Source organism: Mesorhizobium qingshengii (assembly GCF_900103325.1).
Lineage (GTDB): Bacteria > Pseudomonadota > Alphaproteobacteria > Rhizobiales > Rhizobiaceae > Mesorhizobium > Mesorhizobium qingshengii.
In genome coordinates this window covers 168,342-221,782 of record NZ_FMXM01000007.1, presented here as the reverse complement: position 1 = coordinate 221,782, position 53,441 = coordinate 168,342, and the positions used below count along the sequence as shown (strand labels likewise).

Sequence of the window (53,441 nt, the reverse complement as noted above, 5' to 3'; positions counted from 1 at the left end):
CCCGGCAACGTAGCGCTTCGCACCGACCGCGTCGGCATGCCCGGCGAAAAGGTCATCGCCTACATCGACCATATCGGCCGCATTGAAGGTGTCGTTACACGCACCCTGCAGGACGGTTTCGCGATGACCGTCATCGCGTCGGACCGCAAGAAGGACAAGCTTGCGGCGCAGTTGACCTGGCTCGCCAACAAGCACGAACTCGACCTGCCCGAAGACCGTCGGCACGAGCGCGTCGCGCCACGCAATCCAACCAGCGTGCTGCAACTCACTGATGGCCGCCAGTATCAGTGCCGTATCATCGACCTGTCGCTTTCGGGCGCGGCGATCGAGATCGACGTCAAGCCGGCGATCGGCGTTCAGGTCATGCTTGGCACCATGCGCGGGCAGATCGTTCGCCATTTCGAGGATGGTGTCGCCATCGAATTCGCCGTCATTCAGCGCCCGGAAACGCTCGATTCCGAATTCAATACGCCGCGCGCCTGACAAGACCCGACAGAAGCGCATGAGGAAACCGGCCCCTTGCTGCCGGTTTTTTTCGTTCACGACATCGGCGATCGAGATGCGCCGGCCGGGGTCGAGACCGCTCCGGCAAGGTCCGACATCGAGGTTCGGAAGGGTTAACGAACCAGGAATTCCGAACGATTCAATACTCAAATGAATCAAATTTTATGTTTATTCTACGGGCGTTTTACTTAAAATCTACTTCGCGCTTTTGCGTCAAATAAATCCACTTGTGGCAATGTCTCCCTCGAACGGGGAGACTACAACAATGGAAAGAACGAGGGGCAGGCTGTTGCTGGTGGCAATGGCGATGCAGCTTTCCGTCTGGGGATCGGCATATGCGGCGGGACCCGCATTCATGCACACCGGCGGCCGCACCACACAACCTGTTGGCCACTATGAATTCTGCCAGCGCATACCTGGCGAATGCAGTGAAAGGACCCCCAGCGGGGCTCCGGTCGAACTGACCCGCAAACTATGGGCGGCGATCGTCAACATCAACAATACCGTCAACACACGAATCAAGCCGCGCACCGACATGGAAAACTACGGTGTCGAGGAATACTGGGCCTATCCCGACAATGGCTATGGCGATTGCGAGGACTACGCGCTGGAAAAGCGTCGCGAACTGATGGATGCGGGCGTGCCCGCCGGCAATCTGCTGATGACGGTTGCGCGCCAGCCAAATGGCGACGGCCACGCGGTGCTGACCGTGCGCACCAGCCTTGGCGAGTTCATCCTCGACAATCTGGAAACCAAGGTGCTGTCCTGGACGGACACCGATTACACCTACCTCAAGCGCCAGTCAGATCAGAATTCAGGCGTTTGGGTGACGATCAATGACGGCCGCTCCGACGCGGTCGCCAGCGTCCGCTAAGGACGCCAATGCATGTCACCCAGGCGCGAAGCGGTTTTGGGATAACGACATGCACAAAGCAGAGCTCAAGTGCGCCGCATGAATGCAACGCGCTTAAGGAGAAACCCGGTCGAGTCCCCACCCTCCCCGTCCCCAACGACCGGGTCAAAGGAGCCGGCCCCGTCCCCGGGCCGGCTCCGCCATTTCTGGCGGCAGCTCGAAGACCAGCCAACTTCCGAGGCATCGACGTGGAATAGGGCTAGCTATTGCGCTGCTGCGGGCTTGTCCACGAGTTTCTCTACCAGTCGTCTGAGTTCGGAAGGGGTCGTGTGACCACCGACAATCTCGTGATAGCTGATGCCCGCTATTCGCAATGCTTCCTTTTTGACCGCATCACGCGCCGCTGCCGTACCCTGATGATGCGCATGACCTTGGTATTCCAATGCATGTCGAGGCAAACAATTCTCGTCCACGAGGAGTAGGTCAACGCGTTTCGAGTTGATACAGCTGTAAGCGTCCGCGTCCTTGCTGCGCAGAATCTCCCCCAAAGACACTTGCGCCATAACCTGCCATGCTGGATTACAGCCGATAACCATACGGTCGAGTTCCTTGAAGACGCGCGCTTCACTCTTGTTGAGAAGTGCCTGGGTGGTGAACTTGGCCCTCATAACGATCCGCAATTGATCGGCGGCATCGACCTGTTTCGGCGCAGCTATATCGGGCTTCAGTGGCTGCCATTCATTCCTAGTGGTGGCCTCCACACGCTTGCGCTCCCAGCGCCAGCGGTTTCTTTTTCTCCATGCCTGCCTTCGCATTCTCGATACTGAACGCTCCAAGGCCATGCCAGCAAGGACGCCGGCAAGGAGAACAGCGATTATTAGAACAGGTTTCGCAATTTAACTCGACGAACTCGGGTGGCATGGAAGTAAGCTACCTCCGCGACCTAGATCATTCATTGACGACCGTCATCCAATTGCAACAATAACGGTCAGACGGTGAGCGATGTCAAATTGCAGCACCGATATTTGCTAAGCAACGCGCCCCAAAATAACGATGGACGCTTCGCATCCAGAAGGTCACAGGTCCCATCGAGCCGCCTGGCGCATCCGAATATCCCCGATCCGCCTTTCCACGCGCGGGAGATCGAGGCACTATAGGACGCTAATTTCGCCTTCTGGATCACTACCATGTTGGAAATCCTGGAAGATCGATGCGAGCGTCATCGCCTGTTCAAGGCTATCGACGACGCCTTCAAGGCGGGCGATTTCGAGGGCCTCGGCGTGGCCCTGGGTGGTTCGCCCCGCTGGTTCGACGAGCGCATGCCGTTCGAGCTCGGCCTCGGCCATCCGCTGGAATATGCGGTCTATTGGAGCCCCGTCGGCTTCATCTCGACCTTGCTGGATATGGGCTCGGATCCCAATTATCAGGATCACGGCGGGTTTCCGTCAATCATTGCGGCGCTGTCCACCGACCGCCCCGAGCGGCTGGAAATCGTCCGGGCGTTGATCGACGGTGGCGCCGATCCCAACATGCGGGGCGTCAACGACTGGACGCCGCTTCACTATTCGGTGGCCATCCGCAGCGTCGATGCGATCCGCCTGCTCCTGGCGGCAGGCGCCGACCCGATGCTCGAAACCCGCATCGATGACTACAGGACAGCCGTCGAGGAGGCCGACATTGCCGGCTTTGAAGCCGGCGCGTCATTGCTGCGCGATGCGATCGCCAAGCATAGCTCCAACGGCCGCTGATTGGGTCGCGATTGAAACGGTCGGCGAGAGGCACTGGCCAAACCGGCCTCAGACCTTCTTCAGTCCCGCCTTGAAGCGCTTGCCGTTGGCGACGTAGTGCGCCGCCGAGCCGCGCAATCTTTCCACGGCAGCGTCGTCCAGCACCCTGATCACCTTGGCCGGCGAGCCGACGATCAGCGAATTGTCCGGAAACTCCTTGCCTTCGGTGACCAGCGCACCGGCGCCGACCAGTGAGTTGTTGCCGATCTTCGCACCGTTCAGCACGATGGCACCCATGCCGATCAGGCTGTTGTCGCCGATCGTGCAGCCATGCAGCAAGGCGCGGTGGCCGATCGTGCAGCCCTGCCCGATCGTCAGCGGGAAGCCGGGATCGGTGTGCATGACCGTGTGTTCCTGCACATTGGTGTCGGCGCCGATGACGATGGGCTCATTGTCGCCGCGGATGACGACACCGAACCAGAAGCCAGCGTTGCGGCCGACGCGCACATCGCCGATCAGCGTCGCATCGGGCGCGATCCAGTTTGTGTCCGCATCCGCGAAGCTGGGCACTGTTCCATCGATCGCATAAAGCGGCATTGTCGGTCTCCGAATCGTCTCAGACTGGAAAGTCGGAGCCTAGGAGACGGACCGTCCATGAAGCAATGGCGAGCACCACGACGCCCAGCGCCAAGGCCCAGGCAATCGCCGTGCAGCCGCAGGACATCAGCGCCACTGTCGAAATGCGGCGCTCGCGGCGGGCATCGAGGGCGTCGTTGACCAGCATGAAAGGCCCGGCACAGGCAGTCGCGGCAAGCGAGCGCAGTACGTGCGACGGCGACACGTAGGGCTCGGTGAAGGCGACCCTGCGCCCATAAACCAGTTCCATCGCCGATCCGACCAGCCCGCAGGTCGTGAGCCCGACGACAAAAGCGAACAGAGTGAGTTCCAGCTGGTCCATCTTTACTTTCCATTTACCATGAAATCGCACAGTCGTGCGTAGCGCGCTGCAAAAGCCATGCCGCGCGATGTGTGCCGCACGAGGACACCCAGCGGGCACAGCAGAGGTAGCCGAGGAACTGAGATGAAGCAGGCAGCGATCGCCGACGGCCCCGAACTCACCGTGGTCGATTCAACGCTGATGAAGCGGGTGTTCTACGTGTTCGCGGCGTTGGCCTTGCTGTCGATAGTGATCAGCCTTGGCGGCAAATGGTTCGGCCGTTCGATTGCGATGGCCGGATACACCGACGATGCAACGATCCACGAGGTGGTGATCGGCAATAATGTCATCGCGGTGCCGGCCAATGTCATCCGTTTCGAGCAGGCCCGTCGCGACGGCATCGCCTCACGTCTCGACCTCTATCTGCGCTACCCCCAGATGGACGGCTACAGCGAGGCCGCGCGCGACGATTTCAACCACACGGGGACGAGCAGGAACATCATCTTCCTGTCCTTCGAGCAACAGATGATGTCGCGTGACATGAGCGGCCGTTTCGCGCCGATCTACAGCGCGTTGATCACGCAGCCCGGCATTGCGGGACCTGGCGGCACGACGGTGTATGGCTTCAATGAAAAATCAGGCTATCTGAACGAGGTGCTGGTCGTCGGCAAGCGTCCCGGCAAGGACCCCTTCGTGGCCCGCTGCCTGAGCGGGCCGAGTGCCGACGAATCGCTGGCGCCCTGCGAGCGCGATATCCAGGTTGGCGACGAGCTCAGCCTCACCTATCGCTTCCCCAGGGAGTTTCTGGGCGATTGGCAGGCGCTTGACGTGTCGATCGCCACCGAAGCCGGGCGCATGCTGAAAACGAGACATTGAGAGATTTGGGTGGCAAGGCCGGCTGCCGTCCGTGCGGCCCGGCCAGCCTTGGCTCTGCAGGCTCAAGCCAGATCGATGTCGAGGATCGCCATCGAGAAATTGTAGTCGCCGTCGTCCTCGTCCTTGAAGACGATGCCGAGGAACTCGTCACCGACATAGACCTCGGCCGAATCTTCCTTACGCGGCCGTGCCTTGACCTCGATCTTGGGGTTCTGGAAGACGCGCTTGAAATAGGCGTCCAGCTTTCTGATTTCGTCCGGCTTCAACAGTCTTCTCCGATCATCGGGCTTGCTCGTTCGAACGCGCTTCTGGCACGTCGACAATGGCGATGTAAAGGCAAGCGGCCTGATAAGACGAGAACAACGCCCACTCATACCGGCGGCGGCCGGAATCCGGCCGCCGCCGGCGGGCACGTGAAAATCAGATGTCGAAGCTGACGACCTGATCCATCGTTTGCGAAGGCAGAAGCTGGTCCATCTGACGCGATGGCTGATCGCAGCCGGTTTCGCCGACGACCCGGGCCGGCACGCCGGCAACCGTCTTGTTGTGCGGCACTGGCGACAGCACCACCGAGCCGGCCGCGATCTTCGAGCAATGGCCGATTTCGATATTGCCGAGGATCTTGGCGCCGGCGCCGATCAGCACGCCGTAGCGGATCTTGGGGTGACGGTCGCCACCGGCCTTGCCGGTGCCGCCCAGCGTCACGCCGTGCAGGATCGATACGTCGTCCTCAATCACCGCCGTCTCGCCGACCACAAGCCCGGTGGCATGATCGATGAAGATGCCCTTGCCGATGCGGGCGGCCGGATTGATATCGGTCTGGAAGACCGAGGATGAACGGCTCTGCAGGTAGAGCGCGAAATCCTTGCGACCCTGGTTCCACAGCCAATGCGCCAACCGATGGGTCTGGATGGCGTGGAAGCCCTTGAAATAGAGCACCGGCATGATGAAGCGGTCGCAGGCAGGGTCGCGGTCATAATAGGCCTGGATGTCGACGCGCACGGTCGTCGGCCAGTCCTTATCGTCGGCCAGCATGGACTTGAAGGTCTGGCGGATGAGGTCCGAGCCGATGTCCTGGTGGGCGAGCCGCTCGGCAAGCCGATGTATGACCGCCTCCTCCAGGCTGTCCTGGTTGAGGATCGTCGAATAGAGGAAGGCGGCGAGCAGCGGGTCGCGATTGACCGCTTCCATCGCTTCGTCGCGGATCGAGCGCCAGATCGGATCGACCGGCTGCAACGCGCTGTGTCGGGAAATGCTGATGCTGTTCATCGACGTCTCGTCCTGCCGGCTTGCCTAGTATCCGGCCGCACATATAAGCCAGATCGTAGCATGATTGAACTCAATTTTCCTTAGTGCTTTGTCAAATGGATTTGGTTCGCGGGATTTCAAGCAGCCATGGAAAACGAACCCTTGATCGACAACGCGCTGAAAAGCGCGCTTTCAGCGCTCTATGCGGCCGAGGGCCGCCACTACCACAACCTGGCCCATATCGAGGCGATGCTGGCGCTGGCCGGCGAGTATCGAGGGCTGCTCGGCGATTTCGAGGCCGTCGAAGCGGCGATCTGGTTCCACGACGCCGTATATGACAGTAAGGCCAAGGACAACGAGGCGCAAAGTGCCGACCTTGCCGAAAAAAAATTGGTGGGCCGCGCAGATCCTTCACGCCTCGGTCGCATCACGGCGATGATCGTCGCTACGGCCACGCACCAGCTGCCACGTTTCGAGGACGCGACGGCGACGCGGGACGCCAGTCTTTTCCTCGACATGGACCTATCGATGCTGGGCGCCGCGCCGGACGCCTTCGACGCTTATGAGCGCTCGATCCGCCGCGAATACGACTGGGTGGAAGAGCCGATGTGGCGCGTCGGACGCAGCGCGGTGCTGAAGAACTTCCTTGCCCGACCGCAGATCTTCCACAGCGAGGAATTTCGCCGGCGTTTCGAGCCGCAGGCCAGACTGAACATGGCGCGGTCGCTGGAGGCCCTCGCTGCAAGCTAAGGGCAATCAGGTAGAAGCGACGCCATCTCGGCCAGGAGAGCCGGCCCCGCCGTCATCGACAGCGCATTGAGAAGATCCCCAAAGGCCAAGCGCACGACCGAACGTTTGCCTAGTTTACTCCGCGCCACCGCGCCCGGCATGACGGCGGTGCGCCTTCCCATTGTGCCACTGTTGCCCCGCTCCCCAGCCGTCCGCTCAAAGCGGATTTTCGGCGTAGAACTCCAGCACCCGCTGCTTGAAGGTCTTGTCCCCGACGGCCAGCATATGGTCGCGACCCTCGATGTGAAAGGCCCTGGCATTCGGCATCAACGCCGCCAGCTCATCGGGCGAGCCACCAATGTCGTCCGTTGTGCCGACAGCGATCAGCGTCGGCTGTGCGATGCGGGCAACATCTTCCTCGCTCAGCAGCTCCCGCGAGGCGACGATGCAGGCCGCCAGCGCCCGGCGGTCACTGCGGGTCTGGTCGGCAAAGGCGCGAAACGATCGGCCGCGCGGATGGTCGGTGGTGGCGGGATCATCGGCGAGCAGGGCTGCGGCGATCGGATCCCAATCACCGACACCGTCGATCATACCGATGCCGAGGCCGCCAAAGACGAGCGTCGCCACCTTGTGCGGATCGGACAGCGCCAGGAACGCCGCTATGCGCGCTCCCATCGAATAGCCGATGACATGGGCGCGCTCGATACCGAGATGATCCAGCAAGGCGGCGGCATCTGAGGCCATCTTGGCTGGCGTGTAGTCGGCCTCGTCATAACTCTTGGACGACGAACCGTGGCCGCGATTGTCGAAGGCGATGGCGCGGTAACCAGCATCGTTCAGCGTCTTGAACCAGCCGGGCGACACCCAGTTGACATAGTGGGTCGAGGCGAAGCCATGGATCATGAGCACAGGATCGCCCTCGCCCGAGGCCGGCTGGCGGTCGAGGAAGGCAAGATCGAAGCCGTCATGGGAAAAAAACTGCATCGAAAGGCGATCCTTCACGCTCAGTCGGGATCGACGCTCGGCGAATCGCCCTTGTCCGCCGGCGGCATGCCGGGAGATGACGCGGTGCCGATTGCCGGATGACGCAACAGATCGCCATCGGCGATCCCATCCCTGGCAGCTGTGCCGGCCTTGAGCTCGAGCACGAAGCGGACCGGCTCACCGGGCGAGATGATCGCCTCGGATTGCGGCTCGCCTGGTTTGATCGCGCGGATCCTGCCGTCCTGGCCGACGAATATCAGGTCGAGCGGCATCGGCGTATTCTTCATCCAGAAATTGACGTCGCGTGTCTCCTCGAAGACGAACAGCATGCCATGATCGCCGGCCATGTCTTCACGAAACATCAGGCCGGCTTCGCGCTCGGCCTCGGTATCGGCGACTTCGATCGAGAAAGAGCGTTCGCCGCTTTTTGTCACCGCGACCAATGGCGTCGGATCGACAGGCAGGATCATCGCCTGGCCATCGGCCGCGCTGGAGTTCTCGGAATAGAAGAAGGCGCCAGCGGCGACGATGACGGCAATCACGGCGCACATCACGCCCGCCGTCAGCCAGTTCCTGTGGGTCATACGAAGTCCTCGGCCGGAACCGCCCTAGTGCGAAACCGGCAAGGTGCCCATATCGGGGTGAATTTCGGCGGCCATAAGGCCTTTGTCGCCGCGCCCGAAACGAACAAGCACGACCTGCCCCGGCCGAAGCTCGGTGATGCCGTAACGGCGCAAGGTCTCCATATGGACGAAGATATCCTCGGTGCCCTCGCCGCGCGTCAGGAAACCAAACCCCTTGGTGCGGTTGAACCACTTGACCAAGGCGCGCTCGAGTCCGCTCTCCGGCGTCACCGCAACATGGGTGCGCTGCTCCTGCATCTCGGCCGGATGGACCGCGGTGGTGACATCCATGGAGAGCACTCGAAAGGCCTGCAATCCGCGGTCGCCTTGCTTGACGAGGCAGACCACACGCGCGCCTTCCAGGGCAGTCTGGAAACCGTCGCGTCGAAGACATGTCACATGGAGGAGGATATCGCCCGAAACGCCGTCATCCGGGAGTATGAAACCGTAGCCCTTGGCCACATCGAACCACTTGATGGCGCCGGCAATTTCGGTCAGGTCGGCCGCATCGCCGCCTTCGTCGCGCCTCAAGGCGTCGCCAAGGGTTCCGGCCCGCCCCGTCAAAGAGGCCTTTTCCCCCATAAGAATGCCCCCTTTTTTCAAGAACACCGCAACTGATTCTTGACACCAGATTAACACTGGGGCTTCCGGTGTGTGCAAGACCTGCCGTGCCTTTTTTCACGGTTCATTGCGGCAATACCGGATTTGTTCTTTGCCGGCATTGCCCGCCGCAGGCGGATTGCCCTTTGACCGGGCCGACCCTATCTTGCGCCGCATCCCAACAGATCGAGGAAAAATACATGCGCTATCTGCACACCATGGTCCGCGTCGCCGATGTCGATGCCTCGCTCGATTTCTATTGCAACAAGCTCGGCCTAAAGGAAGTGCGCCGCCACGAGAGCGAGCAGGGCCGCTACACGCTGATCTTTCTGGCGGCCCCCGAAGACGAGCAGAGCGGCATCGCCGACAAGGCTCCACTCGTCGAACTGACCTACAATTGGGACCCGGAGGACTACAAGGGCGGTCGCAATTTCGGCCACCTCGCCTACGAGGTCGACGATATCTACGCCACATGCCAGCGGCTGATGGATAATGGCGTCACCATCAATCGCCCGCCGCGCGACGGCAACATGGCATTCATCAAGTCGCCGGACGGCATCTCGATCGAACTTTTGCAGAAGGGCCCGGCGAAGGCCAAGGCCGAACCCTGGGCTTCGATGGCGAATACTGGAAGCTGGTAGGCATCGACCCGACGCCGGGCGAAAATTGCCCGATAGGCTTTGGCGTTCGGCAAGACGACGCCTATCTGTCAGGCCATCGCGCCGGCGTCGCAGCGCCGGCCCATGGTTATGCAAATAGGCGCCTGCCCCACCTGGAGAATTCACTTATGCCGACCAGCCGTGTCGATGTCGCCACCGAACATGCCAGCCGCTACCTGCAGCAGCTCTGCAAGCACTGGGCACACAAATTCCCCGTCGAGTTCGATCCCACCCATGGCACCATCGATCTCACGCTTGGCCGCACCGTCATGGATGCCGATGCAGCCGCACTGCACATCACGGTGTCGACGGACGGAGCCGACTCGATTGAGCGCCTGGAGAGTGTCGTCGCCGATCACATCAAGCGCTTTGCTTTCCGCGAGGAACTGACCTTCGAATGGAAGCAGGCCTAGGCAGCACAGCGGTCTACGTCCCGCCGGCCATCTCCAGCAGCGCCAGCACCGAGCGCCAGTTGCGCGCGGTGGCGGGCACCTTCAGGGTGCGCGGGATCAGGCCGGCAAACACCGATTTGCCAAGCCCATCCGGCGCGTGCAGGTAGAGCACGTCGCCCTTGATCTCGAAGCTTTCAGGACCGGTGCACTTTTCAGCCAGCCGCGCCGCCTCGTCGGCGGTCGGCTCGCGCTCCAGCACATAGGCGTGCAGCTTCGTGTGGTCCGCGGCCACTTCCGGATAGGGATTTTCGCTCACCAGCCGCTCGAACCAGCCCAGATCGCGCACCATGATGCGCGAATGGAATCCCCATTTCTTCTCAAAGGCTGTTTCGATCTGTTTCGTCAGCGCGGCCACGTCGCCCTTCTTCGCCCGGAACACGGCATTGCCGCTCTGCACATAGGTGGCAACATCGGCAAAGCCGAGATCCTCGAAGAACGACCGCAACTCCGCCATCTTGACGATGCGGTTACCGCCAACGTTGATGCCGGAAAACAGCGCGATGAAGACTTTTCCCGCACCGCTCATATGATGAACCCGGCCAACGTCTCATTGTCGGTGATGTCCTGATACTGGACGCCCTCGGCCTCGAAATTCGCCTTGAGCAGGTCGAAATTGCGGCGATCCTTGGTTTCGATGCCGATCAGCACCGAACCGAAGTTGCGCGCCGATTTCTTCAGATATTCGAACCGGGCGATGTCGTCGTCGGGCCCCAGCATTTCAAGGAAGTCGCGCAGCGCGCCCGGCCGCTGCGGAAAGCGGATGATGAAGTATTTCTTCAGCCCCTCGAAGCGCAGTGCCCGCTCCTTCACGTCCGGCAGCCGCTCGAAGTCGAAATTGCCGCCCGAAACCACGGCCACGATGGTCTTGCCGCGGATCTCCTTCTTCGAAAAATCCTTCAGCGCATCGATCGCCAGGGCGCCGGCCGGCTCCAGCACGACGCCTTCGACGTTGAGCATCTCGATCATGGTGGCGCAGAGCCGGTTCTCCGGGATCAGCCGCACGGTGTCGGCAGGAAAATCCTTGAGGTGCCGCAACGGTTCGCGGCCGATCTCGGCGACCGCCGCGCCATCGACGAAATTGTCGACCTTTGCGAGCTTCAACCGCTTTCCGGCGGACAGGCTCTCGCGCAGGCTCGGCGCGCCGGCCGGCTCGCAGAAGACAAAGCGAGTTTCCCGGCCTTGATCGGCGAAATAATGCGTGACGCCGGCGGCAAGTCCGCCGCCGCCGACCGGCAGCATGATGATGTCGGGCATGCGCGCGCCCGGCATCTGGTCTGCTATCTCATAGGCGACCGTCGCCTGGCCCTCGATGATGTCCTTGTGGTCGAAGGGCGGCACCATGTGGGCGCCTGAGCTTTCGGTGAATTCGAAGGCGGCCCGATAGCAATCGTCGAAGAAATCGCCGACGAGCCTGATCTCGACGAAATCGCCACCGAACAGCCGTGTCTTGTCGATCTTCTGCTGCGGCGTCGTTACCGGCATGAACACCACGCCCTTCTTGCCGAAATGGCGGCAGACAAATGCGAAGCCCTGCGCATGGTTGCCGGCGGAAGCGCAGACGAACAGTTCGGCCTGGTTGCCCGCCGCAAGCGCCTTGCGGAAGAAATTGAAGGCGCCGCGGATCTTGTAGGAGCGCACCGGCGACAGGTCCTCGCGCTTCAACAGCACCCGCGCTCCGGTCTTTTTCGACAGATAGTCGTTTTCCTGCAGCGGCGTTTCCGGGAAGATCTGGCGGATCGCGGAGGCAGCAACAGCGACGCGGGAAGAGAAACTGTTCATTGGGAAATCACTTTGCACCGCATGTCTCGTGCCGACCTCTATCATCGATCAGGCCACGCACCCTCTGTTTGTTGCGCGCCCTGGCCTCGTGCAGCCAATCCTGCCTATTGCATATCCGGCCCCTCGGCGCCATTGCCCGGCCATTCGGGGTCTCTGAAACAGGTATTCACAGAATCCTTGCAAGCACTTGGAGGTGTTTGTTCATGCCTGTTGCATCGGTCGCCCTCAAACCATGTCGCTGCCGGAATTCGGCGAGCCGACGGTGATGCCGCTGGTGGGGCGCCCCCCCACGGGCTCGCATTCCGGCATTTCTCCCGCCGTTCTGGCTTTCACGCAACAGTGCGATGGTCGTCGCAAGGCGCTGATCACATTTCGACCGGAGATGACTTACTTCCGCCGCACTTAAACTGTCCGGGAGGTGTCGCGGGGGTAGACAGGCCTTTTGGCCGGAGTGGAATTTCAGACGTGCCTTTGAAGAAGATTTTTGCGGTTGCCCTTGCCCTGCTCGTTGCCGGCTGCGCCGGCCAGCAAACACAGGAATTGCTTGGCAGCGCCATCGTGGCGACGCCGGTGACGGAGATTGCCGGCAATCACAGCATCTTCATCGCCACGACGCGCAAGAAGTCCGACGACCCGAACAAGGTTTTCGATGGCGAGCGCTCGGCCACGCTGAACTATGCCCGCGTCAACGTCACCGTGCCCGGAATCCATCAGACTGGCCAGATCGAGCGGCGCTCGCGCGGCAAGTCGGATGATCCGGCCAAGTATTTCATGGCTTCCGAGGTCGTCGGCTATGATACACAGCCGAAGTTCTCCAGTGCGCTCAACGCCGACATCGCGGCACGCGGCGGCCGCGTCATGGTCTTCGTACACGGCTACAACACCGGGTTCGACGACGCAGTCTATCGTCTGACACAGATCGTCCATGATTCCGGCTATCCAGGTACACCGGTGCTGTTTTCCTGGGCATCAGGCGCCAAGACCACCGACTATGTCTACGACAAGGAAAGCGCCAGCGCGGCCCGCGACCAGCTGGAAGTGACATTGAGGATGCTGCAGCAGTCCGGCGCGCGGCGCATCGACATTGTCGCGCATTCGATGGGAACCTGGGTGACCATGGAAACACTGCGCCAGATGGCCATCAGCGGCGACCGCGACCTCGGCGGCAAGCTTGGCGACGTGGTGCTGGCCTCGCCCGACATCGACGTCGATGTGTTCAAGAGCCAGATGCGCCGCTACGGCAAACCCGACAAGCCGTTCATCCTGCTGCTGTCGGACGACGACCGCGCACTGAGGCTCTCCGGCCTGATCGCCGGTTCGCGGCCGCGTGTCGGCGACTACAAGGACGCCGCCGATCTTGCCTCCTACGGCGTGACGGTCGTCGACCTCTCCAAGGTCAAGGGAACGGATAGCTTCAACCACACGAAATTCGCCGACAATCCGGCACTGGTGAAGATGATCGGCCAGCGGCTGCGCGAGGATGACGGCTTTGCCAGCGACCGTGACGTGACTGATCGCATCGGCCTGCTCGGACAATAGATGCACTCGAGATGCACTCGCGAGGCGTTCGCCCCGCCTGTTCACCATTGCGGAAACCCCGGCGTACTTTGAACTGGACCGCGCCGGCCTATGGCTTTATCGGAATAGCCAGCGACGTCATGCGTTTGACGTCCCCCTTTGCGGGAGCCGGCGTGTGACCGTGCGTTTGAAAAGCTTAGTCATCGTCGCGTTAGCGCTCGCTGTCACCGGCTGTGCCGGCCGGAATACGCATGACCTGCTCAACAGCACGACGGTCGCCGCCGCCGCGTCCGACATTGCGGCCACGCATGAGATTTTCGTTGCCACGACACGCCGGAAGGCAACGAAGGACCCGCGGCAGGTTTTCGACGGCGATCGCTCGCTGACCACCAGCTACGCCCGCGTCGACGTGACTGTCCCGAAAAGCCATCAGGTGGGAGCGATCGAGCGGACCAAGGGATCCGCCAACAGCAATCCGGCCAAGGATTTCACGGCGAAGGACGTCACCTTCTATGACGGCGCGCCGCAATTCGCCAAGGCGGTCGGCGCCGACATCGCCATGCGCGACGGCCGTGCGCTGGTTTTCGTGCACGGTTTCAACAATGGTTTCGATGACGGCATCTACCGGCTGACACAGATCGCGCACGACACCAAGTTTCCCGGCACACCGGTGCTGTTCTCATGGGCGTCCAGCGGCAAGACGACCGGCTATATCTACGACAAGGAAAGCGCCAACGCCGCTCGCGACGACCTTGAAGCGACGCTCAGGATGCTGGCCAAGACCCAGGTCAAGAGCATCGACATCATCGCCCATTCGATGGGAACCTGGGTGACGATGGAGGCGTTGCGCCAGCTCGCCATCACCGGCGACCGCGATCTCGGCGGCAAGCTCGGCTATGTTATCCTGGCCTCGCCCGACATCGATGTCGACGTGTTCAAGAAGCAGATGATCCGCTACGGCAAACCCGATAAGCCGTTCGCCATACTGCTCTCCGCGGATGATCGGGCCCTCAAGCTCTCTTCCCTGATCTCGGGCGACAAGCCGCGTGTCGGTGACTATGGCAATGCCGCAGATCTCGCCAGCTATGGCGTGTCGGTCGTCGACCTTTCCCAAGCCAAGGGCGGCGATCGCCTGAACCATGCCAAATTCGCCGACAATCCGATCCTGGTGCAATTGCTCGGCGACCGGCTGCGCACGCCGGCCGGCCTGGCGTCGGACGAGACATCGCCCGCGCAGCTCGACAATCTTGGCCAGGACCTCGGCAAGGCTGTCGGCTCGGTCGCCGAAATCGTCATCACAACGCCATTCAGGGTGCTGACCATCGCCACTGGTGGGTAAGCAACGAAGCGCGGACGGCTGATCTCAGACGAACAGATCGACCTTCTGGAAAGTCGTCACGTCGATCAGGCCGACATCGGAAATCCTCAGTTCCGGGATGACGACCAGCGCCAGCAGCGAGTGCTGCATGTAGGCGTTGTTCAGGGAACAGCCCATCATGCGCATCGCCTCGGTCAGTTTTTCCGCCTTGGCCGCCACGATTTCGGCGCGCTCATCCGACATCAGCCCGGCGATCGGCATCTCGACCAGCGCCAGTTCCTTGCCCTTGGAGAACAGCACGACACCGCCGCCGACCTCGCCCAGCCGGTTAACCGCCAACGCCATGTCCTGCTTGTTGGTGCCGACGACGATGATGTGGTGGCTGTCATGCGCGACGCTGGAGGCCATGGCACAGTCGCCCATGTAGCCGAAACCGGAGACGAAGGCGTTGGTGACTCCGCCCGTGCCTCTGTGGCGCTCGACCAGCGCGATCTGGCAGACGTCGTTGCGGCGATCCATGGCGACCAACCCGTCCTCGACGGGAAGGTCGGCCTCGAGCGCGCGCGTTGGCGCCTGGTTCTCGATGACGCCGATGACGCGCACCCGCACTTCGTTGGCGCCCTTGGGGGCAACGATGTCGAAGTTGCCGGCCTTTAGCCTCTTGCCGAGCTTGACGGTGTTCTTCGCCGTCCGGGGATAGTCATAGGCCGGAATGTCGATTTCGAGCTTGCCGCCCTTGGCCAGCCTGACGCCACGCGCATAGACCTCATCGATGGCCATCGCGGCCAGATCCGAGACGATCAGCAGGTCGGCAAGCCGCCCCGGCGCGATCGAGCCGATCTCGCGCTCCAGCTTGAAATGCTGGGCGGTGTTGAGCGTTGCCATCTGGATCGCCGTCACCGGCTTCAACCCCTGTTGGATGGCGTGGCGCACCACCCGATCCATATGGCCTTCGTGGACCAGCGTGCCGGAATGGCTGTCATCTGTGCACAGGATGAAGTTGCGCGGATCGATGCCGCCTTCCGTGACCGCCTTGATCTGCGAGGCGACGTCGTACCACGCCGAACCCAGGCGCAGCATCGCCTTCATGCCCTGGCGCACGCGAGCGATAGCGTCCTCGGCACGCGTGCCTTCGTGGTCGTCCTCCGGGCCACCTGCGACATAGCCATGGAACGGCAGGCCGAGATCGCGCGACGCATAGTGACCGCCAACCGTCTTGCCCGCTTTCACCGTGGCGGCGATCTCGCCCGACATCACCGGGTCGTTGGCGACGACGCCGGGGAAATTCATCACTTCGCCGAGGCCGATGATGTTCTCCCAGGTCATCGCTTCCGCGACATCGGCGACCGTCAGCTCGGCACCGGCATGTTCCAGCCCCGGTGCCGAGGGCACGCAGGACGGCATCTGCACATGCACGTTGATGGGCATGGCGACAGCCTCGTCATGCATCAGCCGTACACCAGGCAGGCCCAGCACATTGGCAATCTCGTGCGGATCGATGAACATCGAGGTGGTGCCGTGCGGAATGACAGCACGGCAGAACTCGGTCACCGTCACCATGCCGCTCTCGACATGCATGTGCGCGTCGCAAAGGCCGGGCACCAGATAGCGGCCGCCGGCGTCGACCACCTTGGTGCCCTGGCCGATGGCGTGGCTGGCGTTCGGCCCGCAATAGGCGAAGCGACCGCCAGCAATGGCGATGTCAGTGCCGGCGATGATCTCGCCCGAATGAACGTTCACCCAGCGCCCGTTGCGGATGACCAGATCGGCGGGTTTCCGGCCCATGGCGACGTCGACCAGATGCGTCGCCATCTCGGTCCACGGTTTGGGTTTCGTCGCATGCGCCGACGGCTTCTTTGCCATGAAGGACTCCTGTTTGCCCGACTGTGCCAAGCCAGCGTGGTTTTGACCAGCGCCAAACAGTGGATCGCTCGAGGCCTGCTTGCTTCTTCACGAAGCTCACCCCGCCTTCACGAGGGCTATTCCTTCACGTCGACCGTGACTTTCGCCTTTCCGGCCGAAATCCGCGCCGCCAGGCGCCTCAGTTCGCCCCTGGCGAAAATACCGCTGATCATGACCTCGCCGCCGAGTATGGGTTCGACCAGCCGCGACAATGCCGCCTGTCCTCGCCTTGCCGATGCCGGCGCGGCGGGCGATATTTACCAGAGTCAGAAATAAGATTCCGTTTTGGCGCAAATCGCGTTACTTTCCGTGGAAGGACCTTTCTGAATCCTCTTTCGGGGAGTTTGATGCGTCGCCTGATGGTCGCAAGTGCCGGTTTTCTTGCCGCTCTGGCCGTGCCGGCTTTCGCGGCCGACCCGGCAGTCGATGTGCCGATGACCGCGCCCGGCTTCGACTGGACCGGCTACTATGCCGGTCTGCAGGCCGGCTATGGCTGGGGCCAATCCGATATATCAGGGACAGATGGCGGGCCATTTTCCGTCTCGCCCGACATCGACGGCGGGTTCGTCGGCGGCCATGTCGCCGGCCTGTGGCAGTTCGACCAGGCGGTGCTCGGCGCCGAGGCAGACCTCAACTATTCCTCGATCAACGGCACGGCCGAAATAGCCCCGGGAAACACGTTCGGCACCGACATCAAATGGTTCGGATCGGTCAACGCCAAGGCCGGATATGCGATGGATCGCCTGCTGGTCTATGGCATTGGCGGCATCGCCTTTGCCGGTATCGAAACCTCGCAAGCCGTAGGTTCGGCGTTCTCCACCACACGCACCAATGTCGGCTGGACCGTGGGTGCCGGCGTCGACTACGCGCTGACCGACAAGTTCGTCGTCGGCGCGCAATATCGCTACTACGATTTCGGCTCCGAGCACTACGACACGCCGGATCCCTTCGTCGATCTAGATCAGAATGTGAAGCTGAACACGGTCGGCATCAACCTGAGCTACAAGTTCTGAACCTCGCGCCGGCAGCGTGACGTAACCGGCCACGGCCGCAGCTCGATGAACTATCTCAGTGGAAGGAGCGGCCGACGCCCCCAGTAGGCGGGGGAATGGGTTGGGCCTGAGAAGCGCCGGCCTTGGCGGATCCGATCCGCCGACCGACATCATAGCGGTTCCTGCGGCGCGCGTAATTCCGTGATCACGCCAGCATCACCACGCCCCACGGTCTGGTTTGCGCGTTCAGGCGCGGCCAAGATCACGACTTGACGGCCTGTGTCTGGCGTCTGAAAAGGGCTGGCCTGCGGACGTGGCGGAATTGGTAGACGCAAGGGACTTAAAATCCCTCGATCTCTGATCGTACGGGTTCGATTCCCGTCGTCCGCACCACAACCGCGATTTGCAACATGTCGGTTCGACTTCCAGACAGCCTGGAAGTGACGGTGCTTTCGGCGCAGCCGTCACATGTCGAGCATTGCGATACCAACAGGGTGTGCCCGGGGTCGCCGCGCGCTCCGTGAGTTGGAGGGGGCGCAAGGCCGGTCACGAAGACATCAGACGCGATGGCCGTTCAATCAGCGGTGTGTCCCGCTCACAGTCACGCCATACCGACCAGGGTTTGCGCGTGAGCATGGAGTTCGCGGGCAGCCCGCCGGTATTCGATCTCGTCGCCGCTGCAAACGACCATGAACTGCGCCGCGAATTCATGGGTGGTTGTGGCCGGGATTGAGAACATAGTTTCCACGATCTCGGACATGCACCTGTGGACACGCTCCAGATCGTTGTCGGAAATGCCAAAAGAGATCGAATTCCTGAGCGCTTCCCAACGCCGAAAGCCAGCCAGGATCGGGCTTTCGTTCAAGTTTGCGGCAGAAGTCCTCTCCACTGCAGCGGCTCCCATGGCTGGAATGGAGACGACCGTGCCGAGCGCGGCGCTTCTGGTCGTTGCATGAAAAATCATGTCCAAGTCCCTACGGTTGAACCCGATCTCTACGGCCGGCTACCCGATGCTGCATTGCTCTGAGTCAAATCGTCGGCAACGGGCCGAAAGCCGGGAGCGTGGAACAAACCGGGGATTCAGGCAGGGATGGGGTTCAGCTTCAGATGCTGGATTAGGATGATGGTCTTGGCATCGATGATGCGGCCATCGGCAATGCCGGCCAGCGCCTCGTCGAGCGGCATTTCCAGAACCTCGATGTCCTCGCCCTCTTCAGGCGCTCCGCCGCCGGCCGAGATGCGGTCTGCGGGCGAATAGCGGGCGACGAAGAACCAGAGCCGCTCGGTGACGCTGCCCGGGCTCATGTAAGGCGAAAACAACCGCTCCACGTTGTTCAGCCGGTAGCCCAGCTCTTCCTCCGCCTCCTTGCGGATGCAGGTTTCCGGATCGTTTTCGTCCAACAGACCAGCACAGGCCTCGATCAGCGGCTCGCGATGGCCCGTGACGTAGGCGGGATAGCGGAACTGGCGCACCAGAAGCACGGTCGACCGCGAAGGATCGTAAGGCAGGATCACCGCGCCGTCCCCACGATCGTAGGTCTGGCGAATCTGCGTCTCCCACTGTCCGTCCCGCCGGCGATAGTCGAGGACGGTTTTCTTCAGGATGGCCCAGTCGTCGGAGAGAACCTCCTCCGAACGAATGCGAACGCGATCTTCCATCATGGTCTCCATGCTATTGGTCGAGGCGTAGCCGCGAACCGGCATTTGCGCAATGCAGGCAATCGGTCCAAAAAGGACGTCTCACCGTCTCGTGTCTGGCGCGCTTTCGATCCATTGCCTAGATAACGGCTTACCCCTCCCGGAGCCTTTTTTTCATGACAGCATCGCTTTTCCAGCCGATCACCCTTGACGGCCTCACCTTCCCCAATCGCATCGCCGTCGCGCCGATGTGCCAGTATTCCGCCGAAGACGGCTCGGCCAGCGACTGGCACCTCTACCATTGGATGAACCTTGCCATGTCCGGCGCCAGCATGGTCACCGTCGAGATGACCGATGTCGAGCGGCGCGGGCGCATCACGCATGGCTGCCTCGGCCTTTACTCCGAAGACAATGAGGCGGGCGCCCGCCGGGCGCTGGACGCGGCCAGGCGCGTCGCTGCTCCCGGTACCAGGTTCGGCACCCAGCTTGCCCATGCTGGCCGCAAGGCCTCGAACCGCAAGCCATGGGAGGGCGGTGGGCCGCTGCAGCCAAACGAGGATCCCTGGCAGACCGTTTCGGCTTCGGCCATCGCCTACGACACCGGCTGGAACGTACCGCGAGCGCTGGAGGACGAGGAAATCCTTCAGCTCATCGAACGGTTCGCCGAAGCGGCAAGGCGGGCCGAGCGCGCCGGCTTCGACTTCATCGAGCTGCACGCCGCGCATGGCTACCTGATCTTCCAGTTCCTCTCGCCATTGTCCAACCAGCGTACCGACCGCTGGGGCGGCTCGCTGGAGAACCGCATGCGTCTGGTCGTAGAGATCGCCAAGGCAGTGAAGAAAGCTGTTCCAAACCTGATGCTCGGCGCGCGACTGTCGGTGAAGGATTGGGTCGACGGCGGCTTCGACGTTGAAGACGCGATCGAGGTGGCAAAGGCGTTGAAGGCCGTCGGCGTCGCCTATCTCTGCTGCTCGAGTGGCGGCAACTCGCCGTTGCAGAAATTGCCCACCGGCCCCGGTTACCAGGTGCATCTGGCGGAAGCTGTGCGCAAGGGTGCGGGCATTCCGACCCGCGCGGTGGGGCTGATCGATGACCCGAAGCAGGCCGAGGCAATCGTTGCCGAGGGCCGCGCCGACATGGTGGCGCTGGCACGTGCCTTCCTGGCCGACCCGCGATGGGGATGGCGCGCGGCCGCCACGTTCAACGAGAAAATCCACCCGGCGCCGCAGCTTGCCCGTTCGGTGACCACGATGCAGCACTGGATGAGGGCGGCGGGCTGACCGGCCCGTTCTCCCGACCCCGGCGTGGCCCTGCCCGTGGTTCTGGAAAGATTGCACGGCTTCAATTTTGTCCGTGAACTGTTACGTTGGGTGAGGCTGCGGCGGGCGCGGCCAGGCTTGGGAGGAAACTATGTCGTTCAGGACATTCTTGCCGGTTGCAGCGCTGACGGCTGCGGCCGGGCTTTGGATCGGCGCATCGACGCCGGCCGGCGCGCAATATTGCGAGGGCACGGTGCACGGCCTTTCCCGTTACTACAATCTGGCCACGGGAAGCGGTTTTCTCGCCGTGCGGGCACGGCCGAATTCGTCGTCGCGGATGATCGGACAGCTGTTCAATGGCGATCATACCGAGATCTTCGACCGGCGCGGCAACTGGTACAAGGTCGAAATCGGCGGCACGACCGGCTGGGCAAACGCACGCTGGCTGCGCAACGATTGCGGCTACTGAGACGTTTGGGCGCAGGCTGAAGGACATGGTTGCAACCAAATTGGCTGCTTTGCGTTGCGGCCATGATGGACAAAAAACCTTTCGAAACGCCAGTCGTGGTCGAGCTCGGCCATGTCGGCAAATATCGCCATATCCGCAGCACCCAGGAGGCGGCGGAGTGTCTAATGACGGTTTGGCCGCTCAATCGCGGCCAGCGACATCGTGATGCCCTCGACACTTGCCTCAAAGTGCTGGAAGGTTATCGTTCGACAGCGGATGCGCGCCGGGCGCTGATTGAAGCCGCCAAGGAATCCGAAGTGCTGGTGCCCGACGACAGACTGCCTGACGACCGGCTGCATTGAGCAGGCGGACCTTTCAACCGGAGGTTTTCATGGCGAAGCTGACTTACAAGATCGTCGAGCATGACGGCGGCTGGGCCTACAAGGTCGGAGCGACCTTCTCGGAGACGTTCCCCACCCATCACGACGCATTGCGCGCCGCCGAAATCGCTTCGGCCGAGCAGCAGGTCGCCGGGGCCACTGACGGCATCCAGTACGAGGATGCCGACGGCAAATGGCACGACGAACTGGCCGACGGCCGGGACCGGCCGCAGACAGAAATCTCCGACTGAATTTGGATCGGCGACCAGTTTCGGCGACGCACAGCCAGGGCGCCGACCGCGGACGTCCGGAGAGAAGACGTTCCGCGGCCAGCGGCCACCCCGCGGGCTTTGTCCGTTTATTTTAACATGGTCTTTCCCGAAAACCGGTCCGCACTTTTCGGGATCGTGCTCTGACTACTTGCCGCAATACTGATCGTTGACGTTCAGTCCGGCATTGGCGTCGGGGCCGGCCGTGTTGGAGGCACAAGGCCCGACGGCCCCCGGATTGCCCAGGCTGTTCAATCCGGAGCGATCGCCATTGATACTGCCGGTGGTGGTGGTGTCGGCGGTCGCGGAATCCTCGTTGCCGAAGAGCCAGTTGTGGTGGTTGGAATAGGTGCTGTCCGACGACTGCGCCATCGCCGATGTGGCGAGACCGATCGTCAGAACGGATGCTGCGAGAAGTTTCGTGTACATTGAATTACTCCGTATCTTTGTCGCCTTGGGTGCGACACGGGGTAAACCCGGCCATCAGTCGAATGGTTCAGTGAAATTGTCGTGAGGCCGCGGTGATGTCCGGGTGGAAAACGCGCGGGCTGCAATGCGCTCGATGAAGGCAATGACCCGTTCCGGCCCGACGAACTGTGGCATGTGGCCGAGACCGTCGACAGCTTCGAAATCGAGCCCTTCGATCTTTTCCTGCATCGGCTCGCCATGGATGCGGATGTCGATGACGCGATCGGCGGCCCCGAAGAGAATGCCGGCCGGCAGGGCGATCTCACCATAGCGGCCCTCGATACGGCCGAGATCGCGTTCGATCGCCACGACATCCGATGACGTGGCATAGAAATGGGCTGGCCTGAGCCCGAGCCACCCGCCTGCCGCGACCATGTAGTCGGCGGGCGGGACCTGCGGCGCGAAGATGAATTCCATTGTCGGCCGCGCATATCTGAGGCCTGTCGGGATCGCCATCGTATGGGCCATGACCCGGCGCAGCAGCCGTGAGGGAATATAGAGCGGGCCGAACTTTTCGCGCGCGCCATCTTCCAGATGGGTCAATGGCGCCAGCAAGGCGACGCCGGAAATCGCCTCGGGGTGTTCCACGGCCAGGGTCAGCGCGATGGCGCCGCCCAGGGAATGACCGACCACCAGCGGCTTTTCCAGCCGCAGCGTTTCGATGAAGCGCCGCACGATCTCGGCCTGTTCCGGCAGCCGGCCGGTGGCGCCGCTCGCCCGCACTGAATAGCCCGACCCTGGGCGATCGAGCGCGATCAACCGGTAGCCCGGATCGAACCGCCCGAACAGGGTGGACCTGAAATGATGAAGCTGGGCGCCGAGCCCGTGCAGGAAGACGATCGGCCGCCCCTCGCCCACATCGACATAGTGGATGCGGTTGCCGTCTATCTCGATGAATTTTCCGACCGGCGGCACCAGCCTTTCGGCCTTCGCCGCGATCCACTGCGTCGCCAGCACCAGACTGGCGATCCCCAGGACCGCCAGCAGGAAGAGCACGGCCAGCAGCCACAACAGAATCGAAAACAGCATCGTTCACCCGGACCAGAACCAGCGCGAGCTTAGCCGCATCCGGTCGTGCCGCAACCTTGCATCGAAACGGACGCCGCCCGTTTCGGGTGGCATTGCGGCCGCAGCCATGGCGCGCTATCTGACTTGGACCCGTTCCTCCGGAGCCTTCCATGCCCGAAATCGTTACCGCCGCCATGCTCGTCATCGGTGACGAGATTCTCTCCGGCCGCACCAAGGACAAGAACATCGGCCATCTCGCCGACATCATGACGGCGATCGGCATCGACCTGAAGGAGGTGCGCATCGTTCCGGACGAGGAAGACGAGATCGTCGCGGCGGTGAATGCCGTGCGCGCGCGCTACACCTATGTGTTCACCACAGGCGGCATCGGCCCGACCCACGACGACATCACCGCCGATTCGATTTCCAAGGCCTTCGGCGTGCCTTGCGAATACGATGCCAAGGCCTATGCCTTGCTGGAGGCAAGCTATGCCGCGCGCGGCATCGAATACACCGAGGCCCGCAAGCGCATGGCGCGGATGCCGCGCGGCGCCGACCTCATCGTCAATCCGGTGTCCGTCGCGCCCGGTTTCCGCATCGGCAATGTTCATGTCATGGCTGGCGTGCCGTCGATTTTCCAGGCCATGCTCGACAATGTCGTGCCGACGCTGAAGGCCGGCACCAAGATGCTGTCGGCAACCGTGCACTGTCCGTTCGGCGAAGGCCTCATCGGCGGGCCGCTGGGCGACATCCAGAAAGCGCATCCGGACACGATCATCGGTTCCTACCCGAAATATGGCGATGGCAAGTTCTGGACCGAACTGGTCGTGCGTGCCCGCAGCCAGGACGCGCTGGACGCGGCGCGCGCCGATGTCGAGGCAATGGTGGCCGGCTTCGCCGGCAATCCCGGCTGATCCGGTGCAGCCCGGAACCAAGCACGACGCCGCAACGTTTCGTCCGCGCGAGTTCGATCGCCCGTAAACCGAGGGATTACCATGCGATTCAAGACTATTGTCGCCATTCTGCAGAATGAACAGGACGCGGAGCGCGTGCTGGACTGCGCCATTCCGCTCGCCAGCCGGTTCGAGAGCCATTTGATCGGCATCCATGCCGAAACGCTTCCGGTGCCCTACACCTCGGCAACGGGCTTTCCAGACACCGAGTTCCTGCAGGTCTCGGCTGACATGAACCGGGAGCGGGCCGAGAAGCTGCAGGCCGTTTTTCTCAAGTATATCGAGAATTCCGGCCTTTCTTTTGAGTGGCGCAGCCTGGAGAGTTTTTCGGGCGACAGCGCGCTGACCGGCATTTCGACCGTCCGCGCCGCCGATCTGATCATCGCCGCGCAGCGCGAGACGGGCGGTGACTCGAGCGCGGATGTCGACACGCTGGTCTACGACGCCGGCAGGCCGGTGCTGGTGGTGCCGCATGCGGGCCCGCTGATCACCACCTTCAAGCGCGTGCTGCTCGCCTGGAACGGCAGCAAGGAAGCGGCCCGCGCCGCCTTCGACGCACTGCCCTTCATCATCGAAGCTGAGAAAACCGACATATTGGTCATTGACCCACCGGACATGCTCGACGACAGCCCGGAGGCCGCCGGCGCCGAAATCGCTTCCGCCCTGTCGCGTCACGGCGCCAATGTCAGCGTCTCGGTGCAGAGATCGGGCGGCAGTTCGGTCGATGACCTCATCCAGACCCGGATCACCGAGACCGGCGCCGATCTGCTGGTCCTCGGCGCCTACAGTCACTCATGGCTGCGCCAGCTTCTGTTCGGCGGGGTAACCCGCACTGTGCTGCGCACGGCGCCGATAGCAGCCTTCCTGTCGCGCTAAGTCCACAGCGATCGCTCAGGCCCGCCCTTGCCAAGGCCAAGGCTTTCCAGTTAATTCCGCGCGCATTCCCCTGTTTTCTTGCGCGCGGCACTTGCGCGCTGCGGAGTGCGCGAAATGTCCCTTCCCGAAAAAGCCTTTCCGGTCTCCTGGGACCAGTTCCATCGCGACGCCCGTGCGCTCGCCTGGCGGCTTGCGGGCACCAACAAGGGGCAATGGAAAGCGATCGTCTGCATTACCCGCGGCGGCCTGGTTCCCGCGGCGATCATCTCGCGCGAGCTTGGCATCCGCATCATCGAGACGGTCTGTGTCGCCTCCTACCACGACTATACCAGCCAGGGGCAGCTGCAGGTGCTGAAGGAGGTGACGCCGGCGTTGCTGGCTGACGACGGCGCCGGCGTGCTGATCATCGACGACCTGACCGATACCGGCAAGACGGCGGCAATCGTGCGCGCGATGATGCCGAAGGCGCATTTCGCCACCGTCTACGCCAAGCCGAAGGGTCGGCCGCTGGTCGATACTTTCGTCACCGAAGTCAGCCAGGACACCTGGATCTATTTTCCATGGGACATGGGCTTCACCTATCAGAAGCCGATAGCCGACGACCACGCCGGCTGATTCGTAACCCCTGCCTGTTCCAGATCAGCTGCCGCCGTTGGGCATCATTTGCTTTCGCAGATGGTCCCGGCAGGCCGGATATTTTGCGGAATCGACGTCTATTGGCGGTAATCGGCGAGATAAGTGAAAGTTTTTACTTTTATTGCCGACAATTGGCCGTAAGATTCGTGAGACGGCAAACGATTCTGGAGGCTGGGGCTAGCTTCTCCGATGTTGACGAGGCCAACGACGCACAATCATCTGGCCGAAAGGGTCCGACGACTCTTCGGCACGGCGCCGTGCCGCCTGCAGGTTGCCGCCTTGCCCTGGCGCGATACCGGGAACGGCGTCGAGGTCATGCTGATCACCAGCCGCGATACCGGTCGCTGGGTGCTTCCCAAGGGTTGGCCGGAGGCCAGGGAGCCGCTCTGCGAGGCCGCGGCGCGCGAGGCCGGCGAGGAAGCCGGACTGCGCGGAAGTGTGTCGCATCTCGAAGCCGGCCGCTACTTCTACGCCAAGGTGTTGGCTTCCGGCGAAGAAGTCCCGTGTGAAGTTCTTGTGTTTCCCCTGCAAGTCGACAAGATCGCCGACCGCTGGAAGGAAAAGCGCTCCCGCACCCGCAAATGGGTGAGTTCCAGCGAAGCTGTGCGCATGATCAACGAACCCGACCTTTGCCAGATCATCGCCTATTTTTGCGCCGACCCGCACAGCTTCCCCTGACCTTACGTCAGGCGGTCGCGCTGCATTGGATTGCCAGGCAAGACACGCATCAACGTGAATGCTTTGCTAACGAATCAGGAATACGATTCGGTAGCTTTGGTAAATTCATCGATGGCAACCCCTGCAAAACCAGTTCCGGACGAATCCGATGAGCCCCGGCGCGAACACCGCCAGCGTGTGCTCAAGGGTGGCGCCATCATCACCGGAATTTCGAATTCGGAAGTCAGCTGCACGCTGCGCAATCAGCATGAAGGCGGCGCCGAACTGAAGATTACGGTCGAAGCCAGGGTGCCGGATCGCTTTCTGCTCTATGTGCCGGTCGACGGCATTGCCTATCGCTGCGAGGTTCGCTGGCGCCGCAACGAGCGGATCGGGGTGCGGTTCACCGGCACCGAACCAAAACCCAGACTGCATTACGGCTGAACGTGGCGGTCGAGCTTGGCAAGCTCGCGCCTCGGCTGGATCGTCGGCCGCACATGCACCGCCGGCGGCAAATCGCCATCGCCGCACCGCAATTCTTTCCCCGTTATCCACATATGTGACACACAAGATGTTGGGGTCACAAAAGCTACGCAAACGAATCCTTGACGGCGCAAAACGAGTCGCCTTTTATAGGCCATGTGCTCCTGTTGAGAGCGCGACCGGAAAGTTCTGAGCCCGGTCTTTTTCCCGGATTATGTGAGTTTTTTCCCGCATTTCCGCCTGTTTACGAGGCCGGCGGAAGCGTTGGAATTGGGGCGGCTTGGGGGACGATAGGGAGAATTGTCGGACTGGAATAAATTGTCTGTTAATACTATATTTAGTGTTTGCAGCTAGGTTCGACGCTAGATAGTGTGAATTTCCCTCGGTTGAGGGAATCGAAAAAAATCAGTTTTGAGGGACCCGTGGGGTTCGTCGGCGAGTTGGACAGGCGCTTCGCAAGGAGTTTGACCAGCAGGGCGGACGAAGGCTGCGAAATGGAGAGCCGGCCGTTTTCGAACGCCGGCGGACGGCGGACATGCGCGTTTCGCATTGGGGGCAGAAATCCCCGGGGAAAAGCGCTATATATAGACAAAAGGGACAGGACCAATGCGCATCGAGCGGCGTTTCACCAAGCAAGGGCAATCGGCTTACGCGGAGATCGAATTCCGCAAGGCGCTTTCGGAGATCAAGAATCCGGATGGCTCGGTGGTGTTCCGCCTCGACAATATCGACGTGCCGGCGCAGTTCTCCCAGGTCGCCGCCGACATCCTGGCGCAGAAGTATTTCCGCAAGGCCGGCGTCCCCGCGCGCCTGAAGAAGGTCGAGGAGAACGACGTCCCCTCCTTCCTGTGGCGCTCCGTCGCCGACGAGGCGGAACTCGCCAAGCTGCCGGAAGCCGAGCGCTACGGTTCCGAGATCGACGCCCGCCAGGTCTTCGACCGGCTGGCCGGCACCTGGACCTATTGGGGCTGGAAGGGCGGCTACTTCAAGGCGTCGGAGGAAGACGCGCGCGCCTTCCGCGACGAGCTTGCCTACATGCTGGCCACGCAGCGCGTCGCGCCGAACTCGCCGCAATGGTTCAACACCGGCCTGCACTGGGCCTACGGCATCGACGGCCCGAGCCAGGGCCACTTCTATGTCGACCCGTTCACCGGCAAGCTGACCAAGTCGAAATCCTCCTACGAGCACCCGCAGCCGCATGCCTGCTTCATCCAGGGCGTGCAGGACGACCTCGTCAACGAGGGCGGCATCATGGACCTTTGGGTGCGTGAAGCGCGCCTGTTCAAATACGGCTCGGGCACCGGCTCCAACTTCTCGCTGCTGCGCGGCGAAGGCGAAAAGCTGTCCGGCGGCGGCCGCTCGTCCGGCCTGATGAGCTTCCTCAAGATCGGCGACCGCGCCGCGGGCGCCATCAAGTCGGGCGGCACGACGCGCCGCGCCGCCAAGATGGTCATCGTCGATGCCGACCATCCCGATATCGAGGAATTCATCGACTGGAAGGTCAATGAAGAGCAGAAGGTCGCTTCGCTGGTGACCGGCTCCAAGATCGTCAAGAAGCATCTCGAAGCGATCATGAAGGCCTGCGTCAATTGCGAAGGCAATGGCGACGACTGCTTCGACCCGTCGATCAACACCGCGCTGAAGCGCGAGATCAAGCTGGCCAAGAAGGACGCGGTGCCGGAGAACTACATCTACCGCGTCATCCAGTTTGCCAAGCAGGGCTACACCTCGATGTCGTTCAAGACCTACGACACCGACTGGGATTCGGACGCCTACCTCACGGTTTCGGGCCAGAACTCCAACAATTCGGTGTCGCTGAAGGACAATTTCCTGCGCGCCGTCGAGGATGACGCCGACTGGCACCTCACCGCCCGCAAGGACGGCAAGGTCTTGAAGACGCTGAAGGCGCGCGATCTCTGGGAAAAGATCGGCTACGCCGCCTGGGCGTCGGCCGATCCGGGCCTGCATTTCAACACGACGATGAACGACTGGCACACCTGCGCTTCCGCCGGTGCGATCCGGGCGTCCAACCCGTGCTCGGAATACATGTTCCTCGACGACACCGCCTGCAACCTCGCCTCGATCAACCTCTTGCCCTACCGCAACGCGGACGGCACCATCGACATATCGGCCTACGAGCACACCGTGCGGCTGTGGACCATCGTGCTCGAGATCTCGGTGATGATGGCGCAGTTCCCGTCGAAGGAGATCGCCAAGCTCTCCTACGAATACCGCACGCTCGGCCTCGGCTATGCCAATATTGGCGGCCTGCTGATGACGTCGGGCATTCCCTACGATTCCGACGAGGGCCGCGCCATCTGCGCCGCACTCACCGCGATCATGACCGGCACCGCCTATGCCACCTCCGCCGAGATGGCTTCCGAACTCGGCGCCTTCGCCGATTACGACCGCAACGCGCAGAACATGCTGCGCGTCATGCGCAACCATCGCCGCGCCGCCTATGGCGACAAGGACGGCTACGAGAAGCTGGCCGTCAACCCGGTGCCGCTGGTCGCTTCCGACCTCAAGCAGCAGGCGCTTGCCGAGCATGCGAAAGCCGCCTGGGACCGCGCCATCGAGCTCGGCGAGGAACATGGCTACCGCAATGCGCAGGCGACCGTGATCGCGCCGACCGGCACGATCGGCCTGGTCATGGATTGCGACACCACCGGCATCGAGCCCGACTTCGCGCTGGTGAAGTTCAAGAAGCTGGCCGGCGGCGGCTACTTCAAGATCATCAACCGCGCCGTGCCGGAAGCGCTGCGCACGCTCGGCTATTCGGAAGCCCAGATCGCCGAGATGGAGGCCTATGCGGTCGGCCACGGCAATCTCAACCAGGCACCCGGCGTCAATCCCGGCTCGCTCAAGGCCAAGGGCTTCACCGACGACAAGATCGCGGCGCTCAACGCGGCGCTGAAGTCGGCCTTCGACATCAAGTTCGTCTTCAACCAGTGGACGCTCGGCGCCGACTGGGTGAAGGAGACATTCGGATTCACCGACGAGCAGCTCAACGACTTCTCGTTCGAGATGCTGCCGGCGCTCGGCTTCGCCAAGAAGGATATCGAGGCCGCCAACATCCATGTCTGCGGTGCCATGACGCTGGAAGGCGCGCCCTTCCTCAAGGCCGAACACCTTGCCGTGTTCGACTGCGCCAGCCCGTGCGGCAAGATCGGCAAGCGTTCACTGTCGATCAACAGCCACATCCAGATGATGGCGGCGGCGCAGCCCTTCATCTCGGGTGCCATCTCCAAGACCATCAACATGCCGAACGATGCGACGGTGGAAGACGCCAAGGGCGCCTACATGCTGTCGTGGAAGCTGGCGCTGAAGGCCAACGCGCTCTACCGCGACGGCTCGAAGCTGTCGCAGCCGCTGAATTCCTCGCTGCTCGCCGATGGCGAGGACGAGGAGGACGAAGCCGTCGAGCAGCTGATCGCCGCGCCCGCCGCGCAGCGTGCGGTGCAGATCACCGAACGGATCGTCGAGCGCATCATCGAGCGCGTGTCGCGCGAGCAGGAAAAGCTGCCCGGCCGCCGCAAGGGCTACACGCAGAAGGCAAAGATCGGTGGCAACACCATCTTCCTGCGCACCGGCGAATATGATGATGGCCGCCTCGGCGAGATCTTCATCGACATGAACAAGGAAGGCGCGACCCTGCGTGGCCTTCTCAACAACTTCGCCATCGCCATCTCGCTCGGCCTGCAATATGGCGTGCCGCTCGACGAATATGTGCACGCCTTCACCTTCACCAAGTTCGAGCCGGCCGGCATGGTGCAGGGCAACGACGCCATCAAGAGCGCGACGTCGATCCTCGACTACGTGTTCCGCGAGCTTGCCATCTCCTATCTCGGCCGCAACGACCTCGCCCATGTCGACCAGTCGGATTTCTCCAACACCGCGCTTGGCCGCAACATCAGCGAAGGCAAGACCGACGCCGTCTCCAAGGGCCTGACCCGTGGTTCGCCGGTGAAGCTGGTGTCGCGGGTGAGCGGCAGCGAGCCGAAGGGATTTGCCGGTTCGGCACCCTCCGGCGCCCCTGCCCGCTCGGCACCGACCGCCTTCTCCGGCTCCAACGTGCTGGCGCTGAAACCGGCCAGCGACGAGGCGGTCGCCTACAAGCGCGACTATGAGGAGCGGGCGAAGGAACTGGCGGAGGAGATCGCCTTCGAGGGAGCGGCGGGTGCTGCTTCCGAGGCTTCGGACGCCACGGCGGCGCTGTTCACCGACGCCGCAGCTGTTGAGGCGGCCGAAGCGAAGAAACTCGCCGCCGACCGCCGCGCCAGGTCGCTGCTGCAGGGCTATACCGGCAATTCCTGCTCCGAGTGCCAGAATTTTACGATGGTGCGGAATGGGACCTGCGAGAAGTGCGATACGTGCGGTGCCACGAGCGGGTGCAGCTGAGAAAATTTTGATTTATTTAAGAGGGGCTCGCATCGAATGATGCGAGCCTTTTTAATGGTGAAATAATGGAGCAAAAGCGCTATCAGATATTCTTGAGTTCAACTTTTTCTGACTTAGAAGTTGAGCGACGCAAGGTCATGCAAACCCTCCTAGAGTTGAATTGCATTCCATCCGGTATGGAATTTTTCCCTGCGTCCGACGAAGAGACTTTCGAATTTATTAAAACCGTCATTGATATTTGCGACTACTACTTGCTGATCGTGTCTGGAAGATACGGCTCAGTCGCATCGGACGGAGTCTCCTATACAGAAAAAGAATACGACTACGCGACAGCAATTGGCAAACCTGTGCTCGGGTTTGTGCGAAAAGATCTTACGCAAATTACAGTTGCTCAAACGGATCGTGATCCAATGCTGGCTGAGAAGCTTGAAGCATTTCGAAGCAAGGTCGGCCGAGGGCGCTTGGTTCGGATGTGGGACAATGGTGACCAACTAGCTGGTCAGGTGGCCACAACGCTAACGAGCGCTATCAATCGTTACCCCGCTATAGGTTGGATACGAGGTGATCGAACAGCTAATATAGATGCGCTCAATGAGCTCAACCATGTCCGCAAAGAAAATGAAGAATTGCGATCAAAAATCGCTGCAATTCGCCCGCCTATTGAAATAGAGAATTTAGCAAATCTAGCAGGCCGTTGAAAAAGGCGCTCGCCACTGGGCCGCAGCGGTGATTCACTGGTTCCGAAGGGATTCGGAGGTGACGAGTGCGCGGCGGCGACGATCGAACTGGCGAACTGTTCAGCTACGTTGACCTCGAGGCGCGGGTGCGGCGCAATCATCCGTTGCGAGCGATCCGGTTAATCGTGAGCGAGGCGCTGTCGGCGCTGGAGCGGGACTTCGCGGCGCTGTATTCGCCGATCGGACGGCCATCGATCCCGCCGGAGAAGCTGCTGCGGGCGATGCTGTTGCAGGCGTTCTATTCGATCCGCTCGGAGCGGCTGTTGATGGAGCGGCTGGAATACGACCTTCTGTTCCGCTGGTTCGTCGGGATTGGCGTTGACGATGCGGCCTGGGATCATTCTGTGTTCTCCAAGAACCGCGACCGGTTGCTGGAGGGCGACATCGCGGCGAAGTTCCTGGCGGCCGTGCTGGCGCAGCCCAAGGCAGCTAAGTCGGGTGATTGTCACAGCACGCAGCAGGACTACGATTCTGCTCCATCCGAGCCGGTGCTTGTCCAGCGCCTAGTTTATCCCGCCGGCAACACACGCAGCGTCTGCTCGTCAAACAACGGTTCATCCTGCCCGACACGGACGAACAGTAGTTTGCGAGCCTCGCCCGCCGGCACCTCGAAATACTGGATGCCGTCAGGCATTTCGCCCCAGTCGCCGCAGGGCGGTTTGGGCACCTCGTTGGGGTCGGCAGGCGCTTTCAGTTCTTTCGCATAGGCGGCGTCGGGGCTGAAAGTGTAGCGTTTGACGCTGGCGGGCACTGCGCCCTCCGCGTAGGGCGCCAACACGCATCGGGCGCTGACGGCCTTGTCGGTCTTTTCCAGGAACAGCCGCTGCAATGCAGCCTCGGCGGTCTCGCCGGGCTGGATGTCGAACAGTTCGACCAGAGGGTCGGCCGCGCCGCCATCGCTGTATTTGATGGCGAGCGCGTTGCCGGCGAACTCGAAATGGATCTGGCGGAAGCCGAAGTCGCAGCGCTGCACCCAGGCGGCAAGACCGATCGTCTTGTCGGCGAGCCTTTCCCAGGCGCATTTGTCGACCGGCGGGCGCGACGGCGCCGGCTCGTCCGCACGTGCCACGGCGGATATCGTCAGGTATGCCAACAGGGCGCTGATCCAGACGATCGATCTCATGGCGCTATTCATCGCTGCATCCTGTCAAGGTGAAGGCATCCCACGCCCAGCCCTCTGGATTGGCTTTGGCGAAATCGGGCCCTTCGGTGAAAGTCGCGCCGAAATCGGGCAGCAGCAACCCTTTCGGCGCCGGTGTCGCTTCGCGGGAATTCAACTGCTCGGCGCCGCCGCCGGTCAAGGCATAGACCTGCCCATCCCATATCCTGCACAGTCCGCTGCCGTCCTCCAGCCCCGCTTCGCGATCCTCGTCGGTGCAGGCGTGGCGGATGGTGCCGAGCGGAAACGAATTCTTGCCGTTGGTCCAGGTGATGTCGGCCGGCAGACGAATATCGGTATGCGGCACGGTCAGCGAAAACACCTCGGCCGTCAGCGCCGCCGGTTCGTTGTCGATCGGCCGGAACTGCATCACCGCGCCCGAACGGGGCTCGCGGTAGGTGGCGTGGCTCAGCAGACATTCCCCGGCGCCCGCTGCCTGCATCGGGCCCAGCAGCCCCAGGAAAACGAAGGCCAGTTTGCGGGTGATCATCAAATGTCTCTGGGAAAGCGTTGCCCGGCCGCGCGCCGGCCCGCACAGTCGCATCATCCGCGCAAAAGCCTAAGCGAAATCCCGAACGGCTGCATTTATCCGCTCCCTGTCGGTACCTAATGCCTGTTCTGCCCCGCCTGCCCGCGCAGATGCTCCTTGGTTTCAGCATCAAGCGCCCGCCAGTCGCAACCGCGAATTGCCGCCTCCATCGCATAGAGCGCGAGGATCGTCACATGCCGACCGAACCGGAACCTCAATCGGTGGTAAGCTCCAATCGCGCCGAAACTGCGCAAATCCTCTTCACTGAAAATATCAATTTCCGCCAGCATCCGCGCCATGGCTGGTCCGAGGTTTCTCATGTCTTCGATGCGAGTGCTCATCGCAGGGTCTTGGCGCGTTCAAAGCGCATGAGATAGCCCTTATGGAATTGCCGCCTCGCAACTTCAACAACCTATATGGTCGAGCGCACCAATCGAAGGAGATAGTCTGGTGATGCGGCGTTTGGCAATGACGATTGCAATATCCGCATGCGCGGTTGGCCCCGCGCTCGCGGCGCCGCCCTATGTCGGGACGTGGTCCAGGGACAGGCTGAACTGCAGCGCGGCCGCGGATGTCCAGCGCCAGACTGTCTTCACCGTGGATCAGTCGGCCCTGTCGCTTCCCCAATTCGGCTGCGAGCACGCGACATTTCACAAATCCGCCACCGGCTGGGTGGTGCATGCGAGCCAGTGCTACGGCGCGGACCCGTCGCTCGCGGAGCCGTTTTCCCGCGTCGTCCATATGGTCAGGCACGGCGTCAGGGTGCGGTTCACCTGGCCTGGTTTCGACAGCGGGCCTCTCGCCCGCTGCTGAAGGAAGCCGGCCTCAGACCAGCCCGACCAGCAAGGCAGCGCCGCCGAGAAAGCCGACGGAACAGACCCACAGCACCCAGAGCCCGCGCACCCGGCATTCGAGCACCGCCGAGGCGGGGTTGACGGGATCATAGTGCACGTCGACCTTGCCGCCCTCGATATAGCGCGCCGCCTGGCCGCCGACGAGGCCAGGCAGCGAAGCCGTCATGGTGGCGCCGAAGGCGACGCGATCGGCGCTGTAGCGCTGGCCGGCGACGCCATAGCTGTAGACGACGCGGGACTTGAAAACAGTGCGCCAGGGCCGATAACCCTCGAACCGGTCGCGGGTCTTGATTGCCTGCAGGCCGGACGCGTCGATGCGGCCGGCGGCGACCGGCCATTTCGCCGCCTGCTCGGCCATCGCTTTCTGGACGAAGCCCATGCGCAGCACAAACAGGCCCATGAAAAGCAGCAACGCCGCCGCGCCGAGGTTTTGCGGCTTTGGCAAATGCGGGCCGATTGCCTCCAGCACGCCGCCGACAGAGAACACCAGCACCAGCGCGCCGATCACCAGCCCAGCCGAAAGCTGGACCATGAACTTGAAGGCGCCGTCAGGCATGGTGCGCTCGATCACGGCCTTGGCCGGATCGGACGGGTTATAGAAGACAGTCACCTTGGCGCCGCGTGGAAACCGCGCCAGGGTCTCGGTGATTTCGAAATTCCCGAGGTTCTCCTGCACGCTGTAGTGCGAACTCTGGAATATCTTGCCGCCCACCTTGTATTCGTAGGTGATCGCCGGAAAATTCCTGATCTCGGTGGCATCGCTGCTCTCCGAGCCGGAGCCCGAGCTTTTGACCTCACGCGCCTCGACCCGCGAGGAGATGATCTTTCCCGGCGCCGGCAACCAGCGGCTGACCGCCTTCACCTCTCGCCATTTCAGGAAAGTGACGATCGACAGCCCGCCGGCGACCGCGCAGGCAAAGCCGACGAGCAGAATCTTGAGCTCCACCCTGATCCCCCCGGATTGCAGGAACCGGCACTACATCACCGCAGTAGCAATGTCTCGCTTATTCGCAAAGTCGGGAGGTGATCGGCCGGGTAAGCATCAATAGCCGCCCGTCACTCATCGATCGCCATCACGCGAACGTAGCCTTCCAGCTGAAGCGCTCGATCCCGGATGGCATTCGTCGCGTCGGTAGCCTGAATGGGCACGTACATCGCGCCGGCACATCATGCCGGCGAGCATCCAGCTGTCGATCGGACATCCGGCCGGGCAGCGAAAACAGCAACCGTCCGCGCCGCGTCATGACGGCCTTATAGCCAGGAATGTGTTCCATTCTTCGTTGTTGCGGCCAACGTTGAAATCGTCCCTGAGAAGGACCAGCCCGGCGGCTTCGAGACGGGCCGCGAAGTCGTCCCTGCGCCAGTAGACCGTATGATATTTGCCGCCCGTCTCGCCATCGCCATTGCGCATCGATACGAGAAAGGCGCCGCCTGGCCGCAGCGACCGGGCTATCCTGGCAAGCACTTGGTCGGTCTGGTCGCGCGGCACATGGATCAGGACGGCCAGGGCCAGGACTGCGTCATAGGGGCCGCCGAGATCATCGGTGAGCAGATCAAGAAGCTCACCGTGCTTGCCGCGCGCGGCCTGCAGTTCGAGAAACCGTTTTGTCGCGTCGGTGCGCCGAACCATGACGCCCAAGCCTTCCAGAAAGTCCGCATCGTAGCCTGCTCCGGACCCGACTTCCAGAATCCGGCCTGCTGTGCCGGCAATCGCCACAAGGCGCTTCAGCGATGCCTGCTCTCTGTCGTTGGGAACATGCCGCACGATAGCATCGTAGCGTTCCGCATAGTCCTCATAGGCACTGATCGTTTGACGGCTCTTTGCCAGAGCTTGCGACAACTCATCCATCTTTCCCTCCCTCCGCGTCCATGTGGGTCAAAAGCGTCTTCAGCGACTGCTGCCGGGAGGTACGTGCCCGTCGAGCACGCCAATGTCGCGCAAGAAATGATCCGACAGCGAACGCTGGTCGAGCAGGCCGCGCCTGCGGGGTTTGAACGGCGCCGTGAAGAGGTCGAGCACCGGGCGGCGAAGCGTGTTGTACAGGTTGGTGGCCATTGCCGTGTCCTTTCGGGTTCGAGTTGATGACAGACTATGCCTGCTTGCGGCCTTGGCTTCCAATCGAACCTCGCGTAGCATGCATCAGGAGGATTGATGCGTCATGAGTTGGGAGCTACCGCCACTAGGAGCCATCCGGGTCTTTGAAGCCGCCGCGCGACTGGGCAGTTTCACCAAGGCGGCCGAAGAGCTCGGCATGACCCAGTCGGCGGCCAGCTATCAGATCAAGGTGCTGGAAGAGCGCGCCGGAACGCCGCTTTTCATAAGAAAAACAAGGCAAATCGCCTTGACCGAGGCCGGGCAGCAGTTGGCGCCGCACGCGACCGGGGCGTTCTCGACCCTGGCGGATGCCTGGGTCGCCACGAAGGGTGGAGCGAGCGGCGTGCTTTCGCTGACGACCATGGCGACATTTGCATCGAACTGGCTGGCCGTGTGGCTTGGAACATTCCAGCTGATGCATCCCGATCTCGCCGTGAAGGTTGATACATCGTCCCGGCTGGTCGATTTCGGGCGCGAAGGCATGGATATCGGCATTCGGACCGGCACCGGCAAATGGCCCGACCTGACGGCCCACTATCTGTTCAAGGCGGACTACACGCCGATGCTCAGCCCAAAACTGGCCGAGAGCGTCGGCGGCATCCGCCACCCCGAAGACCTCTACAAGGTACCGCTATGCGGCCTTGACGATCCCTGGTGGAAAATCTGGTTCGAGGCAGCAGGCGTGACCTTCGATCCCGCTCGTGTCATCCCCGGTCCGGCGCTCGGCGGGCAGGCTTATGATGCCATGGCAGCACTGACCGATCAGGGCGCTGCCATCCTCACCCAAAATCTCTACAGCGCGCTTTTGGCGAAGGGACAGCTGATAAAACCTTTCGACATCGTCGGGTCCGACGGCGACGGCTACTGGCTGGTGCACCTGGAAAGCCGCCGCAACGTACCGAAGATCAAGGTGTTCCGGGACTGGGTGCTTGCCCAGACCGCCGAGATTCGGGCGCAAGAAGAGCGCCAGGCATAGGCTTACGAGGTTCACTCGCGACAGAGGACCAGCAGAGGTCGATGCGTTTCATCAGTCGGCGCTGGAGGGCGGCGCCGAAGACAATGGCGCACCCGGCCCGCGTCCCGACTATGCGGAGAATTACCACGCCTGCTTCGTGCTGGACCCCGATGGCTACAACATCGAGGCAATGATCAACGTGCCCTCGGCTTCATCCCAGCGCAGCAGCCCCGATAAAGAGCCGAGGATGAGGGGCGATGTGCACCTCGCCTCGGCCACAGTCACCTCGTGTCGCGCACGGCCCTCCTGCAAGTTGATCCAGGTCAACGCGCATCCAGCGTTCGTCCTGTCTCCTCGACAATCATCGGAGGGAGAACAATATGTCGACTTACAGCCTGATGGTTACCACCATGGTCCTGCTCTATTTCGGGACATTTTCCGGTGTCATGGCCTATGCCACCATCGACGAGTCGCGCCGCCGGCAAGCAAGATAGGATCCGGCCGTGGCTCTGGCAGCTGCCAACCAGTGGATTGCGCTGTTTCAGTCGGCGTCGGCGACGGTCGTTTGTCCTCCGGCGAAAGCGCGCCACTGCCGTTCATCGCCGTGGAAGACGTTCAGGTCGATGCGGCCGGTGACGCCATGCGACAGGCCGGAGCCGGAATACTGCCAGAACAGCCAGTTGCGGCCGGGATAGACCTTTGACGGATGCGCCGCCACCGCGCGCAGCCAGAACGGGTAGTCGAGGAATTCGCCCCTGAGATTGTCGCGATAGAAATCGGGCGAGGTGTAGATGATGGGACGCTGGCCGTAGTGGCGCTCCAGCTTGTCCATGAACACCTGAATCTTTTCCAGCACCTTTTCGCGCGACGGCCGCCGTTTGCAGCTGGATTCGCCGTTCCACTCGACGTCGATCACCGGCGGCAGCGCACCATCCATCTTCGGCACGTTGCGGATGAACCAGTCGGCCTGCTCGCCCGCCGTGCGGCACCAGTAGAAGAAGTGATAGGCGCCGCGCTTCAGGCCGGCGGCGTCGGCGTTGCGCCAGTTCTTCATGAACATCGGATCGAGATGGTCGCCGCCATCGGTCGCCTTGATGTAGGCGAAGTTGGCGCCCTGCGAGCGCAGCTTTTCCCAGTTGACGTTGCCTTGCCAGCGCGACACGTCGACGCCATGAACGGCAAGGTGCCGGGGCGAAGCCTTGCCGAAATTGATCGGTTTGGCGTCGCGAAAGCCGTAGCGGGTGAGCGGCCCGGCAAGCATCGGCGGCGCGGCGCGGCTCAACAGCCTTGGCTTCGATACCAGCGCCGCCGGCTCGACCGGCAGCCCGCCGACATCCGGCACTTCAGGCGCCGGAAACGCCACCGTCTCTTCCTCCGCTAGGCCGAAAGGCCGGGCATTGTCGTCCACCGGCGCCTTTTCAGCCCTCGGTGCCCTGTTGGCCATCGCCGCCGGGACTGCCGTCACAGGTGCCGGCGGGCGCACCACGGAACTGGTGGTCTCGCTCGACGGTTTCTGCAAATCCAGCGCATCGATGCCGGCCGTCGACGTGCAACCGGCAAGGCAAAGCGATGCGATCAAGAAACTGATGACGCCCGGTATCCGCATCTGGACCTGTACTCAAAACACAACAGACCGAGGGCAAAACGGCAGCCGACGGACAAACCAGATCGAGTTATGAACGAGAAATTACCAATAAAGTTTGAATCAAGTTTTTTCGTGCATGCCGGGCGGCGAAATCCGGCCTTCGGCACCAACGACCGAGCCAGCCTTGACAGCGCCACGATGTCCCTGTTGAGACGATACGCACCTCCCCGCGCTTGCCGCCAGCACAATCCCGGCAAAGGCATCCGATGATTGCATTGCAGCGACTGCTCCCGGTCCCCTGCTCTCCATCCCCTGCAGGGAGCCTGCCCTGCAGCGGCAGCTGAGTAGCGTTTTTATCACGGAGCCGGCGTGCAATCCTTCATCGATCAATGTGTTTCTTTCATCGAGACGCACCAGGCCTGGGCCGGTGTCATCGTCGGGCTGCTGGCTTTCGGTGAATCGCTTATCCTGATCGGCATCCTTTTGCCTGGCACCGCCGTGCTGGTGATCGTCGGCGGCCTGGTTGGCGCAGGCATCGTCCAGCCGCTGCCCGTTTTGCTCGCCGCGATGATCGGGGCGGCGCTTGGCGACACCGTCTCCTTTTTTCTCGGCAGATGGCTGGGACGCGGTGTCGTCCATAAATGGCCTCTCAACCGCTACCGCCGCGAGATCGCCAGGGCACGCCTGTTCTTCCGGCGCTATGGCTTCGCCGCGATCTTCGCCGGGCGCTTCTTCGGTCCGGTGCGCGCCACCGTGCCGCTGGTCGCGGGCATGATGGGCATGAACCGGCGCCTGTTCCAGATCGCCAATATCGTGTCGGCGATCATCTGGGCGCCGGTCGTGCTGTCGCCCGGATGGCTGGTGGCCAAGGGTGCCGGCAGTTTCGCGGAGCTCGGTGCGACCAGCCTGTTCGGCATGGCGGCGATCGCAGCCGTGACGGTGATCATCGTCGCCGTGGCCGTCATCAAGCTCCGCGGCAGGCGCGACGCACGACACTAGCCCTTCCTGAAGACACCGATCATCGGCCCCAGGTTCCAGTAGTCGTCGTTGCGGCCGATCGCCGGCGCAAGCAGGCTCGATATCGAGCCGTCGAGGAACAGCGCGTTGTCGCAGCCGAGCGCATCGCGGAACAGGCGGGCGAACGCATGGAAGGTCACCGTGCCGTTGGAAATCGCGAAGACGGCGACACCGTCCTTGCGCACCCCAACACCGTTGCGGGTCTTACGCGAGGTGCTGTCGGCCAGGAACTTTGGATGCAGCCGGCCATCGATCACCAGCATCGGCCCGGATTGCGTCGCGTAGTCGACAGGCGGCCGCGCTCTCAGGAAATCCCTGGTGGAACGGACCCCGGCCTTGCCGCCGCCCACGTAGAAAATGCCGTTCGGCTGCATGGAAAAATTGCCGCTTCCCGAACCGACCTTCGCGGATGTGACTTCCTGACCATGCTCGACATAGAGACCAACCGGATCGAGGTTCGGGTGATACATGCCGGCATTGATGCCGAACAACATCGTGCGCCCTACCGCCTGTTGCGAGGCATGGAGATTGTGCAGCGACTGAAAGGGCTTGCCCGCCGAATCCTTCCAGAACAGTTCGATCGCATAGCGTTTTGGGTCGACCTCGCAAACAAGATAGCTGGTCGCCTCAAAGGCCAAGTCCCGACATGGCGGCAGCGAGGTGACCCATTGGCCAAATCCCATGCTGAGTGCCGCCACCGACGGCAGCGCGCCCTTGGCCAGCGCCAGCAGCACCGGAACCGATTGGAGGAGGGTCACAAAATCCATGCGCGTACCGGAATCGAACTTCAGGATCCGGTACGGTATAGCCCGTTTCAAGCGATACTGTGGAAGCCCTTAGGCAAGCCATCCCATGGCGACGCTCAACAGCAGGACGACACCGAGCACACCGCGATAGATGGCGAACGGCCAGGCAGAGAAGCGCTCCAGCACGCGCATCAGGCCCCATATGGCGAAGAAGGCGGAAACCGAGGCGACGACCAATCCCACCGCCAGCACCGACCAGCCGTGGGCGTCGAGATGGACCTTGTGCAGTTCCCACAGCTCCTTGAGACCCGCGAGGGCAATGGCGGGCAACCCGAGCAGGAACGAGAACCGCGCCGCCTCGGCCCGCTTGAAGCCGAGCCCCAGTGCTGCCGTCAGGGTCGAGCCCGAGCGCGACACGCCGGGAATCAGCGCACCAATCTGGGCGACGCCGACAAGCAGCGCATCGGTCAGCGACGCTTCGCCGATGGTACGCTGGTGGCGGGCGAAAATCTCGGCCAGCGCCAGCAGGATCGCCATCGCGATGCAGGCCCAGCCGATGACCGTCAGGCTGCGCAGCGGCGAATTGCAGGCGTTGAGGACGCCCGACAGCGCCACCCCGGCGACGACTATCGGGATGGTCGCCAGCACGATCCACAGCGCCAGCCTGAAATGCTGGTTGGCGAAATCGCGCCGCGTCAGAGCGTTAAGCGAACCAAACAGGATATCCCTGACATCGCTCCAGAAATAGCTGACCACCGCGGCAAGGGCCGCAAGCTGCATGGCGGCGGAAAAGGCGGAACCCGGATCCTGCCAGCCGAGCACGGCCGGCACGATGCGCATATGGGCGGTAGACGAAATCGGCAGCAATTCGGTGATGCCTTGCACCACGCCGAGTAACGCCACCTTGGCGAATCCCAAACCGACGAAGCCGGTGTCCACGCCTTGAGTACACATTCCGGCCATGTCGAATTCCATGCGAGAGATCGAACTTGCGCAGGACCAACCGGTGCCGGTCAGCCCCGCGGGAGCCTTACCCTCATGCAGCGGAGAATCAATTTACGGATTTGTAAGCTTGGCGCCGCCGCGCGAAAATACGCGTCATTCCACAGCGAAGGCCCACGGGCCGGCCTGTGTTTTCATAGGGGACAATCGCAACGCGATTACGGGCACAGCCAGAGTTTCTGGCAGGTCCTGGCGATCACATGCGCCGGCGGCACAACAGGCTCATCGACGGACGGCCGGCGAACCCGTTCGAGCAGCAAGCGCACCTGTTCCGGGCGCACACGGTCGCGCTCCATCACAAGCAGGACCATCGGATCGCTCAAAAGCTCGTCCAGGGTGCTGATGCTATCGTTCATCCGTCGTCTCCTCGAATAGCGGGCCCGCACCTGCTAAATAGGGAGACAATGATGGCCCGCCAATGACGCTTTGCCGGCTATCTCGTGTCTCTTTGGATCAAATTTTGTCCAGACTTGTGCGCTCCCTTCTCACCTCGCGAGAGAACGAAAAAACCTAGTTCGGCGGCGGTGCGCCGTCATATTGCGGCAGGCCGTCGTCAAGCATCACCCAGGGCTGCTTCGAGGCCGTGAAAATATGCATTTGCGGCTTGAAGACCGTGGGATCATCGAGCGAACCGGTGGTGATGCCGATGATGCCGGCGGAATCGCGCCGGGAAAACATGGTCGTGCCGCAGCTTGGACAAAAGCCCCGCTTGAGATCCGGCGACGTGTTCACCGTCGCCAGCGGCCCCTCGATCGTCACATCGTCGATGCGAAACAGCACGCGCGCGTTGAAGGCGGCGCCGATCGCCTTCTGGCACAGCCGGCAGTGGCAGATGCGTTCGTTGATGGGGTCGGCGTCCGCGCGATAGCGCACCGCCTTGCACAGGCATCCGCCCTCATATCTTGCCATCGCCCGGATCCATTGGTGGAGTGAATGAGCGGCAAGGTAGCGGCGGGGCCGATTGGGTCAATTGAAAAGCTTTGATACAACGTCATCGATTATCGTGATGCGAGGGGACCTGAAGCCATGACGCAAGACATCGAAACCTTGGGCATCGAAGCCCTGTTCGGTCCGCCCTCGCCCGCCCGCGACCACACCGACGCCAGGATCATGGCCGCCGCCGCTGGCATCGGCTTCATGGCGATCCGGAACTTTCCCGGCGATGACTGGCTGACGCCGGACAAACGAGCACACTTGCTGCGCATCTTCGCGCTTCCCGACGCAGAGAAGCAGAAATTGCTGCGTTGGAATTTCGACCACACGAAGAAGAACGTCTATCGCGGCTGGTTCCCGCTGCAGCCGACGGCCGTTTCCTACAAGGAGGGCATCGACATGGGGCCGGATCTTGCCCATGCGGTTGATATCTTGGCGTCCGACGATCCGCTCCGCGAGCCGACGCCATTGCCGGCCGAAGAGGCCCTGCCCGGCTGGCGCACGGCGGCGGCCAATTACTATCGCGCGATGGAAGCGGTCGGCAACGCGCTGATGCGTTCGATCGCCCGCGGGCTTGGCCTGCCGGAAACGATCTTCGATGGCTATTTCGAGAACGGCATCTCGACGCTGCGCCTGATCCGCTATCCCCTGCGTGACGCCAATGCGGGCGTCGATACCAGCGGGCCAGAATTCTCGATCGTCCACAAGGGCGAGACGCGCACCATCATCGGCCGCGAGCATGCCGATTCCGGCTTCGTCACGTTGCTGGCGCAGGACGGCGTCGAGGGTTTGCAGGCAAAGAACCTGGCCGGCGAATGGATCGACGTGCCGCCGGCCGACGGCACGCTGGCGGTGAATTTCGGCCAGTTGCTGGAGCGCTGGACCGGCGGGCGTGTCCGGGCGACGCGGCACCGGGTGATTGCGCCGAAGACAGCGCGGTTCTCGATCCCGTTCTTCTACGAACCGCGCGTCGACGCCGAGATCGCGCCGTTGCCGCTGAGCGATACGGAGCCCTTCGAGCCGTTCCTCTATGGCGACTATCTCTGGGACTCGGCGACGAACTTCGTCGAGATGAGTGGCATCAAGCATCTCAGGCAACCGCGCCGCGCCAAGGCTTCCTGACCCGGGCGCGGTCGTCCTCGGGGCAGTCCTGTATCAAAGCGCTCTGGCGAGCTCTTCCAGCTGGTCGGTGCACTGACCCCAGCCCACGTGGAAACCCATCTTCTCGTGCTGTTCGCGGTCGGCCACGCTCCAATGCCGAACGCGGGCGATGTAGCGGGTCCTGCCCTCGCCTTCATCCTCGAAGGTCAGCACGCCGGTCATGAACGGCTTTTCCGATGGTTCCCAGGCCTGGGTGTAGGCATCGGTGAACACGATCTTCTTGCCGGGAATGACTTCCAGGAAGACGCCGGGATTGGGAAACTCATTGCCATCGGGACCAGCCATGATGACAAGGCTCGAGCCGCCGGTGCGCACATCCATTTCGGCGCGCGGCGTCGTCCACGGTTTCGGCGCGAACCACTACGTCAAGAGCTTGGTGTCGGTCCAGCAGCGATAGACGTTCTCGCGCGGCACATCGATGATGCGGGCGAGAACCAGTTCGCGGTCATTGGCAGGGGCGATGTCGAGCTTGGTGGTCATGACGGTATCCTCGTATCTGGTTGACCTGGTTTGCGCCCCAAGGACGAGCCGACAAAACGCGAACCGACACCGACGGCGAGCAAATTTCGCGACAACATCCATGCCGCGTCGATCTGGTGGGGAAAGAGGGAAGCGTCAGTGGCGCTTGGCTTGCACCAGGTAGGCGTCGATCTCGGTCTCGCCGAGCCACTTGGCCGCTTCCAGCCGATGCAGGCCTTCGACGAGGATATGGCGCTTGCCGTCATGGCGGACCTGGATCGGCGTCTTCATGCCATTCTCCAGTATATCCTCGGCCAGATGCCGAACCGTCTCCGGGTGCAGCGTCTTCTTGCGCGCTGTCGGCACGTAGATATCGTCTACCTTGACCTTCTGGACTCTGAGCATGCCTATCCCCGTGGCGGAAAACGCCGCCCCCTGAGATAGTCCGTTTGCTGGAGCCGGCCAAGGGCGCGGCTAGCGAATACCGGGCACACGTAGCCGGTTTGCCTGTTGTCGCGCATTTCGATATTGCGTGTCCGCAGTCGCTGACGGCACGATCCGGCATGGCCACGGAGCCCTATGAGCAAATCTCTCGTCACCTTCGTCGGCGTCGCTCATCCCTGGATGTGCGATGTGATGGGGCACATGAACGTGCGTTACTACGCGGCGATGTTCGACGATGCCAGCTTCCAGCTTCTCGGCCATATCGCCGGACAGGACGGCAACCAGCCATCGCAAACCGGATGGGCCGATGTGCGCACCGAGATCGACTACCGGCATGAAACGAAGGCCGGCTCGCTCATCACCATCCGTTCGCATGTCGTCAAGATCGGCCGCACGTCCGTCACCTTCGAACAGGTGATGACGGGGTCGCTCGACGGCATTGTTCATGCATCGAGCCGGACGACCTGCGTGCGCTTCGACCTTACGGCGCGTGCCTCGGTCGCGCTGGACGAGCCGATGCGGAAGCGCGCGGCCGCCTTCCTGATTGAACAGCCAGAAGTTTCGGCCGGTCAGCCGTTGTAGATGCGCTCCCCGAGCGGCGTCTCGGCGATCAGCGCCTGCAGTCCTGACAGCAGCGCCTTCTCGGCGCGATTCATCGCCTTGTCGGGATTGACCAGCAGGAAGATGTCGATGGCCGGTGGCGCGTCGTAGGGCGGCAGCCGCCACAGCGTCCCGTCGGCCACGTCGCGCCGCGCGACGTGCAACGGCAGCGGACCGATGCCGAGCCCGGCAACGATCATGCGCCGCACCTCCTCCAGGCTGGAGGACACGCCGACGACATCGGCGTTCAACCGGGCCTCGCTGCGCAGCAGCGCGACCGGCCGCAGCGCGTCCGAAATATGGTCGGTCTGGAACGATACGGAGGGCTCGCCCCGCAGGTCCGCCAGCGTCAGTCCGGTTTGCCCGTAGAGCCTGTGCTGGGGACCGCAGAAGAAGCCGAAGAACTCGCGATAGACCATCGCGTATTCCAGCGCCGGATCGCGCTGGCTGACCAGGCAGATGCCGAATGAGGCGCGGCGCTCCCTCACCTGCTTGGCCACTTCGGTGCTTGCCGCGACCGAGATGGTGATGCTGGCGCGCGGGTAGTTGCGGTGAAACTCCGAAAGCGCCTGGTCGAACAGCGGCGAAACGACATGGCTGGCGGTGGCGATCATAACGTGGCCGGTGACGTCGTCGCTGATGCCCCGCATCAGCAGCGGCAGCTGCGATATGGTGCCGAACACCTCGACGCTCTGCTCATAGAGAAGCCGCCCGACCTCGGTGAGTTCGAAGCGTGTCGCATCGCGCTCGACCAGCCGCCGGCCAACCCGGTCTTCCAGCCGCCGTAACGCATTGCTGACGCTTGGCTGCTTGAGGTTCAGCCGCTCGGCGGCGCGCGTGATGCTCTTCACCTCGGCGATGACAACGAATGTCCGCAGAAGGTTCCAGTCGAGATCCCAGACCAGTCGTTCGGGGCGAGGCAAAGCCATTCCTGAAATCTATGCTCCCTATTCCCATTATCTATTTGCGCAATGCATGCGCAAAGGCAATCATTGAAGTCAGGAAAGCGTCCCCGCGCCTCCCAAGAACAAGACTTCGCGCTCCATCCAGAGGACAAGGACACCAGATGAACAGAGTATTTTCCGGCATCGCGGTTGCGGCACTGCTGCTTGCGTCGACCTTCACGACGGTATCGGCCAGGGCCGACGACCTCGAGAAGATCAAGGCGGCGGGCGAACTGAAGATTTCCATGAGCGGGCAGTATCCGCCGTTCAACTTCGTCAACGACCAGAATGAGGTCGTCGGCTTCGACGCGGATATCGGCAAGGCCATCGCCGAGCGCATCGGCGTCAAGGGCACCATCATCACCACGGCCTGGGACGGCATCATCGCCGGGTTGCTTGCCAACAAATACGACACCGTCGTCGGCTCGATGACGATTACGCCAGAGCGCGAGAAGGTGGTCGATTTCGTCGGCCCATACTACCATGCTGGCCGCGCCGTTTTCGTGAACGAGGATTCCAAGGTGCAGAGCCTCGACGATCTCAAGGGCAAGACCCTGGGCGTGACGCTGGGCGAGACGCATGAGAAATGGGCCCGCGAACAGGGTGGTTGGGACATCCGCACCTACAAGGGCCTGCCGGAACTTCTGCTCGAATTGAAGGCCGGTCGCGTCGACGCCATCGTCGTCGATAACATTCCGGTCATGGTCGCCGTCAAGGAGACAGGCGAGAAGGTCCGCAAGCTCGACACGCCGAACATCGAAGGCGGCAGCGTCGCCATCGGCATCGCCATCCGCAAGGACAATCCGCAGCTGAAGGCGGCCATGCAGAAGGCCCTGGACGACATGATGGCTGACGGCACCTACAAGAAGATCTCCACGCAGTGGGTCGGCAGCGACATCCGCTGACCCCTATGGGCTCCTGGCGGCCCCAAAGCCGCCGGGAGCACTCCTCTTGCTGGGCTATTCCATGGATTTCTCCTTGATGCAGCGCGTCTTCCCGTTCTTCGTGGAAGCCGCGCTGGTGACGATCGAGATCACAGTGCTGGCCCTGATCCTGGGCCTGGCGGCCGCGGCACTGGCCGCGGCCGCCAAGATGTCGAGGTCCGCGATCCCGCGGGCCATCGGCACCCTCTATGTCAGCCTGTTTCGCGGCACGCCCTGCCTGATCCAGCTCTTCGTGCTCTATTTCGGCGGCCCGCAAATCGGCATCAATCTGGATCCGTTCGCGGCAGGCGTCATCGGCCTCGGCCTCAACATCGGCGCCTATATGGCGGAATCGATCCGCGGCGCGCTGGTCGCGGTCGACAGAGGCCAGGCCGAAGCTGCGCGCACAATCGGCTTCAGCCGTTTCCAGACGTTGCGCAAGGTCGTGCTGCCGCAGGCCGCGCGGCTGATGATACGGCCGCTCGGCGTCAATACGGTCGCTCTGTTGAAGGGATCAGCACTGGTGTCGACAATTTCGGTCGTGGAACTCACCTACACGGCCCAACGCTTCATCGGCTCCACCTACAAGCCGTTCGAGATCTTCGGCGTTGCCGCCCTGCTCTATATGATCATGGTCTACGCCGTCGCCCGCATCGTCGATTTGCTCGACAAGCGCTTCGCAATCGTCTGATCGGAGAGCGCTATGCAAGGTCTCGATTTCACCATCGTCGCGCCCTACTGGGACCTCTTGTTGACTGGCGCCTGGTGGACCGCGCTGCTCACGGTGTCGGCAGGAGCGCTCAGCTTCGTCTTCGGTATTCTGTTCGCGGTCACAGTGCTCTACGCGCCGTTGATCGTCGCCTATCCCGTGCGTGTCTTCATGTGGGTTTTCATGGGCACGCCGCTGCTGCTGCAGCTCTTCCTGATCTATTTCGGCCTGGTGCAGATCGGCATCGACATTCCCGCCCTTGCCGCCGGCATCGTCGGGCTTGGCCTGCATTTTGCCGTCTACAATGCAGACGTCATCCGCGCCGGCATCGTCGCCGTCGATGTCGGCCAGACCGAAGGCGCACGCAGTATCGGCTTCGGCAAATGGCAGACGCTGCGCTACGTCGTGATCCCGCAGGCTATCCGCAACACGGCCCCGCCAATCGGGAGCAACCTGATCGCGCTGCTGAAAGAATCCTCCATCGTCTCGGTCATCGGCATCGCCGAGCTGGTTCATTCAGCCCAGCAGGCGATCAGCGAAACGTTCCGGCCGTTCGAATTCTACATCACGGCGGCGGCGCTCTACTATATTCTCAACCTCGTGCTCGAAGCAGGTCTGCGTCGGTTCGAACGGAACGTGGAGGTTTCCCGATGAGCTTGCGCCCGCCAATGGTCGAGGTTCGCGGCGCGCGCAAATCGTTCGGCGCAGTCGAAGTCCTCAAAGGCATCGACCTGTCGGTCGAGCGCGGGCAGATCGTGGCGATCATCGGGCCGAGCGGCTCCGGCAAGAGCACGCTATTGCGCTCCATCAACCATCTGGAATCGCTCAACGGCGGCGAAGTCTGGCTCGACGGTGTGCAGGTCAACCAGCCGCTGCATGGCCAGGCTTTCGAACGGCACATCAACAAGGTGCGCCAGCAGATGGGCATGGTGTTTCAGCACTTCAACCTGTTCCCGCATCTGACCGTGATCGAGAACATCACGATGGGGCCAGTGATCCTGAAAGGCATGCCGAAAGCCGAAGCCCGTGCGCTGGCGCTTGCTCTCTTGTCCAAGGTCGGGCTCGCCGACAAGATCGACGCCTATCCCTCGCGGCTTTCGGGCGGACAGAAGCAGCGTGTGGCGATTGCCCGCGCGCTGGCGATGCAGCCCAAGGTGATGCTGTTCGACGAAGCCACCTCGGCGCTCGATCCCGAACTCGTCGACGAAGTCAACGCGGTGATGAAACAGCTTGCCGCCGAACATATGACCATGCTCATCGTAACGCATGAGATGCGCTTTGCCGGCGAAGTGGCGGACAGAGTGCTGTTCATGGACGGCGGCGTGGTGGTGGAAGAGGGCCCGCCGGCCGATATCTTCCGCGCGCCGCAGAAAGAACGCACCCGCACCTTCCTCAAGAAATACCTTTCCGCCTGAGTACGATGATGACCAGATTGATCACGGAATTTCCCGATTTCGGACTGACGCCGGAACAGCGCCGGCATGCGGTACGCGGCCACTACTATGAATGGCCAGGCATGGATGGCGAGCGCGGCGAGATCTGGTGCTACAGCGACCGCTTTTCCTATCGGGCCAGCGAAACGGTCGTGCTGCATGTCAGTTCAACGGCACCGGCGTTCAGCATGACGATCACCCGGGACGGCGGCAGCGAAACCAGGGTGTTCGAGAAATCGGGCATCGCGGCGCGCTGGCAGGACACGCCCGACCAGTGCTCGGCCGAGGGTTGCGGCTGGGAAGCTTCGTTCGAATTTCCCGTCGGGAGCGATTGGCCGTCCGGCGCCTACCGGGTGACGCTGACCGCCGATGGCCGCGACGGCAAGCCGATCCAATGCCACCATATTTTCATCGTCGCTCCCCTGCCCGGCAAGAAACCCGGCCGTGTGCTGCAAGTGGCGGCGACAGGAACCTGGCTTGCCTACAATACCTGGGGCGGCTCCAACCACTACCAGGGCATTACCGGACCGGATCGCAACCTGTATTCGCCCATCGTGTCGACGCAACGCCCGTGGTGCCGTGGCTTCGTCGTGCTGCCAAAAGACGCACCGCGCGTGCCACTTGAAGTCGCCGTGCCGCCGAAGACGATACCGCGCTATCCGCATATGGAGTGGGCGCTCGCCACCGGTCATTCGAAGAAATACGCCTCGTCGGGCTGGGCCAGCTACGACAGCCACTTCTTCCGCTTCGCCGAGCGGGCCGGCTATGCCGTCGATCTCGCCAGCCAGCACGATCTGCATTTCTCGCCTGATATTCTCGACGGTTACGACTGCGCTGCCTTCGTCGGCCATGACGAATACTGGACCTGGGAGATGCGTGATGCCGTCGACCATTATGTCGAACGCGGCGGCCATGCGGCGCGCTTTGCCGGCAATTTCATGTGGCAGACGCGGCTGGAAGACGAGGGCCGCCGGCAGGTCTGCTTCAAATACCGCGCCCGCGCCGAGGACCCAGCCTATCGCAGCGGAGATGTCACCCGCGCCACCAACTCCTGGGAGGCGCCGGAAATCGGCCGTCCTGGTTCGGCGACCTTCGGGCTCAACGCGACGCGTGGCGTCTACACCGGCTGGGGCGGCTGTGCGCCGCGCGGCGTGCGCGGCTTTCCGGTCTACAGGCCGGAGCATTGGGCCTTCGCCGGCACCGGCATCTATTATGGCGACCTGCTCGGCTCCGACAGCCATGTCTATGGCTATGAGGTTGATGGGCTCGACTTCGAGATACGCGGCGGCCTGCCCTACCCCACCGCCACCAGCGGTGCTCCGGATGGCCTGCAGGTTCTTGCCGTCGGCATGGCCAGCCAGGTGGAGGAAAGCGCCGATATCCCGATCGAGGACCAGTTCCTCACCGACGAGGATGGCCGCTTCACCGCCGAAACGCTGTTCGGCGAGGCGAGCGACGCCAACCTGGAAAAAGTCAAACGCGGCAATGGCATGATCGTCAATTTCCCGCGCGGCAAGGGCGAGGTGTTCCATGCCGGAAGCTGCGAATGGGTGGCCGGCCTGCTAAGACAAGACCCGATGGTCGAACGCGTCACCCAGAATGTTCTCGATCGTTACCTCAGAAAGTCCTGACATGTCGAAAGCCCTTCCCCAGACAGCCGCTGCCAACACTGACGCCCGGCCACCTTCGCATCTGTTCTACCTGTCCAGCCTGCGCCGGCCGCTGATCGATCGCGCCGAAGGCATCTATATGTGGACGCAGGACGGCCGCCGCTTCATCGACGGCTCGAGCGGCCCGATGGTCGCCAATATCGGCCATTCCAACCGCAACGTGCTCGACGCGATGAAACGGCAGATGGATCGCGCCACCTTCGCCTATCGGCTGCATTTCGAGAACGAGCCGGCGGAGGACTTGGCGGGGCAACTGGCCAGCAAGCTGCCGGAAGGCATGGACCGCATCTTCTTCGTCTCGGGTGGCTCGGAAGCGACGGAGTCCTGCATCAAGCTGGCGCGGCAGTGGGCGGTCGCCACCGGCCAAGTAAGCCGCTGGAAAGTGATCGCGCGCTTTCCCTCCTATCACGGCGGCACCTTGGGTTCGCTCTCCATTACCGGCGACGATGCGCTGGCCGAGACCTTCACGCCGATGATGCGCGTTATGCCGACCGTGCCGGCGCCAACCGCATGGCGCGACCGCGACAATCTTTCGATGGAACAGCGCGGCATCCGCTATGCCGACATGCTGGAGGAGAAGATCCTGGCCGAGGGCCCAGACAGCGTGGTTGCCTTCATCATGGAACCGATCGGCGGTGCGGCCACCGCGGCGCTGGTGGCGCCGGACAGCTACTATCCGCGCATTCGTGAGATCTGCGACCGCTACGGCATCCTGCTGATCCACGACGAAGTGATGTGCGGCGCCGGCCGCACCGGAAAATTCCTCGGCGGCGACCACTGGAACTGCAAACCCGACATCGTCGCACTGTCGAAGGGGCTGGGCTCGGGCTACGCGCCGCTTGGCGCGCTCGCCGCACCGATGCGGCTGGTGCAACCGCTGCTTGCCTCGGGCGGATTCCAGCACGGCCACACCTATGCCGGCAATCCGTTGGCCTGCGCCGCCGGACTTGCCGTGCTGGGCGAAATGGATCGGCTGGACCTGATCGCCAATGCGGCCGCCATGGGCGACGTTTTGATGGACGGGCTAAAGGGGCTGGCGAAGCGGTTTCCGTTCATCGCCGACGTGCGCGGCAAGGGCCTGCTCACGGGCGCCGAGATGGTTGCCGATCCCGAGACTCTGAGACCGATCGACCAGAACAAGAAAGCCACGCAGCGGCTGCTCGACCTCGCTTATGAGCGCGGACTGATCATCTACGGCCGCAGGGTCAAGGGCGGCGTCGACGGCGACAATTTCATGGTCGCGCCGCCGATGATCGTCACCAGGGAGCAGGTTGGCGAGATCGTCTCCATTATCGGCGACTCGCTGGAAGTTCTGGCCGCCGAACTCGACCTGCCGGTCGCAGGCCAGGGGTAAAAAATGGCGCCACGTAAAGTCATCATCACCTGCGCCGTTACCGGCTCGGTGCACACGCCGTCGATGTCGCCCTATCTGCCGGTGACGCCGGACCAGATCGCCACCGAGGCGATCGCCGCCGCCGAAGCCGGTGCCTCCATCCTGCATCTTCATGCCCGCGACCCCAGGGATGGGCGGCCGACCGCCGATCCGGACGTGTTCATGCAGTTCCTGCCGCGCATCAAGCAGGCAACCGACGCGGTGATCAACATCACCACCGGCGGCTCCTCGCTGATGACGTTGGACCAGCGGCTGGCGGCGCCGCTACGGGCCGAGCCCGAAATGTGCTCGCTCAACATGGGCTCGATGAACTTCGCGCTGTTTCCGATGCTCGACAAGCCAAGGGAGTGGCAGCACGAGTGGGAGCCGAAGCTGCTGGAAGCCACGCGCGACACCATCTTCAAGAACACGTTCGCCGACATGGAAGGCGTTCTCGAGAGGCTGGGCAAGGGCTGCGGCACGCGCTTCGAATTCGAGTGCTACGATGTCGGCCACCTTTATTCGCTGGCGCATTTTCGCGACCGGGGGCTGGTGACGGGACCGCTGTTCATCCAGTTCGTGTTGGGCATTCTGGGCGGCATCGGCGCCGATCCGGACAATCTCGTCCACATGAAGCGGATCGCCGACAAACTGTTCGGCGACAGTTACCAGTTCTCGGTGCTGGCCGCAGGTCGCCAGCAGATGCCGCTGATCTCGATCGCCGCGGCAATGGGCGGCAATGTCCGCGTCGGGCTGGAGGACAGTCTCTATGACGGCCGCCAGCTGGCGAAATCCAATGCCGATCAGGTGCGCCGCATCCGTGGCATTCTCGATGGGCTGTCGCTGGAGGTTGCCACGCCCACCGAAGCGCGCGACATGCTGGCTCTCAAGGGTGGCGACCGGGTGGCGTTCTGAGATACGATCGTGATCAAACCAA

General features: G+C 62.4%; 63 protein-coding genes, 1 tRNA gene and 3 pseudogenes (2 of these 67 cut by a window edge). 37 read left to right on the top strand and 30 right to left on the bottom strand.

The genetic code is table 11. The annotated features are described in order from the left end of the window. Both BLS48_RS13925 and BLS48_RS13920 read left to right on the top strand, forming a co-directional pair. Positions 1-483, top strand: partial view of a PilZ domain-containing protein gene (locus BLS48_RS13925; protein WP_091578409.1) — the 3' portion only. The gene continues 135 nt to the left of window position 1, outside the view; the window shows 483 of its 618 coding nt (coding positions 136-618); the start codon falls outside the window, past its left edge; the stop codon is at positions 481-483. Between the two features lie 286 nt (positions 484-769). Then, positions 770-1,378 (top strand): transglutaminase-like cysteine peptidase, encoded by a 609-nt coding sequence (locus BLS48_RS13920; RefSeq protein ID WP_091578407.1) that lies wholly within the window; start codon positions 770-772, stop codon positions 1,376-1,378. Positions 1,379-1,620: 242 nt separating this feature from the next. On the opposite strand, the gene BLS48_RS13915 is transcribed toward BLS48_RS13920, so the two are convergent. Further along, the gene (locus BLS48_RS13915; protein WP_244529593.1) at positions 1,621-2,253 is read right to left on the bottom strand and encodes a DUF2726 domain-containing protein; all 633 of its coding nucleotides are present in this window, start codon (positions 2,251-2,253) and stop codon (positions 1,621-1,623) included. A 291-nt stretch (positions 2,254-2,544) separates the two neighbouring features. On the opposite strand from BLS48_RS13915, the gene BLS48_RS13910 reads away from it, so the two are divergent. Continuing rightward, positions 2,545-3,105, top strand: coding sequence for an ankyrin repeat domain-containing protein (locus BLS48_RS13910; protein ID WP_091578404.1), 561 nt, complete (start codon positions 2,545-2,547; stop codon positions 3,103-3,105). A gap of 48 nt (positions 3,106-3,153) precedes the next feature. Here the strand turns inward: BLS48_RS13910 and BLS48_RS13905 are convergent, their stop codons facing one another. Beyond that, positions 3,154-3,681, bottom strand: coding sequence for a gamma carbonic anhydrase family protein (locus BLS48_RS13905; RefSeq protein WP_091578402.1), 528 nt, complete (start codon positions 3,679-3,681; stop codon positions 3,154-3,156). A 19-nt stretch (positions 3,682-3,700) separates the two neighbouring features. Further along, positions 3,701-4,042 carry a DUF6949 family protein gene (locus BLS48_RS13900; RefSeq protein WP_091578400.1) on the bottom strand — a complete coding sequence of 114 codons (342 nt, stop codon included), beginning with the start codon at positions 4,040-4,042 and terminating at the stop codon, positions 3,701-3,703. 123 nt (positions 4,043-4,165) lie between these two features. Here BLS48_RS13900 and BLS48_RS13895 point away from each other — a divergent pair, with 123 nt between their 5' ends. Next, positions 4,166-4,897 (top strand): hypothetical protein, encoded by a 732-nt coding sequence (locus BLS48_RS13895; protein WP_091578398.1) that lies wholly within the window; start codon positions 4,166-4,168, stop codon positions 4,895-4,897. Positions 4,898-4,959: 62 nt separating this feature from the next. Here the strand turns inward: BLS48_RS13895 and BLS48_RS13890 are convergent, their stop codons facing one another. Then, positions 4,960-5,163: a DUF3126 family protein gene (locus tag BLS48_RS13890; RefSeq protein ID WP_091578397.1), complete on the bottom strand. Its 204-nt coding sequence runs from the start codon at positions 5,161-5,163 to the stop codon at positions 4,960-4,962. 154 nt (positions 5,164-5,317) lie between these two features. After that, positions 5,318-6,166, bottom strand: a complete 849-nt coding sequence (cysE, locus tag BLS48_RS13885) for a serine O-acetyltransferase (protein ID WP_091578395.1) — start codon at positions 6,164-6,166, stop codon at positions 5,318-5,320. A 126-nt stretch (positions 6,167-6,292) separates the two neighbouring features. Here cysE and BLS48_RS13880 point away from each other — a divergent pair, with 126 nt between their 5' ends. Beyond that, entirely contained in the window at positions 6,293-6,895 is a 603-nt protein-coding gene (locus BLS48_RS13880; RefSeq protein WP_091578393.1) for an HD domain-containing protein, read from the top strand. Between the two features lie 195 nt (positions 6,896-7,090). On the opposite strand, the gene BLS48_RS13875 is transcribed toward BLS48_RS13880, so the two are convergent. From BLS48_RS13875 to BLS48_RS13865, 3 genes are read right to left on the bottom strand one after another with little or no spacing between them, the layout of a single operon-like run. Next, positions 7,091-7,858, bottom strand: coding sequence for an alpha/beta fold hydrolase (locus tag BLS48_RS13875; RefSeq protein ID WP_091578526.1), 768 nt, complete (start codon positions 7,856-7,858; stop codon positions 7,091-7,093). 20 nt (positions 7,859-7,878) lie between these two features. Continuing rightward, positions 7,879-8,442: a DUF192 domain-containing protein gene (locus BLS48_RS13870; RefSeq protein ID WP_091578391.1), complete on the bottom strand. Its 564-nt coding sequence runs from the start codon at positions 8,440-8,442 to the stop codon at positions 7,879-7,881. Positions 8,443-8,466: 24 nt separating this feature from the next. Next, on the bottom strand, positions 8,467-9,063 hold the full coding sequence (locus tag BLS48_RS13865; RefSeq protein ID WP_091578390.1) for a cold-shock protein: 597 nt from the start codon (positions 9,061-9,063) through the stop codon (positions 8,467-8,469). 218 nt (positions 9,064-9,281) lie between these two features. Between BLS48_RS13865 and gloA the strand changes: the two genes are divergently transcribed. Beyond that, positions 9,282-9,722 carry a lactoylglutathione lyase gene (gloA, locus tag BLS48_RS13860; RefSeq protein WP_091578388.1) on the top strand — a complete coding sequence of 147 codons (441 nt, stop codon included), beginning with the start codon at positions 9,282-9,284 and terminating at the stop codon, positions 9,720-9,722. Between the two features lie 146 nt (positions 9,723-9,868). Continuing rightward, positions 9,869-10,153 carry a DUF2218 domain-containing protein gene (locus BLS48_RS13855; RefSeq protein ID WP_091578387.1) on the top strand — a complete coding sequence of 95 codons (285 nt, stop codon included), beginning with the start codon at positions 9,869-9,871 and terminating at the stop codon, positions 10,151-10,153. 13 nt (positions 10,154-10,166) lie between these two features. Here the strand turns inward: BLS48_RS13855 and BLS48_RS13850 are convergent, their stop codons facing one another. After that, positions 10,167-10,718 carry a DUF1697 domain-containing protein gene (locus BLS48_RS13850; protein ID WP_091578385.1) on the bottom strand — a complete coding sequence of 184 codons (552 nt, stop codon included), beginning with the start codon at positions 10,716-10,718 and terminating at the stop codon, positions 10,167-10,169. After that, a complete protein-coding gene (ilvA, locus tag BLS48_RS13845; protein WP_091578383.1) occupies positions 10,715-11,971 on the bottom strand; it encodes a threonine ammonia-lyase IlvA in 1,257 nt (418 codons plus the stop codon). The genes BLS48_RS13850 and ilvA overlap by 4 nt, the downstream gene beginning before the upstream one ends. A 465-nt stretch (positions 11,972-12,436) precedes the next feature. On the opposite strand from ilvA, the gene BLS48_RS13840 reads away from it, so the two are divergent. Together BLS48_RS13840 and BLS48_RS13835 are read left to right on the top strand one after the other, a co-directional pair. Continuing rightward, the gene (locus BLS48_RS13840) at positions 12,437-13,510 is read left to right on the top strand and encodes an alpha/beta hydrolase (RefSeq protein ID WP_091578381.1); all 1,074 of its coding nucleotides are present in this window, start codon (positions 12,437-12,439) and stop codon (positions 13,508-13,510) included. A 154-nt stretch (positions 13,511-13,664) separates the two neighbouring features. Further along, the gene (locus BLS48_RS13835; RefSeq protein ID WP_091578380.1) at positions 13,665-14,828 is read left to right on the top strand and encodes an alpha/beta hydrolase; all 1,164 of its coding nucleotides are present in this window, start codon (positions 13,665-13,667) and stop codon (positions 14,826-14,828) included. Between the two features lie 24 nt (positions 14,829-14,852). Here the strand turns inward: BLS48_RS13835 and ade are convergent, their stop codons facing one another. Together ade and BLS48_RS36565 are read right to left on the bottom strand one after the other, a co-directional pair. After that, the gene (gene ade / locus BLS48_RS13830; RefSeq protein WP_091578525.1) at positions 14,853-16,670 is read right to left on the bottom strand and encodes an adenine deaminase; all 1,818 of its coding nucleotides are present in this window, start codon (positions 16,668-16,670) and stop codon (positions 14,853-14,855) included. Positions 16,671-16,786: 116 nt separating this feature from the next. Beyond that, the gene (locus BLS48_RS36565) at positions 16,787-16,921 is read right to left on the bottom strand and encodes a hypothetical protein (protein WP_280142526.1); all 135 of its coding nucleotides are present in this window, start codon (positions 16,919-16,921) and stop codon (positions 16,787-16,789) included. A 135-nt stretch (positions 16,922-17,056) separates the two neighbouring features. Here BLS48_RS36565 and BLS48_RS13825 point away from each other — a divergent pair, with 135 nt between their 5' ends. After that, a complete protein-coding gene (locus tag BLS48_RS13825) occupies positions 17,057-17,722 on the top strand; it encodes an outer membrane protein (protein WP_091578378.1) in 666 nt (221 codons plus the stop codon). A 286-nt stretch (positions 17,723-18,008) separates the two neighbouring features. Beyond that, positions 18,009-18,094: transfer RNA gene (locus BLS48_RS13820), tRNA-Leu, on the top strand. Between the two features lie 208 nt (positions 18,095-18,302). On the opposite strand, the gene BLS48_RS13815 is transcribed toward BLS48_RS13820, so the two are convergent. Then, positions 18,303-18,665, bottom strand: coding sequence for a hypothetical protein (locus BLS48_RS13815; RefSeq protein WP_091578376.1), 363 nt, complete (start codon positions 18,663-18,665; stop codon positions 18,303-18,305). A 116-nt stretch (positions 18,666-18,781) separates the two neighbouring features. Next, positions 18,782-19,360 (bottom strand): NUDIX domain-containing protein, encoded by a 579-nt coding sequence (locus tag BLS48_RS13810; RefSeq protein ID WP_091578523.1) that lies wholly within the window; start codon positions 19,358-19,360, stop codon positions 18,782-18,784. A 155-nt stretch (positions 19,361-19,515) separates the two neighbouring features. On the opposite strand from BLS48_RS13810, the gene BLS48_RS13805 reads away from it, so the two are divergent. From BLS48_RS13805 to BLS48_RS13790, 4 genes are all read left to right on the top strand, one after another. Then, on the top strand, positions 19,516-20,619 hold the full coding sequence (locus BLS48_RS13805; protein ID WP_091578375.1) for an NADH:flavin oxidoreductase/NADH oxidase: 1,104 nt from the start codon (positions 19,516-19,518) through the stop codon (positions 20,617-20,619). Positions 20,620-20,749: 130 nt separating this feature from the next. After that, complete coding sequence (locus tag BLS48_RS13800) at positions 20,750-21,067, top strand: SH3 domain-containing protein (protein WP_091578373.1); 318 nt, start codon at positions 20,750-20,752, stop codon at positions 21,065-21,067. A 62-nt stretch (positions 21,068-21,129) separates the two neighbouring features. After that, complete coding sequence (locus BLS48_RS13795; protein WP_091578371.1) at positions 21,130-21,408, top strand: DUF982 domain-containing protein; 279 nt, start codon at positions 21,130-21,132, stop codon at positions 21,406-21,408. A 29-nt stretch (positions 21,409-21,437) separates the two neighbouring features. After that, positions 21,438-21,677 carry a DUF2188 domain-containing protein gene (locus BLS48_RS13790; RefSeq protein ID WP_091578370.1) on the top strand — a complete coding sequence of 80 codons (240 nt, stop codon included), beginning with the start codon at positions 21,438-21,440 and terminating at the stop codon, positions 21,675-21,677. Between the two features lie 165 nt (positions 21,678-21,842). On the opposite strand, the gene BLS48_RS13785 is transcribed toward BLS48_RS13790, so the two are convergent. After that, positions 21,843-22,124, bottom strand: a complete 282-nt coding sequence (locus tag BLS48_RS13785; RefSeq protein WP_091578368.1) for a hypothetical protein — start codon at positions 22,122-22,124, stop codon at positions 21,843-21,845. Between the two features lie 54 nt (positions 22,125-22,178). After that, the gene (locus tag BLS48_RS13780) at positions 22,179-23,192 is read right to left on the bottom strand and encodes an alpha/beta fold hydrolase (RefSeq protein ID WP_091578366.1); all 1,014 of its coding nucleotides are present in this window, start codon (positions 23,190-23,192) and stop codon (positions 22,179-22,181) included. Between the two features lie 149 nt (positions 23,193-23,341). Between BLS48_RS13780 and BLS48_RS13775 the strand changes: the two genes are divergently transcribed. The 8 genes and pseudogenes from BLS48_RS13775 to BLS48_RS13740 all read left to right on the top strand — a co-directional run. Beyond that, positions 23,342-24,085, top strand: coding sequence for a competence/damage-inducible protein A (locus BLS48_RS13775; RefSeq protein WP_091578365.1), 744 nt, complete (start codon positions 23,342-23,344; stop codon positions 24,083-24,085). Between the two features lie 81 nt (positions 24,086-24,166). After that, entirely contained in the window at positions 24,167-25,000 is an 834-nt protein-coding gene (locus tag BLS48_RS13770) for a universal stress protein (RefSeq protein ID WP_091578363.1), read from the top strand. Between the two features lie 114 nt (positions 25,001-25,114). Next, the gene (gene gpt, locus BLS48_RS13765; protein WP_091578522.1) at positions 25,115-25,615 is read left to right on the top strand and encodes a xanthine phosphoribosyltransferase; all 501 of its coding nucleotides are present in this window, start codon (positions 25,115-25,117) and stop codon (positions 25,613-25,615) included. Positions 25,616-25,825: 210 nt separating this feature from the next. Further along, complete coding sequence (locus tag BLS48_RS13760) at positions 25,826-26,314, top strand: NUDIX hydrolase (RefSeq protein ID WP_091578362.1); 489 nt, start codon at positions 25,826-25,828, stop codon at positions 26,312-26,314. 111 nt (positions 26,315-26,425) lie between these two features. After that, positions 26,426-26,737 carry a PilZ domain-containing protein gene (locus tag BLS48_RS13755; protein ID WP_091578360.1) on the top strand — a complete coding sequence of 104 codons (312 nt, stop codon included), beginning with the start codon at positions 26,426-26,428 and terminating at the stop codon, positions 26,735-26,737. A 645-nt stretch (positions 26,738-27,382) separates the two neighbouring features. Next, complete coding sequence (locus BLS48_RS13750; protein WP_091578359.1) at positions 27,383-31,177, top strand: vitamin B12-dependent ribonucleotide reductase; 3,795 nt, start codon at positions 27,383-27,385, stop codon at positions 31,175-31,177. A 65-nt stretch (positions 31,178-31,242) separates the two neighbouring features. Beyond that, complete coding sequence (locus BLS48_RS13745) at positions 31,243-31,875, top strand: DUF4062 domain-containing protein (RefSeq protein WP_091578357.1); 633 nt, start codon at positions 31,243-31,245, stop codon at positions 31,873-31,875. Between the two features lie 65 nt (positions 31,876-31,940). Next, a pseudogene (locus BLS48_RS13740) lies at positions 31,941-32,348 on the top strand (transposase); the annotation flags it as partial. Positions 32,349-32,422: 74 nt separating this feature from the next. On the opposite strand, the gene BLS48_RS13735 reads toward BLS48_RS13740, so the two are convergent. The 3 genes from BLS48_RS13735 to BLS48_RS13725 all read right to left on the bottom strand — a co-directional run bounded on the left by BLS48_RS13735 (position 32,423) and on the right by BLS48_RS13725 (position 33,943). After that, entirely contained in the window at positions 32,423-33,049 is a 627-nt protein-coding gene (locus tag BLS48_RS13735; RefSeq protein WP_091578355.1) for a hypothetical protein, read from the bottom strand. Continuing rightward, positions 33,042-33,563 (bottom strand): hypothetical protein, encoded by a 522-nt coding sequence (locus tag BLS48_RS13730; protein WP_091578354.1) that lies wholly within the window; start codon positions 33,561-33,563, stop codon positions 33,042-33,044. The genes BLS48_RS13735 and BLS48_RS13730 overlap by 8 nt, the downstream gene beginning before the upstream one ends. 116 nt (positions 33,564-33,679) lie before the next feature. Next, positions 33,680-33,943, bottom strand: a complete 264-nt coding sequence (locus BLS48_RS13725) for a TfoX/Sxy family protein (protein ID WP_091578352.1) — start codon at positions 33,941-33,943, stop codon at positions 33,680-33,682. Between the two features lie 112 nt (positions 33,944-34,055). On the opposite strand from BLS48_RS13725, the gene BLS48_RS13720 reads away from it, so the two are divergent. Next, the gene (locus tag BLS48_RS13720) at positions 34,056-34,415 is read left to right on the top strand and encodes a hypothetical protein (protein ID WP_091578351.1); all 360 of its coding nucleotides are present in this window, start codon (positions 34,056-34,058) and stop codon (positions 34,413-34,415) included. A 12-nt stretch (positions 34,416-34,427) separates the two neighbouring features. On the opposite strand, the gene BLS48_RS13715 is transcribed toward BLS48_RS13720, so the two are convergent. The 3 genes from BLS48_RS13715 to BLS48_RS35660 form a co-directional block, all read right to left on the bottom strand. After that, the gene (locus BLS48_RS13715) at positions 34,428-35,402 is read right to left on the bottom strand and encodes a DUF3592 domain-containing protein (RefSeq protein WP_244529587.1); all 975 of its coding nucleotides are present in this window, start codon (positions 35,400-35,402) and stop codon (positions 34,428-34,430) included. Between the two features lie 294 nt (positions 35,403-35,696). Continuing rightward, positions 35,697-36,305, bottom strand: a complete 609-nt coding sequence (locus BLS48_RS13710; RefSeq protein WP_091578349.1) for a class I SAM-dependent DNA methyltransferase — start codon at positions 36,303-36,305, stop codon at positions 35,697-35,699. A gap of 39 nt (positions 36,306-36,344) precedes the next feature. Next, the gene (locus BLS48_RS35660; RefSeq protein ID WP_167365076.1) at positions 36,345-36,512 is read right to left on the bottom strand and encodes a hypothetical protein; all 168 of its coding nucleotides are present in this window, start codon (positions 36,510-36,512) and stop codon (positions 36,345-36,347) included. A gap of 103 nt (positions 36,513-36,615) precedes the next feature. Between BLS48_RS35660 and BLS48_RS13705 the strand changes: the two genes are divergently transcribed. Beyond that, a complete protein-coding gene (locus BLS48_RS13705) occupies positions 36,616-37,527 on the top strand; it encodes a LysR substrate-binding domain-containing protein (protein WP_091578348.1) in 912 nt (303 codons plus the stop codon). A gap of 16 nt (positions 37,528-37,543) precedes the next feature. Continuing rightward, positions 37,544-37,714 (top strand): annotated as a pseudogene (locus tag BLS48_RS36175) (VOC family protein); the annotation flags it as partial. A 333-nt stretch (positions 37,715-38,047) separates the two neighbouring features. On the opposite strand, the gene BLS48_RS13695 reads toward BLS48_RS36175, so the two are convergent. Continuing rightward, positions 38,048-39,112, bottom strand: a complete 1,065-nt coding sequence (locus BLS48_RS13695; protein ID WP_091578346.1) for a glycoside hydrolase family 25 protein — start codon at positions 39,110-39,112, stop codon at positions 38,048-38,050. A gap of 348 nt (positions 39,113-39,460) precedes the next feature. On the opposite strand from BLS48_RS13695, the gene BLS48_RS13690 reads away from it, so the two are divergent. Continuing rightward, positions 39,461-40,090 carry a DedA family protein gene (locus tag BLS48_RS13690; protein WP_091578345.1) on the top strand — a complete coding sequence of 210 codons (630 nt, stop codon included), beginning with the start codon at positions 39,461-39,463 and terminating at the stop codon, positions 40,088-40,090. On the opposite strand, the gene BLS48_RS13685 is transcribed toward BLS48_RS13690, so the two are convergent. From BLS48_RS13685 to BLS48_RS13670, 4 genes are all read right to left on the bottom strand, one after another. Continuing rightward, positions 40,087-40,875 (bottom strand): phosphodiester glycosidase family protein, encoded by a 789-nt coding sequence (locus tag BLS48_RS13685; RefSeq protein WP_091578343.1) that lies wholly within the window; start codon positions 40,873-40,875, stop codon positions 40,087-40,089. The two genes, BLS48_RS13690 and BLS48_RS13685, sit on opposite strands and share 4 nt — an antisense overlap. Before the next feature lie 69 nt (positions 40,876-40,944). Next, positions 40,945-41,817, bottom strand: a complete 873-nt coding sequence (uppP, locus tag BLS48_RS13680) for an undecaprenyl-diphosphatase UppP (RefSeq protein ID WP_091578519.1) — start codon at positions 41,815-41,817, stop codon at positions 40,945-40,947. A 197-nt stretch (positions 41,818-42,014) separates the two neighbouring features. Then, positions 42,015-42,212, bottom strand: a complete 198-nt coding sequence (locus BLS48_RS13675; RefSeq protein ID WP_091578341.1) for a hypothetical protein — start codon at positions 42,210-42,212, stop codon at positions 42,015-42,017. A gap of 154 nt (positions 42,213-42,366) precedes the next feature. Further along, positions 42,367-42,765: a GFA family protein gene (locus tag BLS48_RS13670; RefSeq protein ID WP_091578339.1), complete on the bottom strand. Its 399-nt coding sequence runs from the start codon at positions 42,763-42,765 to the stop codon at positions 42,367-42,369. A 117-nt stretch (positions 42,766-42,882) separates the two neighbouring features. Between BLS48_RS13670 and BLS48_RS13665 the strand changes: the two genes are divergently transcribed. Next, entirely contained in the window at positions 42,883-43,911 is a 1,029-nt protein-coding gene (locus BLS48_RS13665; RefSeq protein ID WP_091578337.1) for an isopenicillin N synthase family dioxygenase, read from the top strand. A 33-nt stretch (positions 43,912-43,944) separates the two neighbouring features. Here the strand turns inward: BLS48_RS13665 and BLS48_RS13660 are convergent. Next, a pseudogene (locus BLS48_RS13660) lies at positions 43,945-44,430 on the bottom strand (SRPBCC family protein). 135 nt (positions 44,431-44,565) lie between these two features. Next, positions 44,566-44,814: a ParB N-terminal domain-containing protein gene (locus BLS48_RS13655; protein WP_008875526.1), complete on the bottom strand. Its 249-nt coding sequence runs from the start codon at positions 44,812-44,814 to the stop codon at positions 44,566-44,568. A gap of 174 nt (positions 44,815-44,988) precedes the next feature. Between BLS48_RS13655 and BLS48_RS13650 the strand changes: the two genes are divergently transcribed. Then, on the top strand, positions 44,989-45,435 hold the full coding sequence (locus BLS48_RS13650; RefSeq protein WP_091578335.1) for an acyl-CoA thioesterase: 447 nt from the start codon (positions 44,989-44,991) through the stop codon (positions 45,433-45,435). Here BLS48_RS13650 and BLS48_RS13645 read toward each other — a convergent pair. Next, positions 45,423-46,382, bottom strand: coding sequence for a LysR family transcriptional regulator (locus BLS48_RS13645; protein ID WP_091578333.1), 960 nt, complete (start codon positions 46,380-46,382; stop codon positions 45,423-45,425). The genes BLS48_RS13650 and BLS48_RS13645 overlap by 13 nt on opposite strands. A gap of 137 nt (positions 46,383-46,519) precedes the next feature. On the opposite strand from BLS48_RS13645, the gene BLS48_RS13640 reads away from it, so the two are divergent. From BLS48_RS13640 to BLS48_RS13605, 8 genes are all read left to right on the top strand, one after another. Continuing rightward, on the top strand, positions 46,520-47,302 hold the full coding sequence (locus tag BLS48_RS13640; protein ID WP_091578332.1) for an ABC transporter substrate-binding protein: 783 nt from the start codon (positions 46,520-46,522) through the stop codon (positions 47,300-47,302). Between the two features lie 61 nt (positions 47,303-47,363). Beyond that, a complete protein-coding gene (locus BLS48_RS13635; RefSeq protein ID WP_091578330.1) occupies positions 47,364-48,011 on the top strand; it encodes an amino acid ABC transporter permease in 648 nt (215 codons plus the stop codon). A gap of 12 nt (positions 48,012-48,023) precedes the next feature. Continuing rightward, the gene (locus BLS48_RS13630) at positions 48,024-48,683 is read left to right on the top strand and encodes an amino acid ABC transporter permease (RefSeq protein ID WP_091578329.1); all 660 of its coding nucleotides are present in this window, start codon (positions 48,024-48,026) and stop codon (positions 48,681-48,683) included. Next, the gene (locus BLS48_RS13625) at positions 48,680-49,444 is read left to right on the top strand and encodes an amino acid ABC transporter ATP-binding protein (RefSeq protein ID WP_091578327.1); all 765 of its coding nucleotides are present in this window, start codon (positions 48,680-48,682) and stop codon (positions 49,442-49,444) included. The genes BLS48_RS13630 and BLS48_RS13625 overlap by 4 nt, the downstream gene beginning before the upstream one ends. A gap of 8 nt (positions 49,445-49,452) precedes the next feature. Beyond that, positions 49,453-51,093 carry a N,N-dimethylformamidase beta subunit family domain-containing protein gene (locus BLS48_RS13620; protein WP_091578517.1) on the top strand — a complete coding sequence of 547 codons (1,641 nt, stop codon included), beginning with the start codon at positions 49,453-49,455 and terminating at the stop codon, positions 51,091-51,093. A 1-nt stretch (position 51,094) separates the two neighbouring features. Then, positions 51,095-52,486, top strand: a complete 1,392-nt coding sequence (locus BLS48_RS13615; protein ID WP_091578326.1) for an aminotransferase family protein — start codon at positions 51,095-51,097, stop codon at positions 52,484-52,486. Between the two features lie 3 nt (positions 52,487-52,489). Next, the gene (gene kce, locus BLS48_RS13610; protein ID WP_091578324.1) at positions 52,490-53,419 is read left to right on the top strand and encodes a 3,5-dioxohexanoate:acetyl-CoA acetone transferase; all 930 of its coding nucleotides are present in this window, start codon (positions 52,490-52,492) and stop codon (positions 53,417-53,419) included. A 12-nt stretch (positions 53,420-53,431) separates the two neighbouring features. After that, on the top strand, positions 53,432-53,441 hold the 5' end (the start) of the coding sequence (locus tag BLS48_RS13605) for a GNAT family N-acetyltransferase (RefSeq protein ID WP_167365081.1). Its footprint extends 506 nt past the window's final position; 10 of the gene's 516 nt are visible here — the first part of the coding sequence; the start codon lies at positions 53,432-53,434; its stop codon lies beyond the right edge, outside the window.

What these genes read in the sequence shown, in the direction of transcription:
- BLS48_RS13730 (WP_091578354.1), bottom strand. Translation starts at nt 33,563, where the DNA reads ATGATCACCCGCAAACTGGCCTTCGTTTTCCTGGGGCTGCTGGGCCCG.
- BLS48_RS13805 (WP_091578375.1), top strand. Translation starts at nt 19,516, where the DNA reads ATGACAGCATCGCTTTTCCAGCCGATCACCCTTGACGGCCTCACCTTC.
- BLS48_RS13735 (WP_091578355.1), bottom strand. Translation starts at nt 33,049, where the DNA reads ATGAATAGCGCCATGAGATCGATCGTCTGGATCAGCGCCCTGTTGGCA.
- BLS48_RS13800 (WP_091578373.1), top strand. Translation starts at nt 20,750, where the DNA reads ATGTCGTTCAGGACATTCTTGCCGGTTGCAGCGCTGACGGCTGCGGCC.
- BLS48_RS13640 (WP_091578332.1), top strand. Translation starts at nt 46,520, where the DNA reads ATGAACAGAGTATTTTCCGGCATCGCGGTTGCGGCACTGCTGCTTGCG.
- BLS48_RS13910 (WP_091578404.1), top strand. Translation starts at nt 2,545, where the DNA reads ATGTTGGAAATCCTGGAAGATCGATGCGAGCGTCATCGCCTGTTCAAG.
- BLS48_RS13850 (WP_091578385.1), bottom strand. Translation starts at nt 10,718, where the DNA reads ATGAGCGGTGCGGGAAAAGTCTTCATCGCGCTGTTTTCCGGCATCAAC.
- BLS48_RS13905 (WP_091578402.1), bottom strand. Translation starts at nt 3,681, where the DNA reads ATGCCGCTTTATGCGATCGATGGAACAGTGCCCAGCTTCGCGGATGCG.
- BLS48_RS13725 (WP_091578352.1), bottom strand. Translation starts at nt 33,943, where the DNA reads ATGAGCACTCGCATCGAAGACATGAGAAACCTCGGACCAGCCATGGCG.
- BLS48_RS13750 (WP_091578359.1), top strand. Translation starts at nt 27,383, where the DNA reads ATGCGCATCGAGCGGCGTTTCACCAAGCAAGGGCAATCGGCTTACGCG.
- BLS48_RS13665 (WP_091578337.1), top strand. Translation starts at nt 42,883, where the DNA reads ATGACGCAAGACATCGAAACCTTGGGCATCGAAGCCCTGTTCGGTCCG.
- BLS48_RS13900 (WP_091578400.1), bottom strand. Translation starts at nt 4,042, where the DNA reads ATGGACCAGCTGGAACTCACTCTGTTCGCTTTTGTCGTCGGGCTCACG.
- gpt (WP_091578522.1), top strand. Translation starts at nt 25,115, where the DNA reads ATGTCCCTTCCCGAAAAAGCCTTTCCGGTCTCCTGGGACCAGTTCCAT.
- BLS48_RS13920 (WP_091578407.1), top strand. Translation starts at nt 770, where the DNA reads ATGGAAAGAACGAGGGGCAGGCTGTTGCTGGTGGCAATGGCGATGCAG.
- BLS48_RS13875 (WP_091578526.1), bottom strand. Translation starts at nt 7,858, where the DNA reads ATGCAGTTTTTTTCCCATGACGGCTTCGATCTTGCCTTCCTCGACCGC.
- BLS48_RS13630 (WP_091578329.1), top strand. Translation starts at nt 48,024, where the DNA reads ATGCAAGGTCTCGATTTCACCATCGTCGCGCCCTACTGGGACCTCTTG.
- ilvA (WP_091578383.1), bottom strand. Translation starts at nt 11,971, where the DNA reads ATGAACAGTTTCTCTTCCCGCGTCGCTGTTGCTGCCTCCGCGATCCGC.
- BLS48_RS13810 (WP_091578523.1), bottom strand. Translation starts at nt 19,360, where the DNA reads ATGGAAGATCGCGTTCGCATTCGTTCGGAGGAGGTTCTCTCCGACGAC.
- BLS48_RS13865 (WP_091578390.1), bottom strand. Translation starts at nt 9,063, where the DNA reads ATGGGGGAAAAGGCCTCTTTGACGGGGCGGGCCGGAACCCTTGGCGAC.
- BLS48_RS13790 (WP_091578370.1), top strand. Translation starts at nt 21,438, where the DNA reads ATGGCGAAGCTGACTTACAAGATCGTCGAGCATGACGGCGGCTGGGCC.
- BLS48_RS13825 (WP_091578378.1), top strand. Translation starts at nt 17,057, where the DNA reads ATGCGTCGCCTGATGGTCGCAAGTGCCGGTTTTCTTGCCGCTCTGGCC.
- gloA (WP_091578388.1), top strand. Translation starts at nt 9,282, where the DNA reads ATGCGCTATCTGCACACCATGGTCCGCGTCGCCGATGTCGATGCCTCG.
- BLS48_RS13625 (WP_091578327.1), top strand. Translation starts at nt 48,680, where the DNA reads ATGAGCTTGCGCCCGCCAATGGTCGAGGTTCGCGGCGCGCGCAAATCG.
- ade (WP_091578525.1), bottom strand. Translation starts at nt 16,670, where the DNA reads ATGGCAAAGAAGCCGTCGGCGCATGCGACGAAACCCAAACCGTGGACC.
- BLS48_RS13695 (WP_091578346.1), bottom strand. Translation starts at nt 39,112, where the DNA reads ATGCGGATACCGGGCGTCATCAGTTTCTTGATCGCATCGCTTTGCCTT.
- BLS48_RS13855 (WP_091578387.1), top strand. Translation starts at nt 9,869, where the DNA reads ATGCCGACCAGCCGTGTCGATGTCGCCACCGAACATGCCAGCCGCTAC.
- BLS48_RS13675 (WP_091578341.1), bottom strand. Translation starts at nt 42,212, where the DNA reads ATGAACGATAGCATCAGCACCCTGGACGAGCTTTTGAGCGATCCGATG.
- BLS48_RS13895 (WP_091578398.1), top strand. Translation starts at nt 4,166, where the DNA reads ATGAAGCAGGCAGCGATCGCCGACGGCCCCGAACTCACCGTGGTCGAT.
- BLS48_RS13670 (WP_091578339.1), bottom strand. Translation starts at nt 42,765, where the DNA reads ATGGCAAGATATGAGGGCGGATGCCTGTGCAAGGCGGTGCGCTATCGC.
- BLS48_RS13650 (WP_091578335.1), top strand. Translation starts at nt 44,989, where the DNA reads ATGAGCAAATCTCTCGTCACCTTCGTCGGCGTCGCTCATCCCTGGATG.
- BLS48_RS13745 (WP_091578357.1), top strand. Translation starts at nt 31,243, where the DNA reads ATGGAGCAAAAGCGCTATCAGATATTCTTGAGTTCAACTTTTTCTGAC.
- kce (WP_091578324.1), top strand. Translation starts at nt 52,490, where the DNA reads ATGGCGCCACGTAAAGTCATCATCACCTGCGCCGTTACCGGCTCGGTG.
- BLS48_RS13635 (WP_091578330.1), top strand. Translation starts at nt 47,364, where the DNA reads ATGGATTTCTCCTTGATGCAGCGCGTCTTCCCGTTCTTCGTGGAAGCC.
- BLS48_RS13755 (WP_091578360.1), top strand. Translation starts at nt 26,426, where the DNA reads ATGGCAACCCCTGCAAAACCAGTTCCGGACGAATCCGATGAGCCCCGG.
- BLS48_RS13760 (WP_091578362.1), top strand. Translation starts at nt 25,826, where the DNA reads ATGTTGACGAGGCCAACGACGCACAATCATCTGGCCGAAAGGGTCCGA.
- uppP (WP_091578519.1), bottom strand. Translation starts at nt 41,817, where the DNA reads ATGGCCGGAATGTGTACTCAAGGCGTGGACACCGGCTTCGTCGGTTTG.
- BLS48_RS13870 (WP_091578391.1), bottom strand. Translation starts at nt 8,442, where the DNA reads ATGACCCACAGGAACTGGCTGACGGCGGGCGTGATGTGCGCCGTGATT.
- BLS48_RS13710 (WP_091578349.1), bottom strand. Translation starts at nt 36,305, where the DNA reads ATGGATGAGTTGTCGCAAGCTCTGGCAAAGAGCCGTCAAACGATCAGT.
- BLS48_RS13780 (WP_091578366.1), bottom strand. Translation starts at nt 23,192, where the DNA reads ATGCTGTTTTCGATTCTGTTGTGGCTGCTGGCCGTGCTCTTCCTGCTG.
- BLS48_RS13880 (WP_091578393.1), top strand. Translation starts at nt 6,293, where the DNA reads ATGGAAAACGAACCCTTGATCGACAACGCGCTGAAAAGCGCGCTTTCA.
- BLS48_RS13655 (WP_008875526.1), bottom strand. Translation starts at nt 44,814, where the DNA reads ATGCTCAGAGTCCAGAAGGTCAAGGTAGACGATATCTACGTGCCGACA.
- cysE (WP_091578395.1), bottom strand. Translation starts at nt 6,166, where the DNA reads ATGAACAGCATCAGCATTTCCCGACACAGCGCGTTGCAGCCGGTCGAT.
- BLS48_RS13645 (WP_091578333.1), bottom strand. Translation starts at nt 46,382, where the DNA reads ATGGCTTTGCCTCGCCCCGAACGACTGGTCTGGGATCTCGACTGGAAC.
- BLS48_RS13815 (WP_091578376.1), bottom strand. Translation starts at nt 18,665, where the DNA reads ATGATTTTTCATGCAACGACCAGAAGCGCCGCGCTCGGCACGGTCGTC.
- BLS48_RS13775 (WP_091578365.1), top strand. Translation starts at nt 23,342, where the DNA reads ATGCCCGAAATCGTTACCGCCGCCATGCTCGTCATCGGTGACGAGATT.
- BLS48_RS13720 (WP_091578351.1), top strand. Translation starts at nt 34,056, where the DNA reads ATGCGGCGTTTGGCAATGACGATTGCAATATCCGCATGCGCGGTTGGC.
- BLS48_RS13795 (WP_091578371.1), top strand. Translation starts at nt 21,130, where the DNA reads ATGATGGACAAAAAACCTTTCGAAACGCCAGTCGTGGTCGAGCTCGGC.
- BLS48_RS13785 (WP_091578368.1), bottom strand. Translation starts at nt 22,124, where the DNA reads ATGTACACGAAACTTCTCGCAGCATCCGTTCTGACGATCGGTCTCGCC.
- BLS48_RS35660 (WP_167365076.1), bottom strand. Translation starts at nt 36,512, where the DNA reads ATGGCCACCAACCTGTACAACACGCTTCGCCGCCCGGTGCTCGACCTC.
- BLS48_RS13705 (WP_091578348.1), top strand. Translation starts at nt 36,616, where the DNA reads ATGAGTTGGGAGCTACCGCCACTAGGAGCCATCCGGGTCTTTGAAGCC.
- BLS48_RS13685 (WP_091578343.1), bottom strand. Translation starts at nt 40,875, where the DNA reads ATGGATTTTGTGACCCTCCTCCAATCGGTTCCGGTGCTGCTGGCGCTG.
- BLS48_RS13615 (WP_091578326.1), top strand. Translation starts at nt 51,095, where the DNA reads ATGTCGAAAGCCCTTCCCCAGACAGCCGCTGCCAACACTGACGCCCGG.
- BLS48_RS13620 (WP_091578517.1), top strand. Translation starts at nt 49,453, where the DNA reads ATGACCAGATTGATCACGGAATTTCCCGATTTCGGACTGACGCCGGAA.
- BLS48_RS13770 (WP_091578363.1), top strand. Translation starts at nt 24,167, where the DNA reads ATGCGATTCAAGACTATTGTCGCCATTCTGCAGAATGAACAGGACGCG.